This window comes from Nocardia sp. NPDC003979 (assembly GCF_053605015.1).
On record NZ_JBSGIJ010000017.1, the window covers coordinates 55597 to 111954 of the forward strand.

Here is a 56358-nt window from a genome sequence, read left to right on the forward strand (position 1 = left end):
CGAGGTCTTCCTTGGGATCGGTTTCGTCGTCGCTGTACACGAAGTGGGTGAATGAGAAGCCCTGTCCTGCGGTGAGGAAGGAGAAGAAGTCGAGCGAGATCGGTTCGCCGCTGGCTTGCCCGTACCAGACGACGTGGCCCCCTGGCGCGAGAGCGGCAACAGCGTGAGCGGCGGTGCGTCCGCCTACCGACTCGAAGACGACATCGAATCGACCACTCGGGGCGGCGGCACTGGCTGTGAATACGCGCCCCGGCGCCGAGTAGATGCCTCGACGGCTCGGTCTCGCGGACCATGGCATGGACCTCCGCGCCATGTGCGCGGGCCAACTGCACCAACAGATAACCGACACCACCGGAAGCGCCGGTGATGAGAACCCGCTGACCGTGGAGGTCACCTGCAACCCGAATCAGCCGCAGGGCAACCATGCCCGCCAGCGGCAATGCCGCCGCGGTCGCCGTATCCACTGCCTCGGGTAGCGGCACCAGCCTCTTCCAATCGACTGAGATCTGCTCAGCCCCCGCGCCGCCTTCGGGCAGGTGCACGACCACGCGAGTTCCCTCCGACGGTCCCGATCCGTTGCCAGCAGCGCCGATAACGGTTCCGACACCGTCGATGCCCACGCGCCATCGGCCCTCGGGTGACTTCAGATACAACACGTCGGCTCGATTCAAACCGAACGCCTCGACTCGTACCAGGGCGGTTTCGGCGCTACTCCGAGGTGGATCGGTGTGCTGCAGCTCGACGGCCAGCTCGGCTGTCTGTGTCTGAACGAGGTGACGCACCAACTCTCCTGAAAATGAGAGTTGAACTTCCAGTTCTCGACTGGTAGCGACAAAGTAGGAGTAGGTCTACCGTTTCGAGTAGGGTCGGAGCATGAAAGAGCGTCGCGACGTCACACGAAACAGGACGAAGATCCTGGCAGCCGCTCGTGAGGTCTTCCGTGACCAAGGCCCTACCGCATCCAACGATGCTGTAATCTCCGCAGCCCAGGTCGGTGTGAGCACGTTCTACCGGTACTTCCGAACCCGGCACGAGTTGTTGTCGGCCGTACTGACAGAGCTGGCTTCGGAGGCGGAGACGGTAGCCGAGCGAGCCCGCGACATCGACGACCCATGGGCCGCGTTCGCCGAGGTCTTTCGGCGCGGGTGCGTGCTCGAGGGCGCCGACCTCGCACTCTTCTACGCCGTGGCCGACGAGTCACACGAGCTCGCAGCCCAAGCCGCTGAGCTGACAGAGGCGATCGTCGGGCCCAGTGTGGAGCGTGCCCGGGCAGCGGGGATGCTCGATCAATCGGTCGACGTCCACATTGTCGTCGATCTGATGAGCGCCGCGCACAGCGCACCGTGTCCGGTGCGCCGAGATACCCGCGCCGAGGTCATCCTTGCGGGACTACGTCGGCGCTCTGGAGGCGAACAGCCCGATGATTGCGGAGCTGCCATCCGTTGATCGGGAAGACCGGCGGCGTTGTCCTGGTGGGTCAGGGTGGGGTGTTACGGCCACGATCCAGTGGCAGCGATAGGAGGACTCAGCGCGGTCCTTCGCGGCTCGTTGGGAGTCGACATCTTTGCTGTGTCCGGTCCGGCGATGGGGCATCGAAACTCGGCCTGATTCCCGTGTCGGGCTCGGCGGCGTTTGTCAGGGCAGGGGAGGAGCATGGCCCAGGCCGTAGCGCCCCACCGCCGCTGCGCTCGTGACTGCCCTCGGGCAGCGAAAGACCGACCTCGAGGTGATGATTCCGTCCGAAATGCCCTCACCTCAGGGTCTTCGGTTTCTGGTGTGCGAGGCTCGGGTGAGGCGATGATCGCAGTCATGACCGTCTCGGCGAACTATCAAACCTCTGGAATCGGTGCATCCTTGGTGGTTTCGGCGCTGCGCGTACCTTTGCTGGCGCGGCTGGTGCCCCATGTGGCCGAGCTGCGCTACCGAGGACGACGGTCGGGACGGCACATCGCGCTGCCGGTGCAATGCGCGCACATCGGCGACACCATCGTGGTGCGGGTCGCGCGTGCCCAGTCCAAAGCCTGGTGGCGAAACTTCACAACACCGCACCCGATCTCGATACACCGCGATGGCCGAGGGGTGGAGGCGATCGCCCATGTGGCTTTTGTGGGGACTCTCGAGCACGAGGAGCTCTCGGCGTACTACCAGCAGGTCTTCCCCCACTGCGAGGTTCCCATAGCAGACCCGCTCGTTGTGATCGAGTTGCCCACACACTGCGCTGCCATCGGCCGGCAGCGAGACCGCATGCCTAGCGACCGGTTGTGGCGTCGGTGGAGATGACAGTGCGGTAGGCGAAACGGTGGGTCGCGCAGTGACTCGTGTTGAGGTCATGGATGGTTCGCGCGCACCGATGGGTCTGGCCACCGCAGCCCAGATTGGCTGTGCGGGCTGCTGGCAGCGTCCTCACCGGCTCTCTCTGGTAGCTCGGACAGCCCTTTCGGGCTCGTCGTAGCGATCGGCATCGCCGGCGGTGTCGTGAATGGCGCAGCGATCGTCTGGTTGCTCGTCGCCATCCTTGCCGCGGCCACCGTGTCACCGGGCGCGCCGAGAAATACGCAGTGAGCACTGCTGCCAGCACCGCCGTCTCGGCGGCGGCTGTGGCGATCAGCGGCCAGGTCATCGCTGTTGTCCTCCTTCGCGATCGGCGCCTTCGATCACCCGCCGATGGCCACTGTCACGCCCCGATGCCGCATCGCGAGAACGCCGCGACCGCCGCTGTGGTCCGCGCGCTGACCGACGACGACCCTGACACCACCCCGCGCTGATCCCGCGGGCTTCGGCGTCAGGTTCGGTTACGACCCTGCTCTGCAGGGCGGTCTGCTGGTGTGTCCACACGGCGGGGTCCTCGGGCGACCTGGGTTGCTGTAGCCCGGTCGGTTCCGCCGAGCACGGCGCGCTTGCGGCCTTGGTCTCAGGGGATGTAGTCGTGGGGTTGCGATGGCTTGCTCGTGTGCAGGTGGTTGTCGAGGCAGCGTTCGGTGATCGGTTCGAGCTCGGTGAGGATTTCACGTTGTGTCAGATCATGGTGCATGGTGGTGGTCTGTCCTTGTGCAGTCGATGAGGCGAATACCGGCGACGATGGTGGTCTCGATTTCGATGACCGAGTCCATGGTCTTGTCGACCCAGGGGGTCAGAATGCGCTCGTAGCGGGCGATGCGAGCCGGGTCGGTGACCGGGCGCGCGAGCCCGGTCACCGTGACCGACCAGCCGAGACGGCCGATGGGGTCGATGTCGTCGGCTTGGTAGGTGACCACCACCGCGGAGTTGGCGCGGACCGCGGTTGTCAGTTTCGAGGTGATTCCGGTGCGCACGATGACAGTTTCATCGTTCTCGACGAGATGATTGACCGGTCGGACGGCCGGCAGGGCATCGCGCATGAACACGATCCGGCCGAACGGTGCCGAGGCGAGTAGCCTCAACGCGGCGTCGCGGTCGAGGTCGATGACGCGCCGGTCCGGTTCGGTGTCGTTCACGAGTCCATCCCTGTCTGTGCGGCGGGTCGAGAAGTTGGGCGCGGGCCGGGCTGCGGCGTACCCGGCGAGGACATGGGCTCCACGATGGTCAGGTCACCGTCGTGGCGGCGGTACAGCAGCCGGCCCCGCCGATCATCGGCGGCGGAGAAGAACAGGTGCGGTAGCCCGTAGGAGCACAGGCGATCGGCGGCCTCGAGGTCGGTGAGCTGTAGTGCAGGACGGGAGCTGACCGAGACGGCTATCGCGTGTGGTGCGGTCGGCGGCTGCATTCGATGCTGGCGGGCCAGCCGCACCCCGAGGGGGCCGGCCCAGTAGACGATCGCGTCTTCGCCGGTCTCGGCGTCGGTGAACAACTCGACGTCATAGTCCATCGCGTCCATGACCCGCACTGCGGTCTGGACGTCGACGGTGGCCAGAGTGCAGCGCTTGCGCCGGACGATCCGGCGAGGTCCGGTCACCACAGCGAGGGCTGGTCGCGACGGATCGGGCCAACACCGCATCGTCGCGTTCGCAGAGTCCAGCCGCGTGAGCAGACGGTCCAGCCGCTCGGCGGCGATGGCCGCCGCGAACTCACGAGGGCCGGCGATCTGGATTCGGATCGGCTCGTGGTGTCGATGACAGTTCAGTTGGATCAGCTGTTGTGCCCCGGCATCGGAGGCGGCGGTGACTCGCACCCGTCCGTCGCTGATGCCGTGGCCGCGAAGTACATTGCCGATCTGGCGGGCTGCGCGGGCGGTCGTGGTGAGGTCGACCGGTCCGTGAGTGGTGACCGTCAGTCCCGAGTCCAGATCAGCTGAGGGCTGTTCGGTGGCTGCCACGCGACGCGTCCCCGCTTTCATGTCATCGAATTGTGTGTGGTCTGTCTGGTGCCTACATCACCATCGCGGCCCCGCCGCTCCGTAGGGCTGAAAGACACATCACGAGAGGACCTTCGGCCGCGCCTGCGATGGCACGGACGCAACGCGAACGGAGCTCCCGGTTGCCGCCCCGCGAGGGCCGCCCGGTCGCCTACCGCGAGGAGCGCTGCAGGGCCCTGTTCAGCTCGTGCACGCTGCCCCATACTGGCGTCGCAACGGATCTGCGGTGTATCCGAGCGGCGGCTCTGCCAGCGGGTCGTAACGACACGGCCCCAGCGAATCCGGGTGATTGGCAGCGCCCTCACATAGCTCGGGGACACGCGGGTGCTCAACGGGGAGTGACTGAACACGCTCGCCCTCCCGATACTGCGCAGTGCCGGGTCGCGGGTACATCCGGCCGCCGCCCCGGTCGGTCACCCATGCCGCGACCACCCAGCCATCTGAATACTGCTGTCGAGCCGGACTCTCTGCCGTCACGGCTTCACCACGTGGTTGCGGCATGAGATGCGACCCGGCCAAGTTCGGGGAAAGCGCTTCTTGTCCGAAGTTGCCGCCTGCCACACAGCGGCCGTGAGATGATGAGAGCGCGGATATGTACTGGTTGGACGGGGAAATTGTCCGTGTTCGAGCCCCTCGGAGAAGTCCCTCCTGCGTTTTCCGTGCAGCGGATGCAACTCTGCTCACAGCTCGATCCGGTGAGTGGTCGATGAATGACGTCGCTGTAGCGGGTTCTGGCCCGGCGGCGTGGCCCGTTTAGTGCTCGTGCTCGTTGCGAGCGTCCCGCGAGCGCGGCGTCACTGACAGCCCGCTCTGGTTTAGTCCGACGCGAGGTGGTTGCTGTGTTTATGGAGTTTCAGTTAGCCGCCGATGTCTTCACGAGGATAGTGCGGAATCGTCTTCGTTCCCTTCCGATCTGTCTCGACCATGAGTTGCCATTGTTCGACTCGACGTATGTTCTGGACCGCATAGACGTCGAAGACGGGACGTCTGTGCAACGTGAACGGCGGCTCGATCGGACATCGGGAACGCCGGTCGAAGTCGATGCAGCGACCAACCCCGTCGGAATCATCACCCCGACAGGATTCTTGTCCGGCTTCACTGCCAGTTTTCTTCAAGTGCGCCAGCCCGTGACCGTTCATCTTGTGTCTCCATCCGACCTGCGGGCTCATGCCGAGGCCCCGTCACCTTTGATCCCGGTGGCACTAACCGTCGTGTTCAACGTCGATTTGTGGGCACCGAACAGCACTCAGGGTGGCGGTCGTCCGCTTCTTCGATACAGCCTCGGCTACATCGACTACGGCATCTATGACCCCTTCATTCCCGCGACCAGCAAGGCTGCCGTGGAGCAGCGGCTGGTCGGCCTCGCACCGGCTCCGGTCGAAATGGATCTGTCAGGGTTGGATAGTGCGCTGGCGGGGGAGGGGAGCGGTGCTGTCAATGCGGTGAACTGCGGGATCGTGTGCGACCGGGCGGCGACCCGTATCGCGATGCGGATCGACTTCCAGGTCAACGGTGTGCGCGGCGGAAGCGTTACCCGCGCCTTCTTCGAGCAGGACCCCGCCGATCTCCTGCGAGGCAATCAATGGGCCGTAGCCCTGGACAAGGACCGGATCGTCGAACAGGTACGCGAGCAGGTCCGAATACCGCTGAGCGCGTCGACCGATCTCAATCTGGTCAGTGGTCCCGTCGCCACGTGGCAGCCCACGCAATGCGCCGTGCGTGTTCACGCTGAACTCGAACTGTTCGATGCGTGCCCGTTCCTCGTGGACGACATCGACATGGATGTCGACGTCGATATCACCGCTTCTCTGCATGTAGCCGACAATCGGCTCACGACCCGGGTGAATATCACAGGTGAACCATCCGATGTTGGGGAGACGATACTGTGCGCCGTCACCGCCAGCCTGCTGTGGCCGTTCATCGGCCCCCTGCTGCTCAAGGACGAGGAACTAGATGACGGACTGGGGTACTACTTCGCGGGCCTGGCAACCGCTCCGATAGTGCCGGCCATCGGCGTATTGGCTGCGATCTACCAACAGGATCCCCCTGACATCTCGGAAGACCTCGGTGCCGAAACCCGCAAGATCGACGATAGCAACTACGAAACTGTCCAGCCACTTAACGTTCGGATGGCATTGAGCCCACCGATTCGGCAGCGACTCAACTTCGAGACCGTCTACGGCACAACGGATCTGCTGGTATTCGCAGGATCGGTCGGTGGCCTTTCCGAGGTGAAGCCCGGCACAACCGCGCTCGACCAGTCCGAGCTGGGATGGTTTGTCGACGGGAGCTGCCGGGGTGGTGGCTTCGGTATCGCCGCGATCGCCACGATCACGGTCAACGGGTCCATGGATACGCCACTGTGCTCCGGGCGGATCATCGACGATCCCCTCGGTGAATACCGCCTCACGATGGAAGGCAACAACCTCATCGTCCGCGAAACCTTCCGTCCGGAATTCATGGCGCTCGCAGAACGATACCCATGCCAGGTACGCGTCATCACCAAACGAGGTGTCCGGACCATTGTGTATCCGCCGGTGAATCCGATCACCGACGCCGAGAAAAAGGACTTGGAGGAACTGCGTCGGAACTTGAACAAAATGTGTAAGGCATGGCGTGACAGCTTCCATATTCCGGAAATCGTCGGCGTGCCGAAGCCCCAACCGATGGAACATCCGGATTGGACGCTGTGGCAAATAGCAGTACACAATCTCGCCACCGACGACGAGGTCACCATATCGACCCTCGACGAAGTAGCGCTGGCAACCTTGACAGCGCCACAAACAGGCGTCGTATTCACGACGCTGCTCCTCGCCGATCCCATCGACCAGCTACAGATCTCGCTAGCACCTGCCCGTGACTCCGACCGCCGGCCCCCCTCGATCACAGTGCGTCAACTCCACTACGCCGCACGAGCCGATCTGCGGGTCCGAGGCAAGCTCAGCGACCTGTGGTTCGAACGCGACGGCAACCGTCAATTGCTCAAGCTGCACGACAGCGTCGGTAACGCGAACATAGACACCACTGTTGCCCATCATCCTGTCGCCGTCCTCATCGGGGAGCCGCCGGACACCGTCGACCCGAGCGGACTGCCCACGCGGCGCACCGGCACCGGCCGGCGAATCACCACACATGCACAAGACGCCAGCGAACAAGCCCTGCGTACTCTCCATGCAGCTGCGTCTGTGTCGGACGCGCACCCGGTCAAGTTCGTCTCGCACCCTCGAATCGGCGGCATCGGCAAAGCCCTGTACGTCCGAACCGCTGATTCGATGATCGTCTACGACACCACCGATCCTGGCAGACCTGCAGTGAGACAGCGGTTTTCGGATAAGGCGTGGTTCGAGGACTCCATTCTCGGGGGCAATCAGCTCGCACGCTACGACGCGGACAACAACCTCATTCGCCTCTATCACTGCGTCGGCGTTGCAGCCGACGGACGCATGACCTGGTACAGATCACACCAAGGCGACGCCTAGATAGCCAGGGCCACATGCACTGGTCGGCGCGAAGACTCGGAACCCGACCAGGGCCGACGGCGTGCAAACCCTTCGGCCGCGCCGTGGGAGCCGTGGCTGATGCGAACAAGCTGCACCACACGAGCACGCGGATGTTCGAAGATCGGTTTCCCTGGGGGACGGGCTGTCGAAGGACCAAAGTCCCCGAACTCGATGCCTCCGGTATCGGCTCGCCACGGTCCTGGGGCCCTGTTCGGATGACGGGTGTTCGCAGAAACTGTGAGGTGCGACAGAAGGAGAGTGCCATGCATCGAAGCACGGAACTGGCGAATACGAACCTGCAGATCTCGGTGGGCCGTCACGTATCGGCCGCGGCAAGCGACTACGCACGCGAGAAGATCGGTGGGGCCTTGGAATACGCGGGCGGGCCCGTGCTCTCGGCACGAGTCCGGTTGGAAGGGCATGCCGACCCAGCGGTCACCGATCCGACCGTCGCCCAAGCGAATGTGAACGTCGATGGGCGTGCGGTGCGCGCTCAGGTCTCGGCCGCGTCGGCGCGTGAGGCCATCGATCTGCTCGCGGCGCGGTTGCGGGGGCGCCTGGAGCGGATGTCGCGGCGCGGGGAACCGGTGCGCGGTCACCGCTTCGGGCCCGATCCGCACGTGTGGCACCACGGGGCCACGCCACGTCCACGCCTGCCGTATTTCCCCCGCCCGATCGAAGAGCGCGAGATCCTGCGACGCAAGTCCTTCGCGTTGGCCAGCCAAACCTGTGACGAGGCGGCCAACGATATGGCGTTGCTGGACTACGAGTTCCACCTGTTCACCGAGGCGGGCAGCGAACTCGACAGTGTGCTGTATCGCACGGGGCAGACCAGCTACCGACTGGCTCAGCTTCATCCACATCCCCAGGCCGTCATCGATAGCGTGGTGGCGGTCACGATCAGCCCCACACCGCCGCCGGCTCTGAGCGTTGAGGGCGCTGCCGAACGCCTCGAGCTGACGGGATGGCCGTTCGTGTTCTCTCTGTGGCCACCGCCCAGCTCGGGATCCCAGCGATGGCCACCGCGCGAGTCGATGCCCCTGAGTCGGTGCGGGGCAGGCAGTCTGCACGCCACTCGGTCAACGACGGATCGCTTTCCACCGCGAAAAGCTCCACCCCGTATCGGAGTGAACTGTGCTCGAACGTGACGTTCGCGGCCGTCTCCTGATCGCCGTTCTGTACCCAGCTGCTCGCATCGCAGCTGTCGGTAACGGCGTCGAGGTCCTTGAGAACCCTAATCGGTGATATATGAAATCGTCCGTCACCTGGAAAGTCTGACCGGGGAAGGAGTAGATCTCCACTTAGATGGGAGATGGTAGGGCGCTCGGGAGGGGTGCGGTCCTCGATCACCGAAGGCTGCTCGGAATCTGTCACCTGACCGGTACTACCTGGGATACCACACGCTGCCTGGGCAAACAGCGCGACAGTCATCATTAGGGCGAACGCAGTTGGCCGAGAATGTATTTTGATCGACTTCCGCATTCCGGAAATCCACGGTGCCGAGCGAATCGTGATTGCCAACAAGAGATTTCTCCATCCAGTCCGTGACCACCGAACCTCAGGTGTCGAAGCCTAGGGCGAGAGTCTGCCCTCCGAGTATCCGTCGAGTAGCCGACAACCGTCACGGACGTACGGCACCACGCTGACTCCGTTCGTTCGTTCGGTCGCTGCGCTCGATCGCGCGGCCCCTCGAGCACGCGGGGCGTGCTCTTTGCCGAATAGGTCAGCAACCCGAGTGCCTTGGTAATCGAGATCGTGGACCCGAGCACTGGACAGCGGAGTCCAGTCGCCCGCTTTCCCGGCGCGACACTGCTCGGCGGCTTGCATCAGCCAGGGCTGGACAGCGAGCTCGAGTTCCGCACGCTCGTGTCGCCGACCTGACGCGAGTCCTCGCCAACAGGAAGATCGACGGAGACCTCCATGCGGGCTGGCTGGATCGCGATGGAAATTTCACCGATGTCGCCGCCGGTGTGCAGGGTTCCAAGAACGACTTCAGCGGCCCGGTCACGGGAATAGGCGACGGATTCGAAGGCCAAAGGCGGTTTCATTACTCGCACCGCCTCGGGGAGGAAACCGAGATTCTCATGTTGGAACCAGGGCAGGCCAGTGGCGGTCGAGGGGGTGTACACGGTGGGGCCGACCGGATTGATCCCTCGGCCGCTGTTCACCGCGGACGGCGAGCTCTCCTTCACCTCCGATGACGCATGCGCGACCGTCGACGCACAGACGTAGGTCGGCGGGAACTACGCCTACGCAGAAGGCACGCAGATCATGCGCTCAACTGCTGCGGAACCTCGATCGATCGGATTCTGCGGCACGATGCTCGAGCTCCTGCCGAAAACGAACACCGCCAAGGTCTTCAATCCCGTCACGAGCCCCAACGGTCGAAGAGTCGCGTTCATGTATCGCAACACCGACAACAGCTTTTCCCTCTACACGGTAGGAGTCGACGGGGGTACACCGGAGAAACTGGCAGCCATGCCCGGGCAGGGGGTGCTGATCGGTTGGCGGTGAACGAGGTGGCGCGTTCAAGGGGGAACTCGACGGCTTGCGATTGCGTGCGGTCGCCCCGGCGAGCCGACCCGCGCGGGCCGGGGATGATGGACGAGGGATCAGTGCTAGGAATTTTCGTCGAGGGATCAATTCGACGATCCCGGTTCTCGCTGACCAGGCCGGCCACCGCCGCAACTATGGCCGGTCTGGTGGGCGGCCGCCGACCTTCGATCCGATCGTCTACCTAGGTATCGAAATCGCCGATGCCGTCGAGCATTTCCTCGGAGTGCGGCGCTCGGTCCGTGAGATCGCTCCGGACGCGGGCGATTTTGGTGATGAGGCACATACTCCTTGAGCGATTAGTACGGTTGGAGCGTGCCGACCGCGCGGCGCCCAGTGGCAGCCACCGCCGCGCACAGGATCTCAGCCTCGCCGGGCAGATAGTCGGTGCCCGAGTGGAACCGGGCCGGTGGACGGTCCCTGCGGTCTCGGCGCGGTGATGACGCACGCTCGGCGAGGTCGGCGGCCATGAAAGCGCGCACCGGGACGAATCCGGTTGCAGTAGGCATCGAGAAAGTCAGCGCTCGCATGCCGATGCTGGCCCGCACGGCCTCGTTGTAGTCGTCTGGAGTGCGAGCGGCCCACTGGTGCAACGAGATCGAGATGTAGCGCATCGACGTCGCGGACCGGTCGAAGCCGCGGGCCACGAACGGAGCAGGGTCGCCGAGCTCCGGTGGCGGCCCCGCGGCCGGAACCGGGTCCGGGCACGGGGCGCGGCGAGGGCGTCGGCCAGACGCGCGCGCATCACAACGAGGTCTATCGGCACGGTGTCGAGGATGATCAGCGCCTGGGCACCGAGGTAGGCCCGTTGAGGCGCGGACAGTGCGGTCCGGGCGCTCACACTGCCCACCCCCGAATCGGCTCGCGCAGGGACTCGACGATTCCCACGAGCTGCTCGCAAGCGTGCGCGATCTGGGGGCGCTCGCGAGCTCGACCGCCTGCGCCTGCTGCGGTGGCGAGCAGCATTGCGGGCAGAGCCACCGCCCGCCCGACGGTGACCTCATTCTCTCGTTGGTTTGCTTTGCCTAACCACATACCGACCGTTTTGATGAATTGACATAGTCTGAGTGTGCAGCGCAGGATGTAAGAACCTAAACTGGCTCCGGACAGATTGGCGGCTGCACGACAACCACATCTTCATGCCTCAAGTCTAGGGGCCGGAGCGCTCGCGTTTGACTCGTAAGGATACTTGTGGACCCAGTAACCCTGATCCTGACTGCATTGGTCGCTGGCGCGGCTGCGGGCGGGTCTGACGTGGCATCCTCCGCAGTGAGAGATGGGTACGATTCTCTAAGGCGGATGCTGTCTCGTGCATCTAATGACACGCGGGTGGACGATGCCCTAGCTGCTAATGATGCCGTCCCGGGAGGGAACTCTCAGCAGCTCGAAATATTGCTGCGCAACCAGAGTGTCGAATTGAGTTCCGACCTTCAGGATGTTGCGGAGAAGTTGATAGGAACTATCGGTTCCGACCGCGCCAAAGAGATCATCGGAAAAATTGATATTCGAGGTGCTCAGTTCGGTAATCGGAACAGTCAAACCAACAACTTTGGCTGACGGTGCCCATGAACAACTTGTTTGGAGTCTAGGCCGGTAACAAAAATGTCCAATTTAATTACTGGAGTGAGCGTCGAAGGGCTTTGTTGATAGTTGCAATCGCAATCCTTGTGGTTGTCACATTATCGGCGGCATCCGTTGTCTACCTGCTTCTTCCCGATCGGGCGGTGGCCGCTCATAACGCGGTGGAGGCAGATAAAGATGCTCGGGATCGAGCAACTGCGCCGGTGATTATCGCCGATGTTGTGGGGCCGCCATTGGAGAGTGGCCCTTGGGCTTCTTCTCGGGTGGTTGATATGGATCAGGCCGAGTTTCGCGATTCGAACACGCCGGGGCTGCTTGCCGGGGGAACTATAATCGCGGAAATGGGCTGGAATAGTTTCCGTCGGGTCGGCACGCCTGACTACAGTAAAGGCTCAGTATACTTCAAGCTGACCGGTAACAACAGCACGCCCGTTCAGATATCAAGCATTTCGGCGAGAGTAACCGAACGAAAGCCTGCGCCTTCTGGCACCATCATCCTCTTTCTTGCGCAAGGTCGGCAGCCTGCTCTGGAGATGGGTTTCGATCTGGAATCGGGCGATACTATCGAGGCGGCGAAACTTGATTCAACGGGGAATTTTACCGGAGATGAATACATGAAGACCAACTCGGTGACCCTGGCGCATCATGAGAACCTTGCGTTCAATATTTCGCTTCGTGCACGAGACTGTGATTGCAGTTTTGTCATTGATGTCAAGTTCGCTGATGGGCGGTCTGTTGTGGTGGATCGGGGGGGTCAGCCTTTTCGTTTTGTATCATATGCTAAATCTTATGAAAAGGCCTATGTGCCCGCCTACCTTACGGCTGAGGGGCAGATTGTTCCGGCTGTCTATCAGGCTTGCCAGTATCTTGAGGATTGCATGAAGTGGTATGGGGTTGTGCGCCCGAAATAAGCGCGCCCGGTCGCTATGCGACTACTAGGAATGGCAGTCGTCGCCCAGGCCTGCGGGGCATGATATCGCCTACCTGCCGGACTCTCGATGCACCGTATCGCCGACCTCTACCCTCTTCAGCGCGACGCCGAGTACTCCTGCCCTGGCGGCGGATCGGACCAGATCGTGTTCCCCCATGGCGGTGTAAGCGAGGGATGTAGTGCCGATTTTCGCCCAGGAGCGCGACGTTCGCACGCGGTGTGGAACCATCGGCCAACCGCAGATCGAGGATCGCGAGATCCAAATCTGTTGTCTAGGTGAGGAGCGCAGGCACAGTGGCTGCCAGCGCGGCGACCGCGAGGTCGGGTTCCTCGGACAGGATCGCCGACAAGGCGACCTCGACAGCCTGGTGGTCTTCGACATATCCGATCCGACGCACTTTGCTAGGCGTGGTGTAAGCGCCGGGCAGGTCGGTGACTGCTACTCCGGCCATCGCGAGCAATCGACGAGTCTTCACGAATCATTGAAGCACCGACGCGCGGCCTGCGTTGGTGCTCGCGAGGTTTCAGAACCGAATCCAAAGGGTGGTCCGAGCCCGCTGCGTCGGAGTCGCAGGGTGCGGTGAGTCGAGGATTCAGGTGAGGTCGGGGCAGCCATCGGGGAACAGGGCGGACGTGCCGGTGCCGGTGACGCGACTGAGGAAGTGCTCGACGGCTTTGTCGAGACCACGGTGCTGGGACCCGTGAGGACCACCTTCAACCCATATGGGAAGTCCCAGACCAGCCCTGTCTATCGCGGTCTGCTTCATCTGGATGCGATACACAGGATCGGTCAGAATGCGTCCGGGCACTGCCTCCGCGCACAGTTCTTGCGCCGCGGCCACGATGTCGTCGGCGGTCCTGTCTACGCAGATGGGCACTTCCCCAGTAACCTCGGTGAGGAACGAGTTGCCGTCGCGGGTCAATGCGGGAAGACGATTCCACTCCTGCTTCCAGTCGCGGCCGCCGACGCGGCTGGCGATTGAGTATTGTCCGAAATCACGGTCGGCCATCCAGCGATAACCAGTGCACGACGCTTCGTGTAGATCGGGCACAGAGACGTTGACCACCCCGTTGCTTGGCGAAGGAAACCGCTCCGCTGGGGAGCACCCGGACAGAAGCAGCGCGAACAAACCGAGCGTCGACAGTGCTCGGATCGGGATGAACCGTAGCTGCGGGTCGAGCTTTCGAGCTGGGTAGTCAGCCACCGGAGGGTCTCCCACGAACTCCGTCATTTTCGTCACGTCCTAGTCGCCGGGACAGAATTCGAGCGCAGCGGCTTGCACCGCGTACGCCGAGTGATACCGGCGAGACGACGGCGACTCGTTGACATTGCCCGCCGAATCGCCAGCTCCGACCGGACCACCGCCTGTCCGGGAATTGAATTCGCGGATCGCGCGGTCGGTGAGCTCTGTAGGCCATTGATCGAAGATGTCGGTCTCGGCGAAGGGTTCGGACCGAGTGGAGATATCCCTCGGAATGCCCGAGCAGACCTGCGGAATTGCTGAGACCAGGTCGCGGGCGGCGGCGGTCAACTCGTCATCGCTGATTTCGTTGCAGTAGGCCGGATGATAGAACGACACCACGTACATGTAGGCGACGCGGAAGCTGGACGCGCCCCAGGAACCTCCGCCGCTTTGGGCCGAGTACGAGTCCTGGTCGAGGATCCGGAACCCTTCGGCGCAGGTCGGTCCGGTATCGCCCACCACAACGGCTGCGGGGTCGTTGGCGTATGCAGGCTGCGAACTCGAAATTGCCGAACGGCCGCCTGAACAGCCTGTCACGAAACTCATCACTGCGAGCGATGCGATCGCCACGATCGCCGATTCGGGTGTTCTAATCACGCTACAGCTCCTTCTCAGGCCCGATGGGCTCACAGCAGCGGCCGGTGGCCGCGTTGGATGTTGTCCAGCATCGACACCACCCGGTCGTGACGCTGAAGCAGTTCACCGTCGACGTAGCCGCGTTCGCGCTGGTAGGTGGCGATACTGGAATGCATGCCGGAAAGTTCGGCGCTCAGGCTGGTCGACATCGAGGCGACACCTGATCGGAGCTCCACGATTTCGTTGGCCAGGCGCAACCCCATCGAGTCGAGCGCCGAGGCCAACGTACTGAATCCGGCGACGAGGATCGTGTTCGACTTGCGCTGTTCGTAGATGCTGGCAAAGTGAAAGTCGCGCTGGGCAGGCCGGACGAGTTGGTGTAGGCGCGCGACGAGAACCTCATGGGCCGTTAGGTATTCGACGCTTGTGGTCTGGACGGGGAACTGCGGGGCGGCGCCTTCGTATTCCGCGGCGGCGGTGGCGTACTCGGTTGCGTAGAGGCGCAGGCGGACGAGGGTGGCGCTGAATCGGCCGAGGTGGGTGGTGCTGCCCTCGATAGCCGACCAGAATGGCGCGTAAGCGTTCTCGTGGAAGAGTTGTTCGGCTTGGTCGAGGGTGTCGCGTGCCGCGATCAGGTGTGTGGGCAGCTCTTCGAATGCGTTCATTGCGTCGGCCGCGCACCGTTGCAGCGATTCGCCAAGATCCAGCTGACGGCGGGCTCTGGTCTGCGCATCTCGTTGGCGCTGCGCGAGGGTAGCGGCCCGATCCCGTTCCTCGCGTGCATACGCGTCGAGCACCGCTGCAACCGAGTACGCCGCAGCCGCGATCATCGGCGCGCACCACCAGTCGAGGATCGAAAATGCTTGCCCGCCACCCCGATCGAGGTTCGCCCAGGGAAACCGGAACAGGAAGATGACAACGCCGGCAGCGAAGCCGATTGGATACCAGCGTGGCGCCCGCTCGGACTTGCCGAGGAAGTGGTCGACGACGAAGGTGACGCCGATCGATATCGTCAGCGACATGATCGTCGCGAGGTAGAGCCCGTCTGGGAAGTAGGTTTCGTTGGGCCCGTGGTTGGACGCGGTCTTGCGGGCGAAGACCGCGATCATCAGGCAGGTGACCGCGGCGAGGATGACTGCGGAGAGTATTCGAGATGGTATCCGCATGGCTGGTGTTCCCTTCGGCCGCAGCACTGTTGGCCTGGTGATATGGCCTGGAACGACGATATGCCGGGCGCTGGGTCGCGTCTGTAGGGCGAACAGCGGACACGGCTTTGACAAATCACGGTGCTTCTCGTGACGGACCCGCTCTCGTCGAATCATCTGTGCGCTTCGCTCGATCGCTGTCGGTTTTCGTCGTAAAGGTCCGTCCGACGTGCTCCTCGCGCACTGCCGGTGGAGTGCAGATGGAAAGGCGGCCGAGATGTCAGTTGACGACTGGTACGGGAATCGGGCGCATCGCCATGCCCGGGACCCGGGTATGACCCGGTGAACGACGACGTGCACGATCCATTCCAGTTCGCCGCGGTGCAGGAGATCCGTTCTTCCGCACGAGAGCAGCGCCCCAGTGCAAGCCGGACGACCGGCCGAACTCAACAATCAACGATGGTCTTGGCGCCCCTGTCAGGAGGAAAGGCTCGGGTCGGCGGCGCGGAAGAGCCCAGAGCCGGGGCTGGATGCTCGAAATCAGAAGCGCTGGAAAGCATTCGTGAACGCGTGGTTCGCGCGAAATCCTCAAGGAAAGGCTCAACTGTGTCGCGATGAGGCACAGGTGGCCGGTCTGGGTTACGCCCAGCGTCAATGTTTGGCGAAGTCAATGCGCCCAGGCAGCGCCATCATTAGGTCCTTCTTGAGTTCGACTTTGCGGGCAGGTGCTCGTATGACTCGGGTTCCGGTGACGAGGTCGTGGATGGTTCGTCTGCTGTTGACGGGGACAAGCGCGAGAACGCAGCTCGTCAGGAAGGTGCCGAACGCGGTCATCGCGACGATGTCGAGTGCGGTGGACTCGGGGTTGGAGCCAGAGACCGAAATGAAGAAGAACGGCAGAAAGATGATGAGCATTCGGACAGCGGCAGGAAGCAGATCAAGGCGCGGACGAGCCCAGGGATCCGCCGGGATGATACGCACGCCGAGCAGTCCTTTGCCGATGGTTTGGCCGTCGCGACGGAGCAGCATGAACACTTCGAGCCCGATATAGGCAGTGAAGTAGCACGCCCACGCCGCGACATCGAAGAGGGTGTCCTCGTGCTCGCCGCCTATGAAAGCCTTGGTGATCAAGACCAGAGGTGTCGCTGGAACGGCGAGCAGGAAGGTGAGCACCAAGCAAGCCGCGAAGTCGATCAGACGGGCCGTGAGCCGGCGCCAGAACGGTGCGCTGAGATACGGCATTCACCCTCACCACTGAACATCGATTGCGTTGGCCTACCGACGATTTCGGCGGGTTGCCGCCTGACGCTAGCAAATTCGCAACGAGTCGAGGACTGCTACGGGAATAACCGTCGGTCGTCCTGTCTGGCCTGATGTCACTGGCTGGCATCTGCGGGCTGTGCGGACCAACCGGGGTTAGGCGCTTTCGCGGTGTTGGCGTGGCTCGTTCATCGGCCGCCTACGAGTCTGTCATGGTCCTAGTGTCGGGCCCGGCAGCCAGTTGGTCCAGCTCTCGGCAGTACTGTCGATCATGGGAGCACGAGATCGAGCGACCGGTAGGGAGGGCGTGAGGTCGACGCAGAAAGCCGCCGAGGTGAGAAGCGAGTCTGCATACGCAAAGCAGACTCAGGCGGTGCGAGGAGTGTCGGCTCAGGGAGACTGGCCAGTTGGTGCGCACACGGACGGCCACCGCATCACGAGGGTTAGGGGGTTCGCGCGAACCGCTTTGACTGTCGGTTCTTGTCGCTAGTGTCTCGCGCATGGACGCGGTGCAGGTGCAGAAGAAGCTAGAACTCTCTGCCGATGAGGACTTCATCCTCACGGCGTGGCAGTACCAAATGATGCAACGCGACATCGCCGCGTCGAAGGGCAAGCATCTTCCGTCCAAACGGGAGATTCGTAATTGCTTCCGTGACAACGCCGTTGCGGCCATCGCCCGTCGCGATCGGGAGGATTGGTCGCCAGTTGTGGCGGGGGTGGTTTGTCAGATCGGTGCCGATGGTGAGTCGCGGAATCTTGAGGCGCTCGAGTCTGCGGGGCCACAGGTCTCCTCGGTCGTGGCGAGACGGTCACGCGCTCTGCTTCTGCTGATCGACCTGTACGGGTTCGAACCGTGGGTGGAGGGCAAATGGAATAAAACTGCGCGGGCCGACGCTCTCGCAGCTGCCCATCGGTCGATGGCCCCGCTCCATCCCGAAGACCTTCCAGCGGTGGAAGCCGCCTACAAGGACGCGATCAAGAAGCTGTCGAAGGCGAGTAACTGGACAAAATACGCGCTGCTCGTCGGCGCAGGTCTCGGGCTCGGTGCCCTGACCGGTGGCTTGGCCGCACCGGCTATCGGCGGTGCGTATGGTGCGCTCGTACTCGGGTATTCAGGCGCGGCGGCGACATCGGCGGGGCTAGCGGCGATCGGCGGCGGATCCATCGCCGCCGGTGGTCTCGGCATGGCCGGTGGGGCCGCGCTCATCACCGGCTTCAGCGGCGCGGCCGGCGCTGGGGCCGCCACGCTCGCGGGTAAGGCTGCCGGGTTCACGGCCGCTCGCGTCGCGGCTGACGCAATCCGACTCCACGTCGTGACCCAGCTCGTGTTGCGCGATGTCGATGGCAACGAAGAGGCGGCAAAGGCTGTCATTGTCAGCCTCCGCGAGCGCGTGACTACCCTGGGCAAAACAGTGGCGACTCTCGCTGACCGAATCGAAATTCTTCGTGCGCAACTCGAGTCGAAGCAGGCAGAGCTGAACACCGAACGCGATCAGCGCCAAGCGGCCGAGGACCGGGTCGCTCGGTTCCGGATCGTCGCCGACCGACTCAAGGAGCGGGTCACCGGACCGGGCGATGATGAACTTCAGGCTTTGCTCACCGAACTCGAGGATCTCAAGGGGGAGAAGAAGACGATGGAGACCCTCGCCGAGGGCGTATCAGTCCTCGCCGACGACCTCGAGGAAGCGGCGTGAGCGTCGCAGGCGGCGGTTTCGACGAGCCGAAATTGCCGATCGATGAGGACTACGTCGGCAACTTGGATGCACTCACACGCGACCTCGACGACATCGAATCGATAGCCGCGGCAGCACTTTCGGGTGAGCCGATCGACCGGACGATCACACAGCGCTTCCTCGGCGAATCGGTCGGCCTCACCTATGCCGATCTCACTGACCACAATCGACTACGTCGCGAAAGCCAGGGATGGGGCGAGGCTGAGATCGCCGATACCCTCGACCCGATCGCTTTGCGGAAACTCGATGAGTGGCGGGCCGGCCAAAGGGTCGGGTGGGACCGTGGCGATCTGGTCGCCGTTGGTTTCTCCGGGCTCATCGGCGCGCTCGGAAACTTCTACGACAGCCACGTAGACGGTGCTGTGCTCAGCGGTCTGTCGGTGTTGAAGAACACCCACTGGCTGCGCAGGTGGGAGAAGGAGACCGCCCGACTCCCCATCGATTACACCGGCCCGAAGTTCGGCGGTCCGGCGCATCGGGTTCGGTCGGCAGGCCACGACATCGGCCGGTTCTTCACCGCCCTCGAGCAGATCCGCACGGGCACCTTCGAAGGCACATGGTGGGAAGACGGAGTGCGGGTGGTCGATAGACTTGCGATCACCCGCTCAGGTCTACCGTTCGCGCAAGCGCCCGAGCCGCATCTCGCGGTCGCGCTGCTGCTCAAACACTGGGCGGCCGATTTCGTCACCCCGATGAGCCTGCCGCTGCCAGGTTGGTCCGTCCTCGCCGAGATGGCGAACCCTGAGCTGCGAAAATTCGCCAATGAAGCCTACGCCGGTGTGAACTCGAGCGGCGGGTTGAACCTGCGCTCGACAATATTGACACCGGCCCTCGGGATGCTCGCGACTGAGGTAGTCATCCGAACTCACACACACCTGGGCGCATATCGTTCCACGGGCACTGCACGGCTGGCCGCTTCCGCATCGGCCAAACGCACAGAGATGCTGTTCGCCGCGCACGCCGCGGCCGGAGCGATCAGCGTGTCGAAGACCACCGCAGCCGCGATCGCCGGTGAAACCGCGGTCGCCACACGCCACCTCAACGTTGCCGTTCTCATGCGAATCGGCATGCTCGCGCTGACAGTCTGCTCCGATGCCCACGCACGCGTAGAAGCTGGTGCACCGTCGTGGGAACAGCTGCTGGCCGAGGAAGCAGAGACCTGGACCCTGCCGGAAGCACTCATCATCGCGGACTTGTTGACGAACTCCGCTGGCTGATCACCTTCCGATGAAAGATAGATGGTGACGTGAACCGCAAACCGGAGATTCGCGCCGGGAGGTGAACAGGCCTTGCGGGCGGTTGTGGACGGCTCCGGGATGGTGCACTTGGTCTGCCTCGATGACCAGCAGACTTGGCGCTATTGACAGCGCCCAGGCCAGGATCTTGCGGTCGAGCTAGCGCCGATGTGGTCGTCGACGCCAAGGCTTGTAGCACCTGCCATAGCTCGCCCCGCACGTCTTGTTCGACACCTCGAAGTACGCGGCCATCGTCATCGCCTTGGTCGTGACGAAGCAGAGCAACACCAACAACACCACGCCGATAACCGTGTCGGCGGTGAGGTGAGAGAGGTCTGCGGATTGACGGCGGTCCATCATGCTGCTCGGCATCCGGCGGACCGTGCGAGAACGAGCCCGGAGAAAGCCCCTAGTGGTATGGGTGCGGCGCGCAAGAGTGAACTGTTGATTCGCGTAGGGTCGGTCGTGCCCCCGCGACGTGGCGGCGGCGTGTGGGTGCTCGGGGAAGGGTTTCGCCTCGACCGGCCTGATCGGTCGAGGCGAACCGCATCTCCTGGAGGGCCGGCCAGCCGGGCACCCTGGTGGAGGAATGCTTGGCCATGCTTTATTCCTTGATCGCCTGTGACAGACGGTCTTTCCGTGCAGGCAGTTGTCTCCGCAGTGAGTTCGCCGAACCGGTGTTGCTACGAAGCCCGTGTCTAAGTTGAGGCTTTGTCGTAGGCGGCGATGATCTCGGAGGCGATCCGACCGCGAGTGGAGACAGCGTGGCCGTTGGCGATCGCCCAAGCCCTGATGGCTGCGAGGTCATTGCGGCGACCTGTTCTCGCGGTGGGGGTCGTGGTGGTGTTTCGGTGACTGACGGTTTTGGTTCGGCCGGTTCGCCGGGCGTAGGGGACCCATTGTTCGAAGGTGTTGCGCAGTTTGGTGGCGTTGGTTTCGGACAGGTCGATTTCGTAGCTGTGTCCGTCGATACCGAAGGTGACGGTTTCTTCGGCGGCCGATGTGCCGTCGAAGTCGTCGATAAGGGTGACAACGACCTTGCGCACCATGAGATTTCCCGTCGGTTGTGTGTCGAGTTACGGCCATGCCGAGGGTAGCGCGCCGAGCGGCGGACGATCGAGGCGGATGGGGCTTCCTCGACGCCGATAGTTTCGCGATCTCGTCCGGGTAGCAATCGCTGAAGGACCGGAGACGGCTCGGTCTGACCGCGCCAGCTGTGTTGGCTTGTTGTACCTGTTGGCCGCCAGCTATTGATGGGGCGTCGGACGGTTGTCTCCGTGCAGTTTGCCGTCGAGGAGGTCTGCGGACGGCTCGCATCAGCGGGGCGCGGTCGTGTCGCCGGCACCGTCGCCATCAAGGCCGATCAGCCATCGACCGGGAGATGTCGCGGTGGATTCCGTGAATCCCGACGTTCGGGCGCTGACTGTGCGGATGCAGTCGAGGATTGGCTGAGCTTCTGGATCGAATGCGCCCGGCGGGTGGTCGTCGCGGCGGCCGTGGTACGCGCTCAAGGTGGATCGAGCCGATCCTGCACCGTCGCCGTCGTGAGTTCAAGGCTGCGCACAACAAGTGATGTCGAGTGATTGAGAAGTAGCTCGTAGCAGCACTTTTCGTTCGAGGCCCCGCATCGGAGACGTCCGAGGCGGGGCCTCCGTCGTCACCGGAGATCACCTCGGATGTCGGCGTGTCACGCTCAAAACGGTCACAAAAACGGTCACAGACGGAACGCGCTGACACGATCCACTTGGGTTGTCTAGCAGCGGATTCGGATCTCAGCTGCGGGCCCGACCTTATGGTGATCCGCTGGTCGCCTCGCAGTTCGGTGTTTCCGCAGGACCGCTTCACGGGCTGCCCAACTCTCCGCCGCGCACATCTAGATGCTCATGTTGAAGTCACCCGGCCATGGGCGTGTCGGAATAGCGACGCGCGGGGGAGATTTAACACCTAGCGATCAGGCAGCTAACTAGTGGCTGCTGTAGCAGTGTTCTCGCTCGATTGCTGTGCACCGCTGCTTGCTGGCTATGGTTTCGGTTCGATTTGTTGTATAGACGAAATCGTAGTTAGAAGTAGAGATATGCGCATCTAACTATTAAAAACTCGGCCTCGGAGAGGATCGTGTCCGTCTGGCCGGTCCCGGAGAAATGCTCCCCGCCCGAGCAGGATGAGCCCAGCGCATCGCCAGGTTCGAGGTCATGGCGCTAGTGCTCTCCGCGCGAGCGGGGATAAGCCTCCTCCGCGTGCCCGGGGCCGAGACGCTCCACCAGTTCGCTAACGGTGGACGGCAGGCGTCCCGCGCGTTCTAGTCTGATGGGTCGTCCGTGTCCCGGTTTGCGTCGGGAAGATCCCACTCGTCCTGGTCGTACATGGCGGAATGCAGGGTTGACAGCGCATCCGTCGGGTGCAGATGCTCGGAGACCGTGTTTCCACGCAGGTATTGTTGGAGACTCTCGGCGAGCGCTCGTGCCGCGGCCACGATCTCGTCGGCGGAGGTAGGCGCGATCTGGGTGTCGAGCACCCGAAGCAGGTGAGGGAAGGCGCGTTTGGCGTCATGACGCGCGGCGACGGCGTCTGCGCGGGCGTCTCGACGGTCCTGGGCGGTGGCGGCGCGGTACCCGTACTCGGTGTCGGTCTCGATACGTTCGATGTCGGAGACAAGTGAGGACGCGAGTTGGTAGAACTCGTTCTCTCGTATCCGGGTGTAGGAGTCCGCGGCCCGAGACGGGTTGGTGGCGAAGAATCGTCGACGCTTCCACGTATCGTGGATCGAGCGGGTGCGGCCGCGGACCGCGTGTATGCGGTCTCGACCAGTCCGCAGCATCGAAGTGGCACTGTCCGTCACGCGGTCTCGGATTCCCACCACACTCCCCCTTCGTCGAACACCTCCGAATGCATCGTAGCGACATGGGAGACGTGTCGCTGTACGTGGCCAGGGCAATTGGTTAGGTACTAGCGGAGTAGGGGCTCGACGATCCCGAAGGCCCAGCCGCACCTGAAATCAGGCCCGAACAAACGCACTCTTCAACGAGCCGTCACCGCTAGCCAGATCCGTATCGGCTGATTGCAGCGCTGCGCGATCTGGGCAAGTTTGTGGCCCTCCCAGGGCGTCCGCTGCGCGGGCTCAATACTCTCTGCAGCTCATTGCGGTTTAGTCTGTCGACATCCTATACGGGCACCCACTTCGTCGGCCCGCCGAATAGTCTCTCCGGCAATGCAATCCGATTGCTCAAACCTGTCGCAGGATTACAGCAGCAGGCGCCGACAATCATCAGGTTGAGCGCCCGGATGATGCAGGCGCCGGTCGGCACTCCTACGCGGTGCTGAACGGGTGGATGCTTGGCAGCTCGACAGGGTCGGCACGGCCGCCGTGGTGACCACTTCGGCCGGTGTGCTGTCCACCTTGCCGAGCGCGAGGACCACGGTGGCACCGCAGGACGTGCACGGCACTGCCGCCTGGGAATCGACACGCCAGCGCATCGTCGCCGTGTCGACCAATCGGTGACGCTGATCACTGTACCGCGCTGGTTGCGCAAGGATCCCAACGCTCACATCGGCCGGTCGGCACCAGGAAATCTCAGCCTCAAAGCTCCCATCTGCAGTGACGCGTGCGCGGAGCAGGTTTTGGTGTCGTGCTCCGGTTGTGCTGGAGTGACCGCGGGCCGGCGGGGAAGTCCGGTCTGAACGCTCGGTCCGGCGCCGTGCTGCACGGGTCAAGGAAGTAAGGAATCCAGACGTGAATACCAAGTTTGTGGGGCGGCGTGCCGCGATCATCGGTCTACCGCTGGTTGTGGCGGCATACGTCGGTGTCGCGACTGCAGCGCCCGCAACGGCGACGCCGACGACAACGGCGGTCGCCGCGTCCGAGGTGGATGGGGTATCAGAGCCGTTCGTCGATGGACGCCCAACCAGCCCACACGTGATCAACGGGCTCGTCGCTGGTGCCACGTTGGGAGCGCTGGCCGGCGGCGCTGCCGGGGCCGCCGCAGGGTTCGTGCCGACATTCCCCCTGGCCGTCGCCGGTGGCCTGGCGGGCGGGGCCGTGGGCTGTGTCGTCGTGCCGGCACTGGGATGCGGAGTCGGTGCGGGCGTGGGTGCCGGAGTGGGGACTTTGGCCGGAGTCGTGCTGTTCGCCGCACCCGGCATGATGGCCGGTGCAGCAGCTGGTGCGGCTGCAGGCGGGGCGGCGGGGGCGTACGCGGGGGCGATGATCCCGGCCTGATCGGGCTTCGTGGCGTTCGCACAGGTCTGATCAGATCAATCAGCATCCGGCGGGAAGGACCGCTCGAGAAACTGAACCTGGTTGCCCTCATCCTTTGTCGCGCATCTGATCCGGTTCCGCGGTCTACTTGCCGTGGCAGATGACCCTTGCGTGGGCGCCGACGAGTACGAAGCCGCGCGTCTGGCGTCTGGCCTTCCCATCCTCGCACTCGACTCCAGCGTGTCCGAACGAGCCACCGATACGGACTCCTGTGGGGGTGGGTGTGATGTCGGCCCATGGAACGAGGGGAACCGCCAAGGGCGGAAGGGCAGGTTATCCAGCTCTGGGCAGCTGGCTCCGGTAGGTGGCAGGGTCCGAAGCGTCGTCCCTTTCCGCTGAGCCGGCGGGGCTCTCTATCCGGGTAGTAATGATCACAGAAGATGTTGGGGCACAACAGAACTGACTACAATCACCGTGAGGGTGTGGGGCGGGGACCGCAGACCCCAACCCACACCGTCGCCACCCGCAGGTCCCGACCGAATCGGCACGTGCTTGGCGGCTAGTGAAGCGCGCTGTTGAAATCTGGGGAACCTCGCGGAACTAGGCCTGGGGACCTGAGCTCGAGGTTTGTGGTCTCTGCCGCGCCAGGGCGTCCGTTGGGTACGTAGGTGCCAGAGCAGGCGCAATCGGGCCCCGAGAGGGGTCCTCTACCGGTCGGTTCAAGCAATGAAATTGGGATTGCTGTTGTGATCCGGGCAAACTACGTCAAACCCGCGGACACTCCGATCCAGTTCAGGGAGGGTTTCGCCTGTCAAGCTGACAAGATTCGAACCTGTGACCACCTGACGCGGGTTCACGTCGACTCGAAGCCACCGGAAAGTACCCAAAACTACTGGTAGAACAGAACTTTGGTGTGCGCCGCATCCTGGTTGCTTCCCATCGTTTCCCACTGTTTCCGGTTATTTCTGTGTGATTACTGTGTGTTGGGTCGAGTACTGCGGACACGGCTTTGCTGCGCCTTCGAGACGTCGTCGACTGCGCCTGTGCTCGGTCGGTGTCGTGACGATGCACCGGCAGGCCGCTCGATGGACGGCTAGGGTGCTGTGACACTGCGGTATGACGGGGGCTGCTGAGGGCGCGTGGTGACGTGGTGTGTATGTGGAACCGGATGCTGGTCTGCCGTGTTGGTGATTTCGGCCTCGGAGCGGTCGAAAGTGAATGGCTGGATGATCTGCAAACGCGCAGGTCAACTTGTGTGCTCCCCGCGCGGGCGGGGATGAGCCCGGTAACGAGGTGAACCCCTGCGGAAACATCCGGTGCTCCCCGCGCGGGCGGGGATGAGCCCGGTTACATGGCAACACGCGAGCTATCGGGCGCAGTGCTCCCCGCGTGCGGGGATGTTCCGGTCTGCAACGGCTTGCCGCGGCCAATCCGGGGCTCTGACCGCGGACGCGGTCGCGTTGGAAGCCCGCAAGATCGGTGATTCCCTGCCGACTCACCGCCTCTGGTCGATCTTGACCGACCGATTGATCTGATCCCGTCGCTGACCGCGCGTCGTCTCGCGCAGCTCCCACCGAACACCCGCCCGTTGCCCCCAGTCGCCCAATATGACCAGCTGCTCCGTCACACACGCCAGGGAGGCAAGTCATGACCAGCTCCTCGATCGGACGTCGGCACGGACTCACCGAACAAGCCGCTGACGCGGCCATCGATCAAGCCTGCCGAGTGCTACGCCTACCGACCCTGCGCCTTCACCGACCCGCGGCTCTGTGCGTCGATCGTCGACCGACACATCTTCGGCGAGCACATCGTCGAAACCGGCACGGACTCCTTCCGGACTGCCCACACCCGAGCCGGCAACAGCTGACGACACCCCGCCGCTGAAATACAAACAGTCACAAACTCTTCGGCGGCACGTGAGTAACAGTCGAGGTCGGTGGAAGACACCGTTCTCGGCGGATGGAGCGCCATCACTGGCTGGTACCGTCGCACGCTATCCGCGTTCGGCCGACCGATCAGCCCAGGTGAGCAGTCCGGACAAGAAGGGTCTGGCGGGGAGGAACACAATCATGGCTCAAACCGCAGAGCAAATTCGCCGCAAAGTCAAGAAGTTCAACAAGGTGATCATCAGACTGCAGAAGATGGGAATCGCCCTCGGACCACACCACCTGATCACCACGACCGGACGCAGAACCGGCCAGCGACGGATCGCGGCTATCGGGGTGATTCCCATTGCAGGGCAGCGCTACATCTTCCAGGCCTACCTGAGACTCGTCATTGAAATGTCAGTGCCGACTCGTCACTTCATGTCAGTAAAAACCACCCCACCGACAACCTGAGTCGTGATCGAATGCTCTGTAGCGCGCTTGCTCGGATAAGTTGCAGGCCAACGGGTCTGGAGGGCGTGTACTGGTGGCCGATGCTGCGGGGCGCGTATTGCGGCAGGCCGCGATGGATCGGTTGGCAGTACTGGACCAATGCGGTGACCTGTCCAGCGATCACGTCCGCTTGACCGCTGAAACGTTGGCCGTGACCGAACGGACGGTATGGCGATGGGTCGCTGCCAGACGCACCGCCTCGACGTCACCGGAAACCCAACGGTTCCGAATCGACGCGCAATTACGGGTTCGATTGGCGTATTGGCGTGGCAACGCCTCTGCGCTACATCGTGAGCTTCGGCAACGTGAACGTGGCGGCGGCCCACCAGCACCAAGTCTGTCGACGATCCATCGTGCGGTCCGGGTGGATATGACCCGTGGCGATATCGCAGGTCTGCGGGCAGGTGAGCGGTCGCGACGCAAGTTCGATGTGTTCCTCAAACGGCCCAGCGCCGGTCAGTATCGCAATGCGGTATGGGAAACCGATCATGTGGAAGCCGCGGTAGAGGTCGATGTCGATGGGCGGTTGATGAAACCGTGGGTGACCTGGTTCGTCGATACCGCCCATTGCGTGATTATGGGTGCGGCGGTGACCCCGAGGACACCGAACCGGGAGTCGATCTTGGCGGCGTTACGTGCCTCGATTCTGCGGACACCGCCGTACGGTCCGGCCGGAGGGCTGCCCACGGTGGTACGCATCGATCAGGGCAAAGACTTCCTGTCACGCACCGTGAGCGATGCGATGGGTGCGTTCGCGGTGCGGGTGGTGGATCTGCCCGGCTACACACCGCACTTGAAAGGCACCATCGAGACGATCAACGGTGCGATGGAGCGGATGCTGGTTGCGGAGATGCCGCGCTACACCCACGCCCAAACCGGCATCAACGGTGCGCGAGTCGATCCAGACGCCCCGGCGCTGCCGTTCGAGGCGTTCGTCGCCGAGTTACTGGGCTGGGTGGACGGATGGAACACCAGCATCGACCACGACATCGACCGTCTGGGTGGCCTTTCGCCTGTGGAGTCGTGGTCGGCTGACCCGACACCGTTGCACGAGGTCGACGCGGACACGCTGTGGATGTTCACTCTCGAAGATGACCGCAAGCATCGCAAGATCACCACCAAAGGGGTCGGGTTCGGCCGTGGGCGACACTATGTGGCGGACTGGATGGTGGGGATGGTCGGCGCCGTGGTGCGGTTGCGGTACATGCCCCACCACACCCACGAGGTCGAGGTATTCGACGCCAAATCCGGTGCGCACCTGGGTTCTGCGGTCTTGGCTGATCAAGCCCCGCCTGAGGTTGTCGGCGCGGTACGCCGTGCCCGTAATCGCAAGGCTCTGCAGTTGCGGGCGGATCTGGCCGCAGCGGAGAAGGCTCGCCGCGTCCGATATGCCGCGACGACTACTCCTGCTGCGGCCCAAAGCCTCGGCACTTTCACCGTCGCCGAGGCGCGGCGTGAACTCGGCGACGAATGCATCCAGGATCTGGCGCGATGGTCACGGCCGGATCTTTTTCCGCTGTCCCCGCCGGCGCCGGGTTGGGTTTTGCCGGTGGATCTCGATTCCGACGATGAGGGAAGGACTCACGTTCGGTGAGCACACGTAATCCTGGTCTGGATGTCGGTGATGAGCAGGCCGATCATTTTTTGGGCTTGCCGGGGGCCCATATCGTGGCGACCGAGTCGTTGCTGCGCACCCAGGACAACCTCGCCGATGTGATCGCGGCCAAGGCGATGATGTGTCTCTACGGCGACGCCGGACTGGGCAAGACGTTGTCGGTGAATGCGTCGTTGCGGCGGTTGGCGCCGGGAATGGTGTGCCGGGTGCAGTTCCGTGCCCGCCCGACCGCCCGCGACATCCGTCACGTGCTCTTCGACGCGCTCGCGATCAGCGGTGCCCCGCCGGGCAAGCCGATCGAGTTCGATCATGTCCTCAAAGATGCGCTCTCGGAACGGTTTCGGGTGTTGGTGTGTGATGAGGCGCAGTGGCTCTCGCGGGAGTGTTTCGAGTATTGGCGGCACCTGTGGGACGACCGGCGCACCGACATCGCGATCGTGTTCGTCGGCGGTGGGGACTGCTATCAGGTGTTGCGGCGCGAGCCGATGTTGTCTTCGCGGGTGTATGTGTGGCAGGAGTTCCGGCGGATGGACGCCGAGCAGGTGTTGCGGGTTATTCCCGCGTATCACCCGATCTGGGCCAAGGCCGACCCGGAGGTGATCTCCTTTGCCGACTCAGCTGCCGGTCACGGCAATTTTCGGTCCTGGGCCAAGATCACCGCCCACGCCGATCGGGCGCTACAGCGTTTGGACCGCGACACTGTCGATCGTGACGTGTTGGGTTGGGTGTTCACCAAGTTGAGCGGACGGACCTGGTGAACCTTCCATCGAAGGACGTCACCGATGCGGTGGTCGACGACTGGGACGAAACTTGTGTGAGGGTGGACCCGCTACGGCAGTTGGCGCCGGTGGTGCTGGTGTGGGACCACGCTGACGATGCCGCCATCACTCACGCCCTGCTCGACGCGGGGCTCGGGTCGGGTGGGGTGGTCACTTGTCGATCCGACCCCGGGAAGCTCGAGTGCACAGGGTTTGGCCCATGACGTGCTCGCGGCGCTGGGGTGTTCGGTGCGGCGATTGTCGGAACAGAAGATCTCCGGTGTCATTCCGGCCTGGCAGGCCGCCGCCGCGTGGGTAGCCACGCTGGGGATCTCGCGGGTCATCGTGCTGCGGGCACACCGGATTTCGCAAGCGGCGATGACGTCGCTGTTGAGTTTGCGCCATGACGGCATCGAGCTGGTGCTGGTCTACCACGGTGGGGCACGGGTGCAACTGGGATGGCAGCTGCCCGGTGGTGAGGACTACCCGGTGATCGAGGATCTGGCTCAGCTTCCCGATGCCGCGCGCCCACCAGTGCCGTCGATTGCGGGAGGACCAGAGCAGCACAACCCGGTGATGGCGCCGGTGCCCGATGCCGATGTGTTGGCGTTTCGGGCCGAGGCCTTCCGGACTCTGTCGCCGGAGCAGTTCGCGACGCTGGACGCGGTGTATCGGGCAGGGATGGACGCGGCGTGCCGGTGGATGCACGATCTGCCCGATCCCGACGCCTCGACCGGGTTCGTCGCCACGGTCGAGCAGATGCGGGAATTGTTCCCGATCGGGTTGAGCGCCGATGAGGTCGCGGCTGGTTCGGCGCTGTTGCATGGCCGCTACGAGTCCTACCAGCTGCAAAACCTGGTCGCAGGGTTGCTGTGTGTGGGGCGCTCGCGCGACGACGCGAACCTTCCCACACGCTTCCACGATGCCGCGGCGGTGCAACGGTTCCTGGCCGAGCTGGTGATCGCCAGCCCCACCCGCGCCCACACCATCACCCTCGTACGGGGCGCACAAGCGGGGTGCCTTCGTCACGGCATGCTGATCGAGCTGCCCCGGATCAACCTGTTCACCGCGTCCGGGCCCGGCATGACGGCCTTGCCGGTCACCGAAGCGCTCGCGGAGACGATCCGGTGCGGGCTGGCCAGCCCGGTGCACGCCGCCGCTCTGGTCACCGCCGTGTTCACCGGATTTCCGGCCCAGTATCTGCTCAGGATCCCGATCAGCGCTCTGTCTGCCGACGCGGCGGTGTTGACCCTGCGTACCCAGCCGCGTGGTGGGGCCATCGCAACCATGAATCGGCACTTCGTGGTCGGGGTCCCTGAGCCCGCGCGGTCGGCGTTGCGCGCGGCCCGAAGGTTCCTTCAGTTGCGCGGGACCCAGCCGGACAGGCCGCTGCTCGCCGGCGGGGTCGGGGTGGGCGGCCACATCCTTACGGCATCGGCACTCGAGTGCGGGGTCGGACTGGGGCAACCGGCAAGCGTGGAAACGAACTGGCATGTGAAGGCGCAGGGTTGGTGGGTCGGGCCGAATTTGCACCGCGACAGTGACTGGACTGCCACAACCGATGCCGCCGGGCGATGGCTGGTCCAGTCGTGACCGAACGAGTGCACAAGCGGCGGGAGCCGGCTTTCGTGCCGTGCCTGAACTATTCGGCGATCCGTGACCGCGCGACCGAGCTGGGGTTGACCGGTGCGCGTCTAGACACCGCGATCGGTATCGGCCTGCAAGTACTTCAAAACGACCGTGACCAGCGCAGTGTGAGTTTGGCCGTGCTCGCACGACTGACACGGGTCTTGGGCCTGACACCGAATGAACTGCTGATACTCGACTCTGGGCCACCGCAGCTCGAGGCCGAGCCGGGACCCCGTGGTTGTGACGACGCGGTGCTGTTGTTGGCGTTGGCCGTGGCTCACGACGGGATCGACATCGATCTCGTGCTTCACCACTGCGGTTGGTCACACGAACGCCTGGAGCAGGCTGTGGCGGTGCTCGGCGTTCAACTGTCGCCGACCGCGTTGGCGGTGGTGTGCACCGATCATCGGGTGAGTGTTGTCCTGCGACCGGGCGCACTGCCGTCGCATATACGCGAGAAGTTTACCGACCGCGCCTTCTTACGTCAGCCGCTCACCCCCCATGACGCGGTCGACCTGCACAAACTGTTGCGCAAGAATCTCTTGGCACCCTTCCCTGATCCGGCATCAGTCGGCGAGAAGCTGACATCGGCGACCGGCGGCGACCCTGTCCAATCGTTGATCAATCGTCGGATCGCGGTGTCCCGAAGTGAGCACAGTGGCACCGATAGCCCCCGAGACAGACTGGGCGCACTCGATATACATCCCGATTCTCTGTTCGCCCTCGGCTTCAGCCAACGCCCCGAACTGCACTGGTAGCTGTGGTCACTGCCGCGTTGGTGCGACGGACCTGATCGGAGCTGGCGAGGCAGGTTCGAGCGCCCGGGGTTGGACTAGGTATGCCTGTCGTGGTGGCTAGGCGCCGACTGATCGCCGCTGAATCTCAGCCGGCGGGGCTATCCCGTCATCGCTCCGATGGCACCGGTGAAGTAGGGCACCAGCCAGATAAACCAGACGATCAGACTGAACTTGTGGAACTTCGCCTTCTCGGAGGGACGATCACGGACCAGGACGATGATCGCCCACACGAGATGGATCGCCATGAGGACGATCGCGAGGGTACCGGTGGCGATCATGACCTTGTCGAACCCTGACGTCCCGGTATCGGTCGAGTCGTCGGCAATCCGGCTCATCAGGGAGGTGCCGGTCGCGTCGCAGATCAGTCCGAGCGCGAACGCGCCCGCGTGCCACCACCGGAGGGTTTTCTGGATGCGCTCGGACCACACTCCAAGGTGATGACGGTGTGCCCATCGGGGGCCTGGCCGCTTCAGCCCGGGGGCACGAGCAGGAAGTCACCGGCGGCGGTGCCGGTGGCGCGGTGCCCGACATAGGCGAAGTTGTCGGTCCAGGCATCGACGAACTGCAGCACGTAATAGCGGCCCGCGGTGTCGGGGATGTGCAGGGCCACTGGTCCGACCGACAGGTCCGCTAACCCGCCAGAGGTGTCATTCCTACTTGTGACGTTGGGAAATGGGCCTGCTGCACAGCATCCGGACGAATAGTGCGGCGAATCGTAGGTGGGCCAGGACATCGGGTCCGCGCCAGGTGAGTGACCACACCGTCGTGGTGGTACTGGGTGGCAGAGTGCGGCCCTCGAATCGATCGGCCAGCCAAGCCATGGTCAACGGGGTGCCGAGGTAGAGCAGGGCGAGGTGCATACTCAGGCGGTCGCGGACGTAGTGCACATGTGCGCCGGCGCGCCGGTATCGCTCGACGTGGCGGTCCACATCTTGGACGGCGATCAGTTCGTCGTTGACACCTTGAATGACCAGGACCGGCATCGAGGGCGCCTGCGCCCCGGGGCGGATGTCGTCGAGGACAGCGCGCATCTCGGGCAGGTCCAGCAGTTCGGCGAAGCTGGACTCGCTGTAGCGGTCGAGGTTCTTGCCCGCGAATCGCGACAACAATGCCAAGGTGGTGCGCGAGGCGGCGTCGGCGAGCAGGGTGTGGAATTCGGGTTTGGCGTGGTTGGCCAGTAGTTGCTCGAGTACTGGGTAGGCGCGCTGCAATGCCGCGACGCAGACCGTGGAGAACCCTGACATCAGGGAGCCGTTGAGCCGGACGAAGGTGGCCCCGGGATCGCCGACGGGTGAGCCCGCGACCGCGCCGACGATATTGAGTTCCGGTGCGTAGTCCGCGGCGACTTCTGCCGCCCACGCGGTCGCAAGCCCTCCGCCGGAATAGCCCCACAGGCCGACCTCGGTGGTGGGCGATAGGCTCAGTGGTTCGAAAGCCAGTGCCGCGCGGGCGGCGTCGAGGGCGCGATAGCCGGGTTCGCGCGCGACTCCGAAATGCCCGCCCATGCCTCCGTGATCGGGGATCGAGACCGCCCAGCCTCTGGCTAGGGCTTCGGCGATGACCGGTAACTCCAGTTGCGGAATCGCCCCCAGTGCTCGCGCGCCCCGGCGTAGGGCGTAGGAGGGGAAGCAGTTCGAGCTGACACCGTCGATCGCGCATTGGAACGACACCAGCGGGCGCGCGATGGCTTCGGCGTCGGCCGGAAGCAGCACCGTGGTGACTGCGACCTCGGGGGCGCGGTGCAGATCGCTGGTGCGGTAGAGCAGTTGCCAGGCCGACAACCGCTGAGGGATCAGACCGAACAAGGCGATCTCGGTGACGCGGGTGCGCAGGATCGTACCCGGCGGTCGGGTCGCGAAATCCGCGGGTGGGCAGTAGAACTCGTCGCTTTCCGGGCGGATCGCCCGGGCGGCGGGATTGTCGGTGAGCGTCGGGGGCGCAGCATCCGACACGCGGGGTGAGCTCATCCTGGTGGTCCTTTCGCGCGCCACGTTCTCCGGGCGTCGATATGGCAGAGGGGGTAGCCGGCCGAACGGCCGCATGCACATCCCAAACCTAATGAGAAGTGGTGGTGAAAAGAATTGTCTCCCAGTACAACTCGATCGCTACTGTGTGTACCCGCAGAGCAGGGGCCCCGACGTCGGCGTTGACTGGGCCCCTGCTTGCGGGGTCCGGTCAACGCCGGACGGGCAGCGCTACCGCGCTGGAGGCCCGGCGTTCGGCCCGCCGCCCGACTGATCGAGCAGGGAACGCGATCAGGGGTTACATCCGTTGGCGGTCCGCCGGACCGGTCCGTGACCTCGCCACCGGTTCCAAGATCCGGCGCCGGACATATCTCCCTGTTGCTTGACCGGGCACTAGACGGCGGTGCTGGTGGGCTGGTCGACCGACTGGTAGTCGCGCACGATCAGTGCGGCCTGTAGGAGCCAGATGAGCTTTGGATTGCGCGCATCGAGTCCCACGAGCTCGTAGATCCGTCGGAGCCGGTAGTCGACGGTGTTCATGTGGATATGGGTTTTGCGTGCGGTGAGTCGGCGGTTGAGGCCGTTATTGATATGGACACGCAGCGTGGCGATCAAGTCCGGGAACTCAGCCACCGGGTCCAGGAACACTTCGAGGCGATCCCGTCCTGGCCCTGGCCGAGTCAATTGATACTCGATAGCGAGGTCTTCGATCTCGTACATGCCCGGCGGGTGATGCAGGCGTATCGCCACATCCAGCAGTTCGTGTGCCTCTTCTGCGGTGCAGGGAATCCGGTCTCGGTCGACGGTCACCCCCACCACGGTGAGTGAGGTCCGTCCGACCATCTGGCGGATCTTGTCGGTGGCAAAGGATTCCGGCACCAGAATCGTCGCGCCGAACGGGGACTCCAATCCCGGCACGGGTTGGCCGAATCGGACCGAGAGCATCTCCCGGAACTCGCGTGGTGATACCGTCTCGCGCCCGGACCGATCGGCGGCCACCGCGAGCACGGTGTACCGATCATCGAGTGGCGCACCGTGCTCACGAGTAGCTCTGGCCGTATAGCGGCCGCTGAGCAGCGTGTGAGCCACGTACCCACCGCGGTCGTCGCTCGGCGGTGCGACCTCCATATAGATCGTCGACACCATCGCGGTCACCGAGCTCAACGCGTCCATCAGTCGATGGACTTCGCCGAAAGGCGCACCGCGGGCCTCGAGATCGTCGAGGTGTAGTCGAAACCCTGCGTGGACATGCTGCTGCACTGTTTCGATCGGTACACCGATGCTGGCCCAGCGTGCGGCGGCCGGACGGATACGCGGGATCCGGCCGCCGGGGCGTGTGCGCTCTGTGTCGGAGACCAGTGCCAGGCAGTCGACGACGATGGCGCTGATCTCCTCGCGCAACACGTTTCCTCGTCGGCTACGACGGGGGATGGTTTCGAGGATCTTGTGTGCGATCCGGTCGGTCGCCGGCGCGAGCTGCGCCGGCGAGTCGACCTCGATATGGGCGGCGGTCATCGCGGACTCACAGCTTGCCGCTGCCACCGATCAACCACGGGTTGAACGAGCAGTTCAGGGCCGGGTGGTTGACGGGGTCGAGGGCGTTGAGAGCGATAGAGGCCGAGCGCGGTGAATACATCAGGGTCAGGTGATCGGACAGGTCCTGTTCGCACCCTTCCTGCAGGGTGATGTTGCGGACCGTCGCGCCTTCACCGGCGCGCAGGAACGCAAGGTCATAGGGGTTGGTGACCTCGTCCCAGCGTGATGCCACCGCGGTGTAGTCGACGCCGGGAACGGTGTCGCCTTTCGCGTTGAGCGTGGCGTAGAACGACGACCCGACCGTCTGCTGAATGTTGGCAATTCCGATGATCGGTTCGCCGAACCCGAGGACGTCGATGCCGAGGTTGTTGATCGCCCGACCCAGGGTCGCGATGCCCATGAGTGTGGTGCCGTGGTGGGTGGCACCGTAGGTGACCAGCTTGTCGACCTTGTCGGCGCCGCCTTCGAATTTCAGGTAGTGGTTCGCAGCGGTGCCACCTTGGGAGTGGCCCACGATGTCGACCTTGTCCGCACCGGTTGTCGTGCGTACCCGGTCGATGAAGTCAGCGATCTGGCCAGAGGACTTCTCGATGGGTCCGACGCCGTAGCGGCCGGGCAGGATGGCGCCGACGCCGCCGCCCTCGATGAGACCGGAGCGTCCGAAGTTCAGGGCGAAGACACAGAAACCGGCTCGCGCGAGTTGCGGTGAGAGGTAGCTGAAGGTGTCGAAGGCGTTGAGCCAGGTGCCGTGCAACAGCACCACCGGGCGGGGATGGGCAGCGCTGGGCTTGCAATCCCAGTTGTTCGCGCCTGCGGGGGCGACATCGGGGCTGACCAGCCCGTAGGCGAAGGCGGCGAGCGGGGCGGTCAGTTCCGGGCCCTGACCGGTAGGCGCCGCGGCCGTGCTGTGTCCGTAACCCGAGCTGCTGCCCGAGGCGCTCCCGGACGCGCTGCCTGATCCACTGCCCGAACTGCCGGAACCGCTGCCCGAGCTACCGCCCGAGTCGACGATCGCCTGAGGTTGTCTGCCGTCCGGCGAAGGCTTGAGCCCCTCGCTGATCGCGTCGGCCAGAGACTGCAAGTCCGAGGTAGGCGCGGTCTCCGCGGCGGCGGGCGTGGTTGCGAGTCCGTGCCCGATGGCGACTCCCACGATGAGCGCGGCGGCCACGATGGACCGGCGCATGTGCTGCTTCATTGCAAGCATTTCCAACAATTCCTATCTGATCGACCGCCCACCATCGATCCAAGTGACTCGGACCACAATCAAGCGACGCTGTGATGGATGTCGCTTCGTGGTGGCGGCAAGGAAAGTCTGTACCGATCGGTATGGGCCGTCACTGCACTGACGTCCAGAGTCGAGACAGACGATCTTGTAGTCGACGCCAAACTCTGAGTAGCCAATGGCGTTATGTTGTTCGGTTGACTGCCCTGGGTCACAATCAACCCATGTCAGCCGCTATACCGTCGACCACCGCAGATCCGCCCCTCGCAGCACGCATACTCACCAATTGGCCGAAGCTGGCTGAGGGGATGCTGGCTTTGGGTCTGGGCGCCACGACGCCGGCAGCGGGCCTTCCGGACGACCACTTTTCCGGCGAAGTACTTCCCGCCATCTACGCCTGCGGGCGAGCGATGTTGTTCGCTCTCGACGAGAACCGCGACCTCACCCGAGCCGAGGTCGAAACCTTCGTAGCCCCGGTCGCGGAGCGTCACGCGGAGGACCGCTTCCCGCTGTCGATCCTCATCGAAGCCATCCACGGATCCGCCCAGGCGGTGCTGGCCGCGGCCGCCGCGCTCGCACAACCGACCGAGATCAACGAACTGGTCGCGATCTCCTCACGGGCCCTTGTCCTGCTGATGCACATCAATGTCGTGGTGACAGAGTCCTACAACGATGTCGAGCACTCGATCTACAACGCCGAGAGAGCCGCTCGCCGAGAGCTGTGCTTGGCGCTGCTTCGTGGTCAGCCCACCGATGAACTGGCCGCTCGCGCCGCGACACCGGTGACCGACCAGTACACCGTCCTCGCGATCCAAACCGTGCCCGATGACCAACCCGGCCCGACAGCGGATCTGCTGGCGCGGCGACGGATGAGGATCCTGCATCGAGCACTGGAAGCGCTCACCAACGGAACCGGATTGGTTACTTTCGACGGCGCCAACGGGATCGCGCTGTTGCCAGAGGACTCCGACCCGAACAGCACCGCAGCGCTGCACGCTGCGATGGCGGCAGATCTCGCCGAGCAGTTCGGCAAGCCGGTCTTCCTCGCCAACCGGGTCACCGTCGCGCGTGCTGAACTCCCCGGCGCGGCAGAAGAAGTCGCTGAGCTCGCGACCCTGGCCCGGCTTCTCGGACGACCCACCGGCCTGTATCGGATCCAAGATCTGCTACTGGAATACCAACTCACCCGCCCGGGCCCATCACGCGACCAACTCGCCGGTCTCATCGCTCCGCTGCTCAGCGCCCCCCACCTGCTCGAAGCGCTGGAGGCTCATCTGCGTTTCGGGGTCGACCGCAAATCGGCCTCGAAATACCTCCATGTGCATCCCAACACCTTCACCTACCGGCTGAGCCGCATCGGTGAACTCACCGGGATGAGTCCGACAGACCCGAACGAATCACGAATTCTGGCTGCGTCACTGACGATCCACCACATGTACCCGCCGCCGGTTGTTTCGCCGACCCAGTAACGACCGATCGCGGCGCCGCGCTCTCGATGGCTGCGGTGACCGAGGCTCGTCATCAAAGTGTCAGCAAACCGCTTCTGATCAGGCGGTTCGCGGCATGATTGGGTGACCGCCGCTGTGAAGCGTGCGCAGCGGAAAGCCTTCTTCTGGAAGGACTTTCTGCCCTATTTGCCTACCGGTAACTGTGGTGGGGTTGTTCTCGTGAATGCTCCGTCTCCATAAAATGGGAGGTGCGCCGATGACCGTTGTTCCGTCAGCTAATTCTGTTTGCCCCGCAAACGAGTCCGCTGTCGAAGGCCGGAAACCGAGGACTGCGAGCCGATCCTGCGCGCAGCACAGCCGGGGAAATAGATGCGTAAACTCCTGCTGCCCCGATGATCCCGGTGATCGATGCCCAGCCGATCACCGATTCGGGGCTGTGGCTGCTTCCGCTCCGGGAAAGACTTCGTGCAGCGAGTTCTACATCATCGCCCGCCTCGATGCCGATGACAGCGCGGTCGATCTCTACAGCAGAATCTTCGACGCCCCGGGCGGCGTCCGGCACACGGGTGAGTGGTCGTGGTCGTTGCCGGTGCGGCCAGGTACCGCAGCTGATCTGGAACGGCTCGATCACTTGCTTGCCGACGCCGGATATCGGCGCTGCAGTAGCTGGCGCAAGCGGATCACCGCCAGTGGCGCCGTGCGCTACTTCGCCGATGCGACCGCTTCGTCTTACGCCGGCATACGGACTCGATAGCTCGCCGCACCAGCACCATCCCCGGTCGGGCGATCTCGCCGCCACCTTCTCGTCCGCGCGATTGCCGCACGCGGGCACAAGCCGAAGGCAGGACATCGATGGGCAAACAGATCCCGGACGACGCCGTTACACGCCGCTCACACCGCCGCCTGCCAGGTGTACTCATATTGGGGGACGGTGAATCCCGCCTCGAATGTGACGGTGCCGGAACCGGTTCGGTGCCAGCCTCTACTCTCGTAGAACTTGATGGCGGGGGTGTTCGCAGTGAGGACCTGCAGGTAGACCGGGCGGTCGGGGTAGGTAGCGGCCGGCCAGATCAGACCCGACTCGATGAGGCCGGTGCCGATGCCGACGCCGTGCGTATCGGGGTGTGCGTGGAGGTTGTCGAGCAGGACCCTGCCGTCTTCGGTGGGACGGAAATAGGCGAACCCGACGACGGTTGAGTCTTTCTCGGCGACGAACGCACCCGCCGTGACCGGCTCGGACAGCAGCATGCGCCACCGGGTGGCGTGATCCGCGTCGACCGGGCCGTCGAGGTACTCGTCAGGAAAGATGCCCGCGTAGGCGATGCGCCAACTGGCGGTATGGAGAGCGGCTATGGCGCCAGCGTCGGCGGAGCCACCTGTGCGAATCAGCATGCGGTCGAGCATGGTCGAGGATCGCCGGGTTTGTCACACGGATAATTTCCGGGCAGCCGGATTCGACCCCGGCGAGTCGAGAGTTCTCGTCAATGTGCAGGTAGTGCATGGATTCCCACGTGGAATTCGTTGTTCGAGGATCAAGTCGAGTAGCTGGTTTTCCTGCGTCAACGTGTGTGAAATCGCACGTAGCGGCGGCATATGGGCGAAATGGGGTCGGTCAATTGCCGCTGCCTCGAGCGGGTGCGGCGCGCTTGGGGTAGACGCCGTGACCGACCTGTAAGTAGGACAGCCGATCGGCCAGCCAAGTGCTGAGTCGTCGGACGGCGTCATAGAAGTGGGCGTCCTTGCCGATCACGACACGGCCCGTACCCTTTACGGTCGCGTCGACGATACGGTGCGCCACGTGTTCGGGCTGGGCCGAGAATGCCTTGGCGAGCTTCTCGGGCGCACCCATTTGCCGAGCGACCTTGCGCACCAGGTCGGTCCACACCGAACCCGGGAGCACCGTGGTCACGGTGACATTCGAGCGGCCCCGCAGATCCTGCGCCAGACCGTAGCTAAACAGGGCGAGCGCGGCCTTGGACGCGCCGTACATCGCGGAGCCGGGCACCGGAACGATCGCTGACAGGCTCGAGGTGTTCAGGATGACCCCTCGTGGGCGTTGCAGCAGGTGCGGGAGGAAGGCTCGCGACATCCACACCGCGCCGAAGAAGTTCACCTGCATCAGCGTCTCGATCCGGGCGTCGCTCAGATCTGCGACGGGCTGGAGTTCCTGGGCGATTCCCGCGATATTGAACAGACCGTCGATCTGTCCGTGAGAGGCGATCACGCTGGCTGGAAGCGCGGCCACGGCGGCACGGTCGCAGATATCGATCGGGTGGGAGGTGAAGCGCTCGCGGTCCGTGACCAGTGCGGCGGTAGCGGTCAGTGCCTGCTCATCACGATCAGCCCCGACCACGAATGCTCCGCGGGCGATCAGCTCCAATGCGACGCATCGGCCGATGCCGTTCCCGGCTCCGGTGACGACGAAGACGCTTCGCTCGATGTGCATGTGTGGTTTCCTCTGTCGGGTGTTCAGCCGAGCGTAAGTTGGATCGGCTCACGCGAAAGGGTGGGGCGGTACACGCAGCGCGTGCCCGTGTAGATGGTGGGCATGCATTCGTTGCAGTGCACGCAGGCCGAGCGCGTGGACTCATCGGCTTGGATGCGGTGCAACAGATTCGGTTCGCGCAGCAGGGCCCGGCCCATGGCGACGAATTCGAAGCCCTCGGTCCGGGCCAGGCGCATGGTGTCGAGATTGGTGATGCCGCCCAACAGGATCAGCGGCATCGACAGGCCGCGCCGGAAGTGGCGGGCACGCTCGAACAGGTAGGCCTCCTGGTACGGGTACTCCTTCAGGAAGGACTTCCCGACCAGGCGGAAGCCCAGGCGGGCCGGGTTGGGCAGGGTTTTCGCGAAGGAACGACGCGGGGGTGTGCCGTGGAACAACATCATCGGGTTCAGGAGCGAACTGCCCGCGGTCAATTCGAGGGCGTCGAGCGCGCCGTCGGCCTCGAGCCAGGCAGCCACCTGCAGCGATTGGGGAACGGTGAGGCCACCGGCCTGGCCGTCCTCCATATTGATCTTGGCCGTGACCGCGATTCGCTCACCGACGGCATCCTTGACCGCACAGGCGATTTCACGCGCCATCCGAGCCCGATTGAGCAGGGATCCGCCGTAGGCGTCCTTGCGCCGGTTCAGCAGCGGGCTCAGGAACGCGCTGGCCAGATAGTTGTGGCCGAGATGAATCTCCACCGCGTCGAATCCGGCCTGCTCGGCCAGGCGTGCGGCCTCGGCGTGCGCGGCCACGGTTTCGGCGATCTCGGCGATGGTGGGAGTCTTGGTGAATCTCATGCCGAGGGGGTTGAACATCCTGCTCGGCGCGAGCGCGGGCACTCGATTGGAGGCGGCGTTGGCCACCGGTCCGGCGTGCCCGATCTGCGCGCTGGCCGCGGCGCCCTCCGCGTGCACGGCATCGGTCAGCTTCCGCAGTCCCGCAACGGCTTGCGGGCGCATCCAGATCTGATGCCGATCGGTGCGACCGCCGGGCGCGACCGCGCAGTACGCGACGGTGGTCATGCCGACACCGCCGGCGGCGACCTCCCGATGGAAGTCGATCAGTTCCTCGGTGACCAGGGCGTCCGGCGTGCGGCCTTCGAAGGTCGCGGCCTTGATCACCCTGTTGCGCAAGGTGATCGGACCCAGCTTGGCCGGTGCGAAGATGTCGTTCATAGCTGTTCTCCCGTCGGCGCGGTCAAGCCGGCCACCACGAAATCTCGCAGCGTCTCCAGGTCCGGCTTCGCCATTCCGTGTTCGTCTATTTCGGGGCTGCCGAAACGCATGATGATCAGATCGAAGGCGAGCATCCACCGACGGCGACTCTCCTGGGCGCTCAGTTCGGGCAGTAGCGCGGCCCAGGTGTCCATCCGAAACCAGGGTCCCCGCCATGCGGTGCGATGGCGTCCGAGGACGAATCGTGCCAATAGCCGAAGATGCAAGCGGCCCAAAGGATCTCCCGCGAGCTGAACGAAGGGCGCGAGGATCGTATCGACCACGGTGGGCATCGCGTCCGGCCCCGGGGTCGCACGCGCCAGGCCATCGGCCCACAGCGGTCCCAGTCGATCCTCGATCAGCGCACCGACCAGGGCTTCCTTCGATCCGAAGTGGTAGTGCACCGCGGCCGAGTTCGCGCCCGCCACGGTACAGATGCCACGCACCGACACCTCGTCGTACGGCTCGGTCAACAGCAACGACTCAGCAGCGGCCAGCAGTCGCTGCCGCGTCCCCGACTTCACCTCATCGACCATGCTCAGAAGTGAAACATGTTTCAATCGCGTTTTCAATCATTGATTGAATCAGTGGTTGGGGCCATCGGATCGGCACAGATCGACAGGCGTGATGATTTCCCGACCGAGGGGGTGCCAGCCCGGCTACGGTGCGGCCGTTGCCTCGCTGACGAGGACGGCGGCGACGCGGCCCGCGTAGTCGATGACGGTGGCCGGTTCGTCGCCTGCCTCGACTCGGCGCACGCACGCGTCGACCAGCGCCTGTATCGACGCCGTCACCAGGGCGGGATTCGTCACCGCCGCTGCGGACAGTTCTGCGCGCAGGAGGTCGGCCAGTTCGGTGTGCAGCGCGATCACCCGCGCCCGCGCGCTCGCCGAGAGGTTCATCCGTGAGAGTGCGGTGCGCCAGGCGTGATCCCCGTCGACGGCCAGTTCGACGTTGGCGCGCACGTATGCCACCACGCCTGCGGCTAGTGTCGGCGCGGCCTCGATCGCGTCGCGGACCGCGCTCGTCCAGCGCGGGAAGCCTCGGGTGGCCACCATCTCGATCAGGTCGTCGATCGAGTCGACGTAGCGGTAGATGCTGTTGCGGGCGATTCCCGCGCGGGCCGCCACGGCCCCGGCGGTCAGGGTGGTGCCGCTGTCCTGTGCCAAGAGGAACTCGGCGCTGTCGATCAGTGCCGCGAGTACTTGGGCGCGATGCGCGCGGACGCTGTCCGCATTGATCTTGGGCATGAGCCTCGGCTGCCTTCTTTCCCCGTGTCTGGTTCAAGTTCGGGTACGTGCTAGCGTGCGTCGAGCTCTTGGAGACACCCTGTCTCCAAGATGACTTCGTGTGCGGCCGGAACCTGGTCAGATCTGCGCCGCGCACCCGACGACATGGAGCTACTGCGATGAACGACTTTAGTGGGATCGACGGCTTCCTCGGCACGAGGGCGTAGTTCGCGATGGACATGATGGTGACGTTGATGGTGCTGGTGGTCCTCGCCCTCGGGTGGAGTGTGTACCAGGTCAAGGTCGGCCGGCGGCTCCGGCTGCACCGCGGGGTTTAGCTCGGGTTGGGTGTCGCGCTGCTGGTTGCCGTCGTGCTGTTCGAGCTGGATGTGCGCTTCAATGGATGGCAGGAGCGCTCCGCGGGAGTCGTGGGTGGCACGGCGTCTACCGCGGTGTCGACTTCGCTGGCGATCCACCTGGTGTTCGCGGTCACCTCGGTACTGCTGTGGCCGGTGGTGATCGTGCGGGCGGTGCGCAATTTCGGCAATCCGCCGTACCCCGGCGCGCACGCCGCGTGGCACCGGCGGTGGGCCAGGGTCGCGGCGATCGACATGACGCTGACCGCGGTGTCCTGCTGGGTCTTCTACTGGCTCGCGTTTGTCGACTGACCGGCAACGGAGATCCGCACATGAGGAAGGCCACCTCGCCACCGCCGATGCCTTAGTACTGCAACTGCACTCGCGTAGTTCGGTGCTGATAGACCTGTCGGGTGGTGTTGGATCGGGCTGTGGCCGAACTGGATTCGTTGATGGATAGTGGCGAGTCCCCGATAACGAGTCCACCCGGCAGTAGAGCCGGGTCTGGTCGCGGGTCTGGAATGTAAGAACGGGTGGACTCTGGCCGAACGCGCTGGTGAGAGGGTTCCGGATGGAATGCAGCGGCTGCTGCGCGCTGCGGACTGGGACGCCGAGGTCACTGCTGTCGGGCTCGGTCGATGTCCACTCGCGTACCCCGCATCGGTGTCTGCTCACGGTTGAGCAGCTCCGGTGCCAGTCCGCCGTGACAGGAGGCCGGTGTGCCATCGGCGTACACGACACGCCACCACGGCACGTCGTCGAGCAAGCTCATCGCTCGTCCTACCTGCCGTGCGGTCGCACCGATCCGGTTACCGACATCACCGTAGGTGGCGACCGACCCGGCGGGGATGGCACAAACCACTGCACGGACTTCCTCGATGAGACTCATGCCGGCCCCGAAGGATGCGCCGGATAGGTCAACTGCCCGTGGCTGACCCGCGCGTTAATGTTCAGGACCGCCGGTTTCGCTGTCGAGCGCGAGAAGATGTGCACGACCTGCACCCCGTGAACGATCAACGCATCGGTGATCAGCCGGCGATGACAGCGCCACGGCACCGCCTCACTGCACATGATCGCAGGCCGGCAATGTTCGGTCAGTTCGAGCAATTCGTTCAACCCTTCGGCGAACCCATCTTCTGCCATGTAGTCGGCGTAGTCACGGAAAGCCTTGACCCGCCAGGCTCCGTTCACGCTCGAAACGTCCTTGGGGGTATACCGTCGACCGCCCAATTTCCGGATCCACCGGTACCTGATATCGGCAGGAAGGGCATCCACAATCGCCTGCTGGTTCCATTGCGGGTACTTCCTGGACGACGGAAACGAACGCACATCTACGAGGCAGGTGATCTCGTTGCGCCGCAACATCTCCACCATTTCGCCGAACTCGCGCGTCGAATGCCCCACCGTACAGATCCGGTTCGCCATCCAGCACCTCACCGATGAGCATCCATCGCGCGACGGCTCGCACCCCATTCATCACACGATCATGCCTCATAGTCCTACTGCAATGAGACGACACGACTCCGCCCGGCCACGACACTGCTCGCGCGTCATGTGTGGGTGGCGCCTGGTCGACGCATTCACCTCGGACGAAGCGGTGGAGCAGTGGACGACGTCCTAGTTGACGCGATGGCTAGACGCGCCACCGCTGACATTTCGAGCGTATTCCAACCGAGGCGCCACCGGGCGTGCCCTCAGGTGGTCGCATCGTTACTGACATCCCATGACGAGGCCTACTGACATCAATAACGAACAGCGAGGTCGTCTCCTGACATTTAGATGACGAGTCTCACCTACCCGAAAGCCGCCTGGGTCGCGAACGTTCGCGCAGCGCAGACGGTCATCCTCTCGCGAGGCCTTCGATCCTCGGTCGTGAAGTTGGTCGAACTGCCCATCGAGGAACGTCGGCCGATTCTGCACGACCACATCCAGAACAGTCACCCAGGAGTCGCCAAGCTCCTCGTCACGACCGGCCTGGTCGAGGAACCGACCCCCCAGGCAGTCGCTGAGGCCGCAGATCGAACCGCAGTCTTCCGCATCGACGCCCACCCCTAGCTCACGCTGGCATCGGGCAACCTGCGCAGCATCCGGTCATCGAGTAGGAGAAGCGCTGGGCTTTCCAGGCGGCCTAGCGCCCGCTCGTATAAGCCGGCTCACACTGCGGTGGAGGCCTCGGCGTGGTCACGGCCTTGTGCAGGACCACATGTTCGCCGTGGTCTCGCGTGACCAGGGCGCAGGGTGTGAGCGGCCCGCTCTCTGTCGAGGATGACGGCGATAGCCCTAGAGGGGCTATCACACGATCACCGTCTGCACGGCTCGCGGGCCCGGCGGGACGGTGAGGTTCAGGCGCGCAGGAGTGCCGCTTGGACTTGCTGCAGTCGATCCACTTCACCCTGGAATCGGGCGACCGCGTCGTTGTACAGGAACGCTTCCCACAGCCGGACCAGAGCGTAGGCCAAGGTGTCGCGCACGATGGGCGGCTTGTAGCCCTCGGCTTCGGCGCGTTCGATCAAGTCTGCCACGACCGCGACCGCGGTCTGATGGACGATGCCGTCGCTGCGGGTGATCAGACGCAGGGCGCTGGTGGATTCGTTGTCGAAATAGGTGCGCAGCGAATCGTCTTCGACCAGCCAGTGGATGCAGCGGTCCAGGACCTCGTTGAGGCGTGCTCCGCCGGTCGCCCCGCACGTGCGGGCGGTGTGCGCGACCAAGCGCTCGAGCTGGTGGGCGATCGCGGCTCCGAGCAGGGCGTCGCGGGAGCCGAACCAGCGGTAGATGCTGGTGCGCCCGAGGCCGAGCTGGGCCGCGATGGCGTTGACGTCGATGCGCTTGCCCGCGAGGAACGTATCGATCGTGACGCGCAGCACATCGTCGCGGGTGGCCGCGGCCGGTCGTCCGGGCGCGCGTGTCCCTTCGGTTCGCGTCACATGGGACAGCATAGGCCGCCGAAGTATTTGAAACACATCACTCTCTGTGTAACATTCCCGAGCATGCAATTGGCACTCACCGAGGACGAGCTCGCCTTCCGCGACGAGCTGCGTGCCTTCTTCCGGCAGGAAATCCCCGACGACATCCGTAATCGCACCCGGCACATGGCCGAGGTCAGCAAGGGCGACATCGTCACCACCCAGCGCATCCTCAACGCGCACGGGCTCGCGGTGCCGCACTGGCCGGTCGAATGGGGCGGCCGTGACTGGACCCCCGTCCAGCGTCATATCTGGCACGACGAGATGTAGCTCGCCTCGGTCCCCGAACCGCTCACCTTCACACCAACATGATCGGGCCGGTCATCGCGCAGTTCGGCGCGCCGGAGATGAAGCAGCGTTTCCTGCCCGCGACCGCGAATCTTGACATCTGGTGGTGCCAGGGCTTCTCCGAACCCGAGGCCGGATCCGACCTCGCCTCGCTGCGCACGGTCGCCGTCCGCGACGGCGACGACTACGTGATCAACGGCCAGAAGACCTGGACCACCGCCGCGCAGAGCGCGGACTGGATGTTCTGCCTGGCCCGCACCGATCCGAACGCGCCCAAGAAGCAAGCAGGCATCTCGATGCTGCTGTTCCCGCTGGACACACCGGGCGTCACCGTCCGCCCGATCGAACTGATCGACGGCGGCTTCGAGGTGAACGAGGTATTCCTCGAGGACGTGCGGGTGCCCGCCGACCAGCTCGTCGGCCAGGAGAACCAGGGCTGGACCTACGCCAAGTTCCTGCTCGGCAACGAACGCACCGGCATCGCCGCCGTCGGGCAGACCAAGGTGCGGCTGTGGCTGGCCAAGGAACACGCCAAGCAGACCCGGCTCGGATCCGGCACCCTGCTCGACGACCCGATGTTCGCCGCCCGCATCGCCGAACTCGAAAACGAGCTCATCGCACTCGAACTCGTGCAGGCGCGTGTGGTCGCCGGTTCCGCCGACGGCGCACCGAACCCGGTGTCCTCGATTCTCAAACTGCGCGGCACCGAACTTCAGCAGGCGGTCACCGAACTGCTCGTCGACATCGCGGGCCCGGACTCGCTCGCCCGTGAGACCGATGAACCCGACTGGGCGCGGCGCAGCACCGCCACCTACCTCAACTACCGCAAGACTTCGATCTACGGAGGATCCAGCGAGGTGCAGCGCAGCATCATCGCCTCGACGATCCTCGGACTGTGAGACAGCGCAATGGATTTCGAATTCACCACTGAACAGGACATGCTGCGCGATACCGTCCGTAGCGTCCTCACCCGGCACTACACCCACGAACGGCGCGCCACGGTCGTCGCCACCCACCCCGGCTGGGATCCGCAGGTGTGGTCGACCTTCGCCGAGATCGGTCTGCTCGGCCTCACCATCCCCGCCGACGACGGCGGACTCGACGCGGGCCCGATCGAGACCATGCTCGTGCTGGAAGAACTCGGGCGTGCGCTCGCGCCGGAACCGGTGCTCGACTGCGCGCTGATCCCCGGCGCCGTCATCACCCGGGCAGGCTCGGCGCAACAGCGCAAGCAGCTGCTGCCCGAGATCGCGGCAGGCGAGCGCAGGCCGGTCTTCGCCCATGTCGAGCCGGGGATGCGGCCACCGTCCGCCGTGGTGACCACCCGGGCGACCCGCGAGGGTGACGGCTGGCGGGTGACCGGGCGCAAGCATCCGGCCGCCGCCGCGGATTCGGCCGATCAGTTCATCGTCAGCGCGGCGCTGCCCGACGGCGGCACCGGCCTGTTCCTGGTCGAACCGACCGATCCGGGCGTCACGGTCACCGCCTACCGCACGCACGACGGCCGCCGCGGCGCCGACGTCACCTTCGACGGCGCGCCCGCCGAACCGCTCGGAAATCCAGTCGACGCCGCCGATGTGATCGGCGAAATGATTATCACCACTCAGGCCGCGCTCCAACTGGCCGAAGTGTAAGTACCGTTCGGCATCGCTGCGAGCTGCGGCCCCGGCGATGCCGAACGAAGTGAAATTCCGGGCACAACCGTGGTGTCGAGCGGTGTGCATGATTGGGGAGAAGCGGTGACCTCGCAGCGGCGGCCGGAAGTCCGAAGCAGCGCAAGCGGGCCGGCTTGTACGAGAGCAAGTGACTTAGGGGTGTCGGGAATCAAGGGAATTGACCAGTATCGCGCGACAGTGTGGTGTGGGGACCGCAGACCCTCAACCCACGCCGCCGCCCACCGGTCCGAAACGAATCTCGATACGTTGCTCGGCAGCTCGTGAAGCGCCGACGGTATGCAACGGGACCACCGCGGCCTCGGTGTGTTGTTCTGTGACGGATAGGTATAACGCCTCGAAAAGCAGCGCGGCACCGGGCCTCACGGCTCGGCGATAATCTCAACGTCGAGTTCTTCTGCCGCACCCACAAGGCCTGCACGCGCGGCGCCGGGCCTCCGGAAATGGGCTTGGACGAGGTACATCCTGTCCGAAATGGACTGAGTCTTAGGTCCGGTCGGCGTGTTGATCGCCTCGGCCGAGGACATGAGCGGTCGGTGATGCTGCGTGACTGGGTTGCGCTGGGCGCGGATGCTGGGCGTTTGGTGTCGGTTGTCGACGGCCTGGAGGGCCTCGCTGATGGTGTTGCTGCTCTAGCTTCAATTCTGTCCGGGGAACGGACCATGGAAGTGAACACACGTTTACAATAGTGAACATGTGTTCACTCAGTGAGGATCGGACCGCGCGGGCCAGGATCCGGGACGAGGCGTTGCGGTTGTTTGCCGCACGCGGTCCCGATGCGGTAACCGTGCGTAAGATCGCTGCTGCCGCCGGTGTCTCACCGGCGCTGATCATGCGGCACTACGGAACCAAGGAGGCGTTGCGGGCTGCCGTCGATGAGCATGTGGCCGTGGTCTTCGAGCAGATGCTCGGTCAGGCTACTGGCCGGGCAGACCCCGCCGTCCCGGCATCCGTCGCGGAATTGGTTGCGGTTGGACTGCCGCCGGATTCGCCGATCCCGGCGTATCTCGGGCACCTGCTGCTGTCCGACGGCGAGGCGGGGACGGCGCTTTTCCGGCGGCTCTACGCCACCGCGGCGGACGGATTTACCGGCCTGCGGAAGGCCGGACACGCCGACGATGGAGGGGACCCTGCGGCGCGCGCCGCCTTTCTTCTCGCCAATGATCTGGCCGTGTTGATGTTGCGCACCCGTCTCACCGACGTGCTCGGCGTCGACCCGCTATCGGGTGATGGTCTCAGTCGCTGGGCGACGCAGGTCCTGACCATCTATCGCTGCGGGTTGGGCGGACCTGTCAACCGCTGCGTGCGACCAGCCCATGCCCCTGCTCGCCCGCAGGACGATCGCCCGAAATTGCCGTAACCACAGGCGCATTCGCAAATCAGACCTATCGGCATTCCGGCCCGTTGTCACCGACATCAGGGCAGAGCCGACCAGCGGAAGGACCGCAATGGCACTGTCCGACACCGTCGCCCGCCTCGGGGGCCGCGCCTTGCAGACGAGATGGTTTGTTCGTGCGCCGATCACCGTGTATCGGATCGGCTTGGGCTTCCTGTTCGGCACCCGGCTGCTGATGCTCGAACACCTCGGCCGCCGTACCGGAGCCCGCCGCTATGTCGTACTGGAGGTCGTCGCCCGGCCCGCTCCCGGGGAGTACGTGATCGTATCCGGCTTCGGCGACCGGGCCCAGTGGTATCGCAACATCCAAGCCCACGCGAACGTGCGCGTCTGGTGCGGTCTGCACAGCGCTGTACCGGCCACCGCCGTTCCCATGACGGCGGCCGAGTCCGCCGACGCGCTGAACCGGTACATCGACACTCACCCCGGTGCCTGGAAGAATTTGCGAGCCGCTATCGAGCGCGCCACCGGCGCCACGGTCGACGCCTTACCCATGGTCCGCGTGCACATGTGCTGACAAGTCCGCCTCCGCCTGGCTCCGCGCTCGATGACCCTTGGCCGCTCGTTCTCTACCAAGAGGCATGTTCGCGGTCCGTGCACGGAACTCTGACGTAGGGCACGCGTCAGCGCGATCGTCACCGGCATCGGCCACTTTATTTGTGCGCCATGCGTTGACCGGAGGTGGTGGATCGGCGAAAGTCGCTACCTCGGGCGCAGCACATTCTCGGGGAAGTGGCCGAGGGTGTTGCCGGGTGGGTTGTAGTTGGCCACGACGTAGGTCGTGTTGCCGCGAGTCGCCAGACCGACGCCGATTCTCGTAGTGCCCTTCCAAACCAACTGGGTGGGGCGGGCCTACAGCAGTGTCGAATACGTCGATGCCGTCATGCGTCGCCATGATCACGCGCGGCAGCTGTCGAGCTACTTCGACAGCTATGACCTGCTGCTGACACCGACACTGGCAGACCTTCCACCCCGAATCGGCTCACTCGACACACAGCGGTCGCTGCGTCTGGCCGGGGAGCTGCTTTTGAAGACGGGGACTGCGGGCTTCCTGCGACACTCCGCGCTGACCGATCGGCTCATTCATAACAACCTGAGTTGGACTCCATACACACAGTTGGCCAACGTGACGGGACGACCAGCCCTGTCGCTGCCACTACACTGGACCCCCGACAATATTCCGATGGGTGTGCAGTTCACCGCGCAACTGGGTGGCGAAGCGATGCTTCTGCGCTTGGCGGCGCAACTCGAACAGGCGACGCCGTGGGCCCACCGACGCCCCATGATGTAGCGGTGAACACGTTCGACATCCTCACGCGTGGGACGACCGCCTTTGCGGGTGTTGGAGCGGGGGAGGCCGTGCCCCGGCCCCGAACCCGGTGTTGCGCAGATATCTCATGGGTTTCGATCCATCCGTTGTCAGCGTCGGTGAGTGGGCGGTCGCGCCCCCAGGGCTGCGGCGATGGGTCCCCTGTCGAAACTGCTGGACAGCCCGTGTCCTGGAACCAGGGTGTGGGCGTGCACCGTTGCCAGGTTCGTCGCGGTGTCGTAGGTGAGCGCTTCGTCATGGTCGAACACCGCCGGTAGCAACTGAGGGCCCACGTGCGGCAGCAGGGGATACCCCGGTGACGAGTGCGTCACCGGAGGACAGCACGCCTTCAGCGGGCATGAGGTAGGCGGTATGGCCGCTGGTGTGCCCGGGGGTGGGGATCGCGACGAGTCCGCCCGGCAGGGCCGCCAGGGTGGCTGGCTCGACCGCCCGCGCTTGCGGGATAGCTGTGCCGATGTGTCCGCGGACCGCGCGCAGAGTGTGGGCGACCCAGCGGCGGCCACGGCCGGTCGCGAGTTGTTTGGCCATTCCGGTCGGCGTGATCTGTTGCAGGTATTCGCGTTTGGCGTGGCGGACTTTCTCCGCGCCGGTGTAGACCGGCATCCCGACCTGCTCGATCAGCGCCGGGATCGCGCCGATGTGATCGAGGTGGGCGTGAGTGATCAGCACGGCCCGAACATCGGCGAGCCGGCCGCCGATCTGGCGGATGGAGTCGAGGACGTCGGCGGTGCCGGCGGGGTATCCGGCGTCGATTACGGTGATCCCGGAACCGTCGCTGATCAGTGCCCAATTGACATTGGTGCCCGCTACGACATGGACGCAGTCGGAAACCTGATCGATTTTCATCTCGGGCCTACTTTTCGATGTCTTGTTCGATGATCCCGATACCGTCGATTTCCAGGCGCAGATGGTCGCCGGGAGCCAGCCAGCGGCCCAGTTCCATCCCACTTCCACCGGGCAAGGTGCCGGTCGAGAGCAGTTCGCCGGGGTAGAGCTGTTCGCTGCGAGACACATGCGCGATGGCTTGGGCCATCGAGTACCGGCCATTGTGTGTTCCGGTACGCGCCACGGTCTGTCCGTTGATCGTGACCGTGGCGGTCAATCGGTCGACCCGATCGGTGAGCGCGGGCCCGGCGGCCGCGGTCGCCGACATCGAGGTGAGGAAGTGTTTGGATCGTTGTGGGCCGAACCCCGAACGCATTTCGGCCAGTTGGACGTCGCGGGCGGAGAAGTCGTTGATCACCACCACCGCGGCGATCGCGGAGGCTGCTTGTTCGGCGGTGGCGTCGCGCAGCGGGGCACCGAGTACGACGCCGAGTTCGAGTTCGAAATCCAATGCCCGCGTGTAGCTCGGGGCATTCACCGGCACCCCGGAGGGGATGATGGTCAAGGCGTTGGACATGTAATAGACCGGCTGCCGGTACCACAGCGCATGCGGGCGGAACGGCGGGAAAGTGCGCCGAGTCAGTGTTTCGTAGGCGGTCGCAACGCGGGAGGCCGCGGGCAGGAATCGGCGGGCCAGACCGCGTGCGGCATCGACCGCGTGCTTTTCGAAGATCATGAAATCGCGGAACGAGGCCGGGCACACCGGCAGGACGAGGGCCTCATCGCCCAGCCCGAGGGCGGCGTAGCGCGCGATCTCGAAATCGAGGGTGAAGGCGGGCTCGATCCTCGGAAACCCGTCGCTGCCATCGGCTTCGGTGTCGACGGGCCGCCATCCCGCGCCGGTGTCGATCTGGGTGTCGATACGGTGTGCGCTGCGATCGAGGATGCGCCGCATCCGAGCGATCGCGGCGGCGGCCCGATCGCGCGGATCGGTCATGCGCTCACCTCGACGCCCACACGGAGGTGATCGCGAAAGAACTTCGTCATCAGTGCCGACCACTGCTCGGCGTGGCCCATGGCGCAGTGATCATCGTCGGCGTAGAGCACCGATTGCGCGTGCGGTGCGGCGATGGCGATATCGATCGAGTCCTGGGTGGCGGCCAGAGTGTCGCAGGCGCCGTTGATCACCAGCAGCGGGATGTCGATCCGGGGAGAGTGCTTCGCGAGTGAGAACGTCGCCAGCTTGTGCGACAGGTCGGCGGGCCCTCGGGCACTCAGCGTGGAGATCAGCGCCGAAACCATGATCTCGGACATACCGATCGAGTTGAGCCCGAAACTGCGGTCGGCGAGCGGGCCGTTGGATACCGCTGCCTTCAGCCTCGGGTCCACGGCGGCCATGCGTGTCGACCAGTAGACTCCGAAACTGAAGCCCAGCATGCCGATCCGTTGCTCATCCAGACGCGGGTCAGCACACAGGTGGTCGATAACGGTGGAGTAGATGGCCTCGGCGTCGAGACCCAGCGGCTCGGTGTAGGAGTAGGTGCCGGGCATTTCCATCACGAACACGCCCATCCCGGCCTCGCGCCGCGACAGCAACGCTTCGGCGATGGTGCCTTCCAGCCCGTTGGTGACCAGGATCGTCGGCACCGACTCCGCACCGGCCGGGAGGCCGCTGGCCACGTATGAAGAAGGGGTGGCAGGACCGTCCTTCTACCGTAACCGACCCGATGTTCTACGCGTTTGCGGACCAGAAGAGATCGGTCCGCGTTGGGCCCCGCAGACATTATCCGAATCGGAGGGCCAACCAGTCGGCATCGTCTCACGTAATACTCGGCGGCGCTGCCGATTTCGTCTGCTATACAGCGACGCAATCGCCGAGCAGATATGAGGTCTTCGAGCAATGTTGAACACGTCGGTATCAGAAGCCGAGTTGAATCCACATTGCTAGCTGTGGCGCTTCGGCCCGTATCGCGGTGTCAGCACCGTGGCCGGTATGCACAGTGGTTACCTCGGGCAAGGCGAGCAAGGCGGTATCGGGCCGAATCGATGATGGTCGGAAAGTCAGAGAACGAGCGGCCGGTTGCACCCTGCCCTCCAGAGAAAAGTATGTCTCCGGAAATAAGAGCTTGCGCTTCGGGCCTCTTCGGATTTGGTTTGCATATGTCCACTATATCTCTACTGTGGTGGGCGTATGCAAACCAAATCCATGGTTTGCGTTCGAGCGGCTGCGAAGCCAGAAGAGTACCGGCGCACCATCATTCCGACTCCGACTGGTATCAAGATGACGGTGACGACTTGCACCCCTTTGCTCCATTGCGGCCCGACCTGACCGTCGGCGCCGAAATGGGCGATAGCGAGGTTGGTGATGATCGGGACAGCGACTGCGGCGAGCACCGAATTGATCGCTGTGAGTGTGACGTTGAGGGCGACGTCGCCACGGAAGAGGTGGCTGTAGAGGTTGGCTGTCGTTCCTCCGGGAGACGCTGCCAGCAACATCACCCCGATGGCGAGCAGCGGGTCGAGATCGAAGATTTTCACGAGGCCGAATGCCACGGCTGGCAGCACCAGGGCCTGCAGGATCAACGCGATCAGCACCGCCCGTGGCGTGTGTGCGATCCGGCGAAAGTCGCTCGTGGTCAGTGTCATGCCCAGGCTGAACATGATGATTGCCAGTGCGACAGGCAGTCCGGTGTTCGAGTTTGTCGTCTCGATAGTGCCGGTCCACGGGCCGGGCGGAGGAGTGCATCTGCACACCAGTTTGTCGAATCTGCGGTGTGCGGGCCCCTGGCTGGTCGGGGTGCGAAAGTCCAGAGTGGACGCGAGCACGGTCAGCTGGTGACTGTGATGCAGCGAACGGGAGATGATCGTGCCGCCGAATTCTGTGCCACATCATGCGCTTGCCATCGTGGGTTCGGGGTTCGCGGGTATCGGTGCCGCGATCCGGCTACGGGATCTGCACGGCGGGAGCGTTGTGCTGTACGAGCGGGCCGAGGAGATCGGTGGGGTGTGGCGCGACAACACCTATCCCGGTGCGGCCTGCGATGTGCAGAGCCTTCTCTACTCGTTTTCATTCACGAGGGGCGATCAATGGCGGCACCATTTCGCGCGCCAGGAGGAGATCCGGGCGTATCTGCACCGCACACTCGCCGACTACGGACTAGACGATGCGGTCAGACGAAATTGCGAAGTTCGCTCACTACGCTGGCACGCAGCGTCAGGACGTTGGCTCATCACGACCAGTGCGGGCACCGCGACCGCTGACCATGTCGTGCTCGCCACGGGGGCGCTGTCGGACCCGGTGATTCCGGCGCTGCCCGGCATCGACGACTTCCGTGGAGCGAGGTTCCACTCTTCGCGGTGGGATCACGACCTCGATCTGACCGGCAAGCGTGTCGCTGTCGTGGGAACCGGTGCCTCGGCGATCCAGTTCGTCCCCGCGATTCAACCGGTCGTGGGGAAACTGACCGTGTTCCAGCGGTCAGCGCCGTGGGTGATGCCCCGCCACGACGGACCACTCTCTGCTGCGCAGCGAACCGTCATGGAGCGCAGTGGGCTCGCGAAAAGCCTCATGCGGCTCAGTATCTGGATCCGACGCGAGTTCAAGCTCGTCGCATTCCGTCATCCGCGGCTGATGAAGATCGGTGAGAAAGAGGCTCGCGCCCACCTCGACTCACAGATCGCCGATCCTGCGCTGCGCGCGAAACTGACCCCGGGATACCAGATGGGATGCAAGCGTGTTCTGCTGTCCGACGAGTACTACCCCGCGGTTGCGCAGCCCAATGTCGAGGTCGAGACCTCCGGGATCGATCACGTCACCGCCGACGGCATCGTCGACGCGAACGGGGTACGGCACCCGGTTGATGTCCTCGTATTCGGAACAGGTTTCGCGACAGCGCAACTGCCGTTGACCGATCGAACGATCGGGGAAGCCGGGCAAACTCTGGCCGAGCGGTGGGAGCAGAGTCCGACCGCCTATCTCGGCACGATGGTTGCGGGTTTCCCGAATCTGTACCTGATGCACGGCCCCAATATCGGCCTCGGGCACAGCTCGGTCATCATGATGTTCGAGTCGCAGCTGGAGTACGTCGCGCGTGCTATGCGCCACGCCATGCGGGGCGGCGGAGTGATCGCACCGACCCCCGACGCACAGCGCCGTTTCGCCGCCCATGTCGATCAGCTCAGCGCCGGCACCGTCTGGACCACGGGTAGCTGCACGAGTTGGTACCTCGACGCGACCGGACGCAACAGCAATATTTGGCCGGCCAGCACCGCCACGTTCCGACGGCTCTGCCGTCGCTTCAAGCCGGCTGACCACGTCGTGAGTGCTCGTGCAGACCACACCGACTTCGTGTCAGCGAAACCGATCGGAGTATCGGAATGAGTATCAATCAGCTGTGGAACGGCAAGGTCGTGGCGATCACCGGGGGCGGATCAGGCATCGGTGCAGCTGTCGCTGCGATCCTGGCCGATCAGGGTGCCGCGGTCACGGTGATCGACTGTGACGGTGAACAGGCACACAAGACCGTGGAATCGCTGCCTTGCACGGATGCGCGTCACCTCGCCGTGACCGCGGACGTTCGCGATTCCGAATCGTTGAGCGCCGCCATGGGCGAGATCGCCGACCGGCTCGGTGGTATCGACGTTGTCCTCGCCAACGCCGGAATCGGCGAAGCCGGGACCGTCGCCACGTCGGCGATAGCCGACCTGGTCCGCACACTCGATATCAATCTGACCGGCACGGTACGCACTGTGCACGCGGCGTTGCCGTACGTGACCGAACGAAAAGGGTACGTGCTGGTCATGTCCTCGGCCGCTGCTTTGAAAAACGTGCCGGGTGGATCCTGTTACGCCGCGTCGAAATCCGGTGTCGAGGCTTTCGCCGGCGCCTTGCGGCTCGAGGTTGCCCACAAAGGGGTCGCGGTGGGGGTAGTGCACCCCGCGTGGGTGCGGACACCGATGT

Annotated in this window: 55 protein-coding genes and 8 pseudogenes (2 of these 63 cut by a window edge); 31 read left to right on the forward strand and 32 right to left on the reverse strand. The window is 64.2% G+C overall.

Annotated features, from left to right (window positions below):
- Both ACWEVR_RS27230 and ACWEVR_RS27235 read right to left on the reverse strand, forming a co-directional pair.
- Positions 1–394 carry the 5' portion of a zinc-binding dehydrogenase gene (locus ACWEVR_RS27230; RefSeq protein WP_133734200.1) on the reverse strand. Its footprint begins 152 nt before the window's first position, so the window shows 394 of its 546 coding nt (coding positions 1–394); it begins with the start codon at positions 392–394; the stop codon falls past the left edge of the window.
- Positions 395–482: 88 nt separating this feature from the next.
- Positions 483–782: pseudogene (locus ACWEVR_RS27235) on the reverse strand (alcohol dehydrogenase catalytic domain-containing protein); the annotation flags it as partial.
- A 91-nt stretch (positions 783–873) separates the two neighbouring features.
- On the opposite strand from ACWEVR_RS27235, the gene ACWEVR_RS27240 reads away from it, so the two are divergent.
- The 3 genes from ACWEVR_RS27240 (at position 874) to ACWEVR_RS27250 (ending at position 2765) form a co-directional block, all read left to right on the forward strand.
- The gene (locus tag ACWEVR_RS27240) at positions 874–1446 is read left to right on the forward strand and encodes a TetR/AcrR family transcriptional regulator (protein WP_084476169.1); all 573 of its coding nucleotides are present in this window, start codon (positions 874–876) and stop codon (positions 1444–1446) included.
- A gap of 351 nt (positions 1447–1797) precedes the next feature.
- The gene (locus ACWEVR_RS27245) at positions 1798–2280 is read left to right on the forward strand and encodes a hypothetical protein (RefSeq protein WP_452469234.1); all 483 of its coding nucleotides are present in this window, start codon (positions 1798–1800) and stop codon (positions 2278–2280) included.
- A 278-nt stretch (positions 2281–2558) separates the two neighbouring features.
- Complete coding sequence (locus ACWEVR_RS27250; protein WP_133734201.1) at positions 2559–2765, forward strand: hypothetical protein; 207 nt, start codon at positions 2559–2561, stop codon at positions 2763–2765.
- 255 nt (positions 2766–3020) lie between these two features.
- Here ACWEVR_RS27250 and ACWEVR_RS27255 read toward each other — a convergent pair whose 3' ends face one another.
- Positions 3021–3473 (reverse strand): pyridoxamine 5'-phosphate oxidase family protein, encoded by a 453-nt coding sequence (locus ACWEVR_RS27255; RefSeq protein ID WP_067488188.1) that lies wholly within the window; start codon positions 3471–3473, stop codon positions 3021–3023.
- The gene (locus ACWEVR_RS27260) at positions 3470–4312 is read right to left on the reverse strand and encodes a sigma 54 modulation/S30EA ribosomal C-terminal domain-containing protein (RefSeq protein ID WP_452469235.1); all 843 of its coding nucleotides are present in this window, start codon (positions 4310–4312) and stop codon (positions 3470–3472) included. Before ACWEVR_RS27260 ends, ACWEVR_RS27255 begins: the two co-directional genes overlap by 4 nt.
- An 857-nt stretch (positions 4313–5169) precedes the next feature.
- Between ACWEVR_RS27260 and ACWEVR_RS27265 the strand changes: the two genes are divergently transcribed.
- Both ACWEVR_RS27265 and ACWEVR_RS27270 read left to right on the forward strand, forming a co-directional pair.
- The gene (locus ACWEVR_RS27265; protein WP_452469236.1) at positions 5170–7809 is read left to right on the forward strand and encodes a hypothetical protein; all 2640 of its coding nucleotides are present in this window, start codon (positions 5170–5172) and stop codon (positions 7807–7809) included.
- A gap of 284 nt (positions 7810–8093) precedes the next feature.
- Complete coding sequence (locus ACWEVR_RS27270) at positions 8094–8978, forward strand: ribosome hibernation promotion factor (RefSeq protein WP_452469237.1); 885 nt, start codon at positions 8094–8096, stop codon at positions 8976–8978.
- Between the two features lie 678 nt (positions 8979–9656).
- On the opposite strand, the gene ACWEVR_RS27275 is transcribed toward ACWEVR_RS27270, so the two are convergent.
- Positions 9657–10022: a hypothetical protein gene (locus ACWEVR_RS27275; RefSeq protein ID WP_452469238.1), complete on the reverse strand. Its 366-nt coding sequence runs from the start codon at positions 10020–10022 to the stop codon at positions 9657–9659.
- A gap of 127 nt (positions 10023–10149) precedes the next feature.
- Between ACWEVR_RS27275 and ACWEVR_RS27280 the strand changes: the two genes are divergently transcribed.
- Positions 10150–10344: a hypothetical protein gene (locus ACWEVR_RS27280; protein ID WP_452469239.1), complete on the forward strand. Its 195-nt coding sequence runs from the start codon at positions 10150–10152 to the stop codon at positions 10342–10344.
- 338 nt (positions 10345–10682) lie between these two features.
- Here the strand turns inward: ACWEVR_RS27280 and ACWEVR_RS27285 are convergent, their stop codons facing one another.
- On the reverse strand, positions 10683–10997 hold the full coding sequence (locus tag ACWEVR_RS27285) for a hypothetical protein (protein ID WP_452469240.1): 315 nt from the start codon (positions 10995–10997) through the stop codon (positions 10683–10685).
- Positions 10998–11574: 577 nt separating this feature from the next.
- Between ACWEVR_RS27285 and ACWEVR_RS27290 the strand changes: the two genes are divergently transcribed.
- Together ACWEVR_RS27290 and ACWEVR_RS27295 are read left to right on the forward strand one after the other, a co-directional pair.
- Positions 11575–11940 (forward strand): hypothetical protein, encoded by a 366-nt coding sequence (locus ACWEVR_RS27290; protein WP_452469241.1) that lies wholly within the window; start codon positions 11575–11577, stop codon positions 11938–11940.
- 167 nt (positions 11941–12107) lie between these two features.
- Entirely contained in the window at positions 12108–12875 is a 768-nt protein-coding gene (locus tag ACWEVR_RS27295; protein ID WP_452469242.1) for a hypothetical protein, read from the forward strand.
- Positions 12876–13167: 292 nt separating this feature from the next.
- Here ACWEVR_RS27295 and ACWEVR_RS27300 read toward each other — a convergent pair whose 3' ends face one another.
- The 5 genes from ACWEVR_RS27300 to ACWEVR_RS27320 all read right to left on the reverse strand — a co-directional run bounded on the left by ACWEVR_RS27300 (position 13168) and on the right by ACWEVR_RS27320 (position 17102).
- Entirely contained in the window at positions 13168–13347 is a 180-nt protein-coding gene (locus tag ACWEVR_RS27300) for a hypothetical protein (RefSeq protein WP_452469243.1), read from the reverse strand.
- Positions 13348–13488: 141 nt separating this feature from the next.
- Positions 13489–14127 carry a hypothetical protein gene (locus ACWEVR_RS27305; protein ID WP_452469244.1) on the reverse strand — a complete coding sequence of 213 codons (639 nt, stop codon included), beginning with the start codon at positions 14125–14127 and terminating at the stop codon, positions 13489–13491.
- Between the two features lie 12 nt (positions 14128–14139).
- Positions 14140–14769 carry a hypothetical protein gene (locus ACWEVR_RS27310; RefSeq protein ID WP_452469245.1) on the reverse strand — a complete coding sequence of 210 codons (630 nt, stop codon included), beginning with the start codon at positions 14767–14769 and terminating at the stop codon, positions 14140–14142.
- Positions 14766–16310 (reverse strand): hypothetical protein, encoded by a 1545-nt coding sequence (locus ACWEVR_RS27315; RefSeq protein WP_452469246.1) that lies wholly within the window; start codon positions 16308–16310, stop codon positions 14766–14768. Before ACWEVR_RS27315 ends, ACWEVR_RS27310 begins: the two co-directional genes overlap by 4 nt.
- Positions 16311–16511: 201 nt before the next feature.
- A complete protein-coding gene (locus ACWEVR_RS27320) occupies positions 16512–17102 on the reverse strand; it encodes an RDD family protein (protein WP_452469247.1) in 591 nt (196 codons plus the stop codon).
- 518 nt (positions 17103–17620) lie between these two features.
- Between ACWEVR_RS27320 and ACWEVR_RS27325 the strand changes: the two genes are divergently transcribed.
- Positions 17621–18814 carry a hypothetical protein gene (locus tag ACWEVR_RS27325; protein ID WP_452469248.1) on the forward strand — a complete coding sequence of 398 codons (1194 nt, stop codon included), beginning with the start codon at positions 17621–17623 and terminating at the stop codon, positions 18812–18814.
- Positions 18811–20070 carry a hypothetical protein gene (locus tag ACWEVR_RS27330; protein WP_452469249.1) on the forward strand — a complete coding sequence of 420 codons (1260 nt, stop codon included), beginning with the start codon at positions 18811–18813 and terminating at the stop codon, positions 20068–20070. Before ACWEVR_RS27325 ends, ACWEVR_RS27330 begins: the two co-directional genes overlap by 4 nt.
- 177 nt (positions 20071–20247) lie before the next feature.
- Here ACWEVR_RS27330 and ACWEVR_RS27335 read toward each other — a convergent pair whose 3' ends face one another.
- The 3 genes from ACWEVR_RS27335 to ACWEVR_RS27345 form a co-directional block, all read right to left on the reverse strand.
- Positions 20248–20460, reverse strand: coding sequence for a hypothetical protein (locus ACWEVR_RS27335; protein WP_452469250.1), 213 nt, complete (start codon positions 20458–20460; stop codon positions 20248–20250).
- A gap of 326 nt (positions 20461–20786) precedes the next feature.
- Positions 20787–21137 carry a histone-like nucleoid-structuring protein Lsr2 gene (locus tag ACWEVR_RS27340; RefSeq protein WP_452469251.1) on the reverse strand — a complete coding sequence of 117 codons (351 nt, stop codon included), beginning with the start codon at positions 21135–21137 and terminating at the stop codon, positions 20787–20789.
- A 1250-nt stretch (positions 21138–22387) separates the two neighbouring features.
- A complete protein-coding gene (locus ACWEVR_RS27345; protein WP_452469252.1) occupies positions 22388–22906 on the reverse strand; it encodes a hypothetical protein in 519 nt (172 codons plus the stop codon).
- Between the two features lie 507 nt (positions 22907–23413).
- Between ACWEVR_RS27345 and ACWEVR_RS27350 the strand changes: the two genes are divergently transcribed.
- From ACWEVR_RS27350 to ACWEVR_RS27390, 9 genes and pseudogenes are all read left to right on the forward strand, one after another.
- On the forward strand, positions 23414–23587 hold the full coding sequence (locus ACWEVR_RS27350; RefSeq protein WP_452469253.1) for a hypothetical protein: 174 nt from the start codon (positions 23414–23416) through the stop codon (positions 23585–23587).
- A 231-nt stretch (positions 23588–23818) separates the two neighbouring features.
- A complete protein-coding gene (locus ACWEVR_RS27355) occupies positions 23819–24304 on the forward strand; it encodes a hypothetical protein (protein ID WP_452469254.1) in 486 nt (161 codons plus the stop codon).
- Positions 24305–25930: 1626 nt separating this feature from the next.
- A pseudogene (locus ACWEVR_RS27360) lies at positions 25931–26032 on the forward strand (IS21-like element helper ATPase IstB); the annotation flags it as partial.
- Between the two features lies 1 nt (position 26033).
- Positions 26034–26150, forward strand: a pseudogene (locus ACWEVR_RS27365) (IS21-like element helper ATPase IstB); the annotation flags it as partial.
- 202 nt (positions 26151–26352) lie between these two features.
- Complete coding sequence (locus ACWEVR_RS27370; RefSeq protein ID WP_452469255.1) at positions 26353–26622, forward strand: hypothetical protein; 270 nt, start codon at positions 26353–26355, stop codon at positions 26620–26622.
- A gap of 112 nt (positions 26623–26734) precedes the next feature.
- Positions 26735–28255 carry a Mu transposase C-terminal domain-containing protein gene (locus tag ACWEVR_RS27375; RefSeq protein WP_452469288.1) on the forward strand — a complete coding sequence of 507 codons (1521 nt, stop codon included), beginning with the start codon at positions 26735–26737 and terminating at the stop codon, positions 28253–28255.
- Positions 28252–29034, forward strand: a complete 783-nt coding sequence (locus ACWEVR_RS27380) for an AAA family ATPase (protein ID WP_243750154.1) — start codon at positions 28252–28254, stop codon at positions 29032–29034. The genes ACWEVR_RS27375 and ACWEVR_RS27380 overlap by 4 nt, the downstream gene beginning before the upstream one ends.
- A gap of 258 nt (positions 29035–29292) precedes the next feature.
- Entirely contained in the window at positions 29293–30627 is a 1335-nt protein-coding gene (locus ACWEVR_RS27385) for a hypothetical protein (RefSeq protein ID WP_452469256.1), read from the forward strand.
- An 86-nt stretch (positions 30628–30713) separates the two neighbouring features.
- Positions 30714–31421: a hypothetical protein gene (locus ACWEVR_RS27390; RefSeq protein ID WP_452469257.1), complete on the forward strand. Its 708-nt coding sequence runs from the start codon at positions 30714–30716 to the stop codon at positions 31419–31421.
- Positions 31422–31558: 137 nt separating this feature from the next.
- On the opposite strand, the gene ACWEVR_RS27395 is transcribed toward ACWEVR_RS27390, so the two are convergent.
- The 5 genes and pseudogenes from ACWEVR_RS27395 to ACWEVR_RS27415 form a co-directional block, all read right to left on the reverse strand.
- Positions 31559–31888: an HsmA family protein gene (locus ACWEVR_RS27395; RefSeq protein ID WP_452469258.1), complete on the reverse strand. Its 330-nt coding sequence runs from the start codon at positions 31886–31888 to the stop codon at positions 31559–31561.
- Between the two features lie 44 nt (positions 31889–31932).
- A pseudogene (locus ACWEVR_RS27400) lies at positions 31933–32145 on the reverse strand (DUF1254 domain-containing protein); the annotation flags it as partial.
- Complete coding sequence (locus ACWEVR_RS27405) at positions 32114–33427, reverse strand: lipase family protein (RefSeq protein WP_428400091.1); 1314 nt, start codon at positions 33425–33427, stop codon at positions 32114–32116. The pseudogene ACWEVR_RS27400 and the gene ACWEVR_RS27405, both read right to left, overlap by 32 nt.
- Positions 33428–33817: 390 nt before the next feature.
- Positions 33818–34939: a PucR family transcriptional regulator gene (locus tag ACWEVR_RS27410; RefSeq protein WP_452469259.1), complete on the reverse strand. Its 1122-nt coding sequence runs from the start codon at positions 34937–34939 to the stop codon at positions 33818–33820.
- A gap of 7 nt (positions 34940–34946) precedes the next feature.
- Positions 34947–36155 carry an esterase/lipase family protein gene (locus ACWEVR_RS27415; protein WP_452469289.1) on the reverse strand — a complete coding sequence of 403 codons (1209 nt, stop codon included), beginning with the start codon at positions 36153–36155 and terminating at the stop codon, positions 34947–34949.
- Between the two features lie 251 nt (positions 36156–36406).
- On the opposite strand from ACWEVR_RS27415, the gene ACWEVR_RS27420 reads away from it, so the two are divergent.
- On the forward strand, positions 36407–37651 hold the full coding sequence (locus ACWEVR_RS27420; protein ID WP_452469260.1) for a PucR family transcriptional regulator: 1245 nt from the start codon (positions 36407–36409) through the stop codon (positions 37649–37651).
- Between the two features lie 415 nt (positions 37652–38066).
- The gene (locus ACWEVR_RS27425; protein ID WP_452469261.1) at positions 38067–38384 is read left to right on the forward strand and encodes a hypothetical protein; all 318 of its coding nucleotides are present in this window, start codon (positions 38067–38069) and stop codon (positions 38382–38384) included.
- A 137-nt stretch (positions 38385–38521) separates the two neighbouring features.
- Here ACWEVR_RS27425 and ACWEVR_RS27430 read toward each other — a convergent pair whose 3' ends face one another.
- The 5 genes from ACWEVR_RS27430 to ACWEVR_RS27450 form a co-directional block, all read right to left on the reverse strand.
- The gene (locus ACWEVR_RS27430; protein ID WP_452469262.1) at positions 38522–39022 is read right to left on the reverse strand and encodes an N-acetyltransferase family protein; all 501 of its coding nucleotides are present in this window, start codon (positions 39020–39022) and stop codon (positions 38522–38524) included.
- A 220-nt stretch (positions 39023–39242) separates the two neighbouring features.
- The gene (locus tag ACWEVR_RS27435) at positions 39243–40076 is read right to left on the reverse strand and encodes an SDR family NAD(P)-dependent oxidoreductase (RefSeq protein ID WP_452469263.1); all 834 of its coding nucleotides are present in this window, start codon (positions 40074–40076) and stop codon (positions 39243–39245) included.
- A 23-nt stretch (positions 40077–40099) separates the two neighbouring features.
- Complete coding sequence (locus ACWEVR_RS27440; protein WP_452469264.1) at positions 40100–41296, reverse strand: NADH:flavin oxidoreductase; 1197 nt, start codon at positions 41294–41296, stop codon at positions 40100–40102.
- Complete coding sequence (locus ACWEVR_RS27445) at positions 41293–41871, reverse strand: TetR/AcrR family transcriptional regulator (RefSeq protein ID WP_452469265.1); 579 nt, start codon at positions 41869–41871, stop codon at positions 41293–41295. The genes ACWEVR_RS27440 and ACWEVR_RS27445 overlap by 4 nt, the downstream gene beginning before the upstream one ends.
- Positions 41872–41994: 123 nt before the next feature.
- Positions 41995–42585: a TetR/AcrR family transcriptional regulator gene (locus tag ACWEVR_RS27450; RefSeq protein WP_378666583.1), complete on the reverse strand. Its 591-nt coding sequence runs from the start codon at positions 42583–42585 to the stop codon at positions 41995–41997.
- A gap of 323 nt (positions 42586–42908) precedes the next feature.
- On the opposite strand from ACWEVR_RS27450, the gene ACWEVR_RS27455 reads away from it, so the two are divergent.
- Positions 42909–43232 (forward strand): DUF420 domain-containing protein, encoded by a 324-nt coding sequence (locus ACWEVR_RS27455; RefSeq protein WP_452469266.1) that lies wholly within the window; start codon positions 42909–42911, stop codon positions 43230–43232.
- Positions 43233–43372: 140 nt separating this feature from the next.
- A pseudogene (locus ACWEVR_RS27460) lies at positions 43373–43535 on the forward strand (IS701 family transposase); the annotation flags it as partial.
- A gap of 1 nt (position 43536) precedes the next feature.
- Here ACWEVR_RS27460 and ACWEVR_RS27465 read toward each other — a convergent pair.
- A complete protein-coding gene (locus ACWEVR_RS27465; protein ID WP_067497938.1) occupies positions 43537–43809 on the reverse strand; it encodes an MGMT family protein in 273 nt (90 codons plus the stop codon).
- On the reverse strand, positions 43806–44345 hold the full coding sequence (locus tag ACWEVR_RS27470; RefSeq protein ID WP_452469267.1) for a DUF488 domain-containing protein: 540 nt from the start codon (positions 44343–44345) through the stop codon (positions 43806–43808). Before ACWEVR_RS27470 ends, ACWEVR_RS27465 begins: the two co-directional genes overlap by 4 nt.
- Positions 44346–44792: 447 nt before the next feature.
- Here ACWEVR_RS27470 and ACWEVR_RS27475 point away from each other — a divergent pair, with 447 nt between their 5' ends.
- Positions 44793–44975 (forward strand): hypothetical protein, encoded by a 183-nt coding sequence (locus ACWEVR_RS27475; protein WP_452469268.1) that lies wholly within the window; start codon positions 44793–44795, stop codon positions 44973–44975.
- 287 nt (positions 44976–45262) lie between these two features.
- Here the strand turns inward: ACWEVR_RS27475 and ACWEVR_RS27480 are convergent, their stop codons facing one another.
- A complete protein-coding gene (locus ACWEVR_RS27480; protein ID WP_452469269.1) occupies positions 45263–45847 on the reverse strand; it encodes a QsdR family transcriptional regulator in 585 nt (194 codons plus the stop codon).
- A gap of 63 nt (positions 45848–45910) precedes the next feature.
- Here ACWEVR_RS27480 and ACWEVR_RS27485 point away from each other — a divergent pair.
- From ACWEVR_RS27485 to ACWEVR_RS27505, 5 genes and pseudogenes are all read left to right on the forward strand, one after another.
- A pseudogene (locus ACWEVR_RS27485) lies at positions 45911–47073 on the forward strand (acyl-CoA dehydrogenase family protein).
- A gap of 9 nt (positions 47074–47082) precedes the next feature.
- Positions 47083–47808, forward strand: coding sequence for an acyl-CoA dehydrogenase family protein (locus ACWEVR_RS27490; protein ID WP_452469270.1), 726 nt, complete (start codon positions 47083–47085; stop codon positions 47806–47808).
- A 733-nt stretch (positions 47809–48541) separates the two neighbouring features.
- Positions 48542–49207 (forward strand): TetR/AcrR family transcriptional regulator, encoded by a 666-nt coding sequence (locus ACWEVR_RS27495; protein WP_452469290.1) that lies wholly within the window; start codon positions 48542–48544, stop codon positions 49205–49207.
- Positions 49208–49295: 88 nt separating this feature from the next.
- Positions 49296–49760, forward strand: coding sequence for a nitroreductase family deazaflavin-dependent oxidoreductase (locus ACWEVR_RS27500; RefSeq protein WP_452469271.1), 465 nt, complete (start codon positions 49296–49298; stop codon positions 49758–49760).
- A gap of 324 nt (positions 49761–50084) precedes the next feature.
- Positions 50085–50534: pseudogene (locus ACWEVR_RS27505) on the forward strand (amidase family protein); the annotation flags it as partial.
- Between the two features lie 273 nt (positions 50535–50807).
- Here the strand turns inward: ACWEVR_RS27505 and ACWEVR_RS27510 are convergent.
- The 5 genes and pseudogenes from ACWEVR_RS27510 to ACWEVR_RS27530 form a co-directional block, all read right to left on the reverse strand.
- Positions 50808–51419, reverse strand: coding sequence for an MBL fold metallo-hydrolase (locus tag ACWEVR_RS27510; protein ID WP_452469272.1), 612 nt, complete (start codon positions 51417–51419; stop codon positions 50808–50810).
- Positions 51420–51426: 7 nt separating this feature from the next.
- Positions 51427–52395: a fumarylacetoacetate hydrolase family protein gene (locus ACWEVR_RS27515; RefSeq protein ID WP_452469273.1), complete on the reverse strand. Its 969-nt coding sequence runs from the start codon at positions 52393–52395 to the stop codon at positions 51427–51429.
- Positions 52392–53078 carry an alpha/beta hydrolase family protein gene (locus tag ACWEVR_RS27520; protein WP_452469274.1) on the reverse strand — a complete coding sequence of 229 codons (687 nt, stop codon included), beginning with the start codon at positions 53076–53078 and terminating at the stop codon, positions 52392–52394. The genes ACWEVR_RS27515 and ACWEVR_RS27520 overlap by 4 nt, the downstream gene beginning before the upstream one ends.
- 238 nt (positions 53079–53316) lie before the next feature.
- Positions 53317–53536: pseudogene (locus ACWEVR_RS27525) on the reverse strand (MBL fold metallo-hydrolase); the annotation flags it as partial.
- A 37-nt stretch (positions 53537–53573) separates the two neighbouring features.
- On the reverse strand, positions 53574–54110 hold the full coding sequence (locus ACWEVR_RS27530; protein WP_452469291.1) for a bile acid:sodium symporter family protein: 537 nt from the start codon (positions 54108–54110) through the stop codon (positions 53574–53576).
- Between the two features lie 148 nt (positions 54111–54258).
- On the opposite strand from ACWEVR_RS27530, the gene ACWEVR_RS27535 reads away from it, so the two are divergent.
- Both ACWEVR_RS27535 and ACWEVR_RS27540 read left to right on the forward strand, forming a co-directional pair.
- Positions 54259–55779 (forward strand): flavin-containing monooxygenase, encoded by a 1521-nt coding sequence (locus ACWEVR_RS27535; protein WP_452469275.1) that lies wholly within the window; start codon positions 54259–54261, stop codon positions 55777–55779.
- A protein-coding gene (locus ACWEVR_RS27540; protein ID WP_452469276.1) for an SDR family NAD(P)-dependent oxidoreductase crosses the window boundary here: on the forward strand, positions 55776–56358 show its 5' portion. 281 nt of this gene lie beyond the right edge of the window; only the first 583 of its 864 coding nucleotides appear in the window; its start codon is at positions 55776–55778; its stop codon lies beyond the right edge, outside the window. Before ACWEVR_RS27535 ends, ACWEVR_RS27540 begins: the two co-directional genes overlap by 4 nt.

Bases quoted from the DNA above. Each gene is read 5' to 3' on its own strand.
- ACWEVR_RS27280 (WP_452469239.1), top strand. From the start codon at position 10,150: ATGCTCGAGCTCCTGCCGAAAACGAACACCGCCAAGGTCTTCAATCCC.
- ACWEVR_RS27440 (WP_452469264.1), bottom strand. From the start codon at position 41,296: ATGAACGACATCTTCGCACCGGCCAAGCTGGGTCCGATCACCTTGCGC.
- ACWEVR_RS27445 (WP_452469265.1), bottom strand. From the start codon at position 41,871: ATGGTCGATGAGGTGAAGTCGGGGACGCGGCAGCGACTGCTGGCCGCT.
- ACWEVR_RS27500 (WP_452469271.1), top strand. From the start codon at position 49,296: ATGGCACTGTCCGACACCGTCGCCCGCCTCGGGGGCCGCGCCTTGCAG.
- ACWEVR_RS27515 (WP_452469273.1), bottom strand. From the start codon at position 52,395: ATGACCGATCCGCGCGATCGGGCCGCCGCCGCGATCGCTCGGATGCGG.
- ACWEVR_RS27305 (WP_452469244.1), bottom strand. From the start codon at position 14,127: ATGACGGAGTTCGTGGGAGACCCTCCGGTGGCTGACTACCCAGCTCGA.
- ACWEVR_RS27260 (WP_452469235.1), bottom strand. From the start codon at position 4,312: ATGAAAGCGGGGACGCGTCGCGTGGCAGCCACCGAACAGCCCTCAGCT.
- ACWEVR_RS27405 (WP_428400091.1), bottom strand. From the start codon at position 33,427: ATGAGCTCACCCCGCGTGTCGGATGCTGCGCCCCCGACGCTCACCGAC.
- ACWEVR_RS27410 (WP_452469259.1), bottom strand. From the start codon at position 34,939: ATGACCGCCGCCCATATCGAGGTCGACTCGCCGGCGCAGCTCGCGCCG.
- ACWEVR_RS27370 (WP_452469255.1), top strand. From the start codon at position 26,353: ATGGCTCAAACCGCAGAGCAAATTCGCCGCAAAGTCAAGAAGTTCAAC.
- ACWEVR_RS27245 (WP_452469234.1), top strand. From the start codon at position 1,798: ATGATCGCAGTCATGACCGTCTCGGCGAACTATCAAACCTCTGGAATC.
- ACWEVR_RS27340 (WP_452469251.1), bottom strand. From the start codon at position 21,137: ATGGTGCGCAAGGTCGTTGTCACCCTTATCGACGACTTCGACGGCACA.
- ACWEVR_RS27345 (WP_452469252.1), bottom strand. From the start codon at position 22,906: ATGCTGCGGACTGGTCGAGACCGCATACACGCGGTCCGCGGCCGCACC.
- ACWEVR_RS27420 (WP_452469260.1), top strand. From the start codon at position 36,407: ATGTCAGCCGCTATACCGTCGACCACCGCAGATCCGCCCCTCGCAGCA.
- ACWEVR_RS27300 (WP_452469243.1), bottom strand. From the start codon at position 13,347: ATGGCCGGAGTAGCAGTCACCGACCTGCCCGGCGCTTACACCACGCCT.
- ACWEVR_RS27465 (WP_067497938.1), bottom strand. From the start codon at position 43,809: ATGAGTCTCATCGAGGAAGTCCGTGCAGTGGTTTGTGCCATCCCCGCC.
- ACWEVR_RS27325 (WP_452469248.1), top strand. From the start codon at position 17,621: ATGGACGCGGTGCAGGTGCAGAAGAAGCTAGAACTCTCTGCCGATGAG.
- ACWEVR_RS27535 (WP_452469275.1), top strand. From the start codon at position 54,259: ATGATCGTGCCGCCGAATTCTGTGCCACATCATGCGCTTGCCATCGTG.
- ACWEVR_RS27510 (WP_452469272.1), bottom strand. From the start codon at position 51,419: ATGAAAATCGATCAGGTTTCCGACTGCGTCCATGTCGTAGCGGGCACC.
- ACWEVR_RS27415 (WP_452469289.1), bottom strand. From the start codon at position 36,155: ATGAAGCAGCACATGCGCCGGTCCATCGTGGCCGCCGCGCTCATCGTG.
- ACWEVR_RS27490 (WP_452469270.1), top strand. From the start codon at position 47,083: ATGGATTTCGAATTCACCACTGAACAGGACATGCTGCGCGATACCGTC.
- ACWEVR_RS27270 (WP_452469237.1), top strand. From the start codon at position 8,094: ATGCATCGAAGCACGGAACTGGCGAATACGAACCTGCAGATCTCGGTG.
- ACWEVR_RS27240 (WP_084476169.1), top strand. From the start codon at position 874: ATGAAAGAGCGTCGCGACGTCACACGAAACAGGACGAAGATCCTGGCA.
- ACWEVR_RS27320 (WP_452469247.1), bottom strand. From the start codon at position 17,102: ATGCCGTATCTCAGCGCACCGTTCTGGCGCCGGCTCACGGCCCGTCTG.
- ACWEVR_RS27470 (WP_452469267.1), bottom strand. From the start codon at position 44,345: ATGGCGAACCGGATCTGTACGGTGGGGCATTCGACGCGCGAGTTCGGC.
- ACWEVR_RS27335 (WP_452469250.1), bottom strand. From the start codon at position 20,460: ATGCCGAGCAGCATGATGGACCGCCGTCAATCCGCAGACCTCTCTCAC.
- ACWEVR_RS27435 (WP_452469263.1), bottom strand. From the start codon at position 40,076: ATGCACATCGAGCGAAGCGTCTTCGTCGTCACCGGAGCCGGGAACGGC.
- ACWEVR_RS27430 (WP_452469262.1), bottom strand. From the start codon at position 39,022: ATGCTGATTCGCACAGGTGGCTCCGCCGACGCTGGCGCCATAGCCGCT.
- ACWEVR_RS27450 (WP_378666583.1), bottom strand. From the start codon at position 42,585: ATGCCCAAGATCAATGCGGACAGCGTCCGCGCGCATCGCGCCCAAGTA.
- ACWEVR_RS27285 (WP_452469240.1), bottom strand. From the start codon at position 10,997: ATGCGCTACATCTCGATCTCGTTGCACCAGTGGGCCGCTCGCACTCCA.
- ACWEVR_RS27375 (WP_452469288.1), top strand. From the start codon at position 26,735: ATGGATCGGTTGGCAGTACTGGACCAATGCGGTGACCTGTCCAGCGAT.
- ACWEVR_RS27495 (WP_452469290.1), top strand. From the start codon at position 48,542: ATGTGTTCACTCAGTGAGGATCGGACCGCGCGGGCCAGGATCCGGGAC.